Below are 48372 nucleotides of genomic sequence, written 5' to 3' on the forward strand. Positions count from 1 at the left end.
GCGGCTGGCGGCCCGCATGGAGAACGACTGCTCGACGGCCTGGCGCGCCGTCATCGAGCACGCGGAGACGGCCGACGACCGCGCGTTCGGATCCACCGCCCTGACGCAGAGCACGGTCATGGCCGCCCGGTGGAACCGCGTGCTGGGCGCGTGGCCCATCACGACGAGCTTCCCGGGCGGCAACGACTAGTCTGCGCTACCGGTCGACGGCCGCCGCGATGTCGGCGGCCAGCGACGGGCCGACGGTCAGCTCTCGGGTCTGCCCGCCGAAGCGATCCCGCAGCTCGACCCTGCCGTCGGCCCAGCCCCGCCCCACCACGACGATCCGCGGCACGCCGAGCAGCTCGGCGTCCTTGAACTTGACCCCGGGCGACGCCTGGCGGTCGTCGAGCAGCACCTCGAGGCCCAGCAGATCCAGGTCGTCGGCCAGCGCGATCGCCCCGGCGCGGGCCTGGTCGTCCTTGTTGGCGATGACCAGGTGCACGTCGAACGGCGCGACGGCCGACGGCCAGCGCAGGCCGAGCTCGTCGTGGTGCTGCTCGGCGATCACGGCCACCATCCGCGACACGCCCAGGCCGTAGGAGCCCATGGTCAGGCGCACCGGCTTGCCGTCCTCGCCGAGCACGTCGACGGTGAAGGCGTCGGTGTATTTGCGGCCCAGCTGAAAGATGTGGCCGATCTCGATGCCGCGCGCGGACACCAGCGGGCCCGCACCGTCCGGGGACGGGTCGCCGTCGCGCACCTCGGCGGCCTCGATGGTGCCGTCGGCCGTGAAGTCCCGGCCCGCCACCAGACCGACGACGTGCCGGCCGGGCTCGTCGGCCCCGGTGATCCAGCTGGTGCCGTCCACCACCCGCGGGTCGACAAGGTAACGAACCCCGTTGTCGCGCAACGCTTTCGGCCCGATGTAGCCCTTCACCAGGAACGGGTACTTGGCGAAGTCGGCGTCGTCGAGCAACGCGTAGTCGGCCGGTTCCAGCGCCGCGCCCAGCCGCTTGTCGTCGACCTCCCGGTCGCCGGGCACCCCGATCGCCAGCAGCTCCCACTCCCCGCCGGGCTGGCGGACCTTGAGCAGCACGTTCTTCAACGTGTCGGCGGCGGTGATCTCGCGGCCCAGGTTGGCGCCGTTGGCCCACTGGACCAGGGTGGCGATGGTCGGGGTGTCTCCGGTGTCGTGGACCACCGCCTCGGGCAGCCCATCGATCGGGCGCGCCTCGGGGCGGGCGGTGACGACCGCCTCGACGTTGGCGGCGTACCCGGACTCCAGGCAGCGCACGAAGGTGTCCTCGCCGACTTCGCTCTCGGCCAGGAATTCCTCGGACGCGCTGCCGCCCATCGCGCCCGACACCGCCGACACGATGACGTAGCGCACCTGGAGCTTCTCGAAGATGCGCTGATATGCCTCCCGGTGCGCGTGGTAGGCGGCCTTGAGCCCGGCGTCGTCGATGTCGAACGAGTAGGAGTCCTTCATCACGAATTCCCGCACGCGCAGGATGCCGGCCCGCGGCCGCGCCTCGTCGCGGTACTTGTTCTGGATCTGGAACAGCAGCAACGGAAAGTCCTTGTAGGAGCTGTATTCGCCCTTGACGGTCAGCGCGAAGAGCTCCTCGTGGGTGGGGCCCAGCAGGTAGTCGTTGCCGCGGCGGTCCTGCAGGCGGAAAACGCCGTCGCCGTATTCGGTCCACCGGTTCGTCGTCTCGTACGGCGCGCGCGGCAGCAGGGCCGGGAACAGGATCTCCTGGCCGCCGATCGCGTTCATCTCGTCGCGGACGATCCGCTCGATCTTGCGCAGCACCCGCAGCCCGAGGGGCAGCCAGCTGTACAACCCGGGCGCGACGGGCCGCACGTAGCCGGCCCGAATGAGCAGCTTGTGGCTGGGCACTTCGGCGTCGGCCGGGTCGTCGCGCAGGGTGCGTAAGAACAGCTCGGACATCCGGGTGATCACAGCGGGCCAGCCTAACTAGTGGCGTGGGCCTGCCGAAAATCAGTTACGCCGGGCTAGAGCTCGCCGGCGTCGAGCGCGTCCTTGACCTCTTGCGCGTGGGCGACCTGCTCGGGGGTGTAGCCGATGAGCAGCGCCGCACCGCCGACGATGACGGCCACGCCGGCCACCCACAGCAGCCCGTAGGTGTAGCCGTGGTCGAGGGCCTGCAATTGCGTGGCGTTCATGAACTTCACCGGGCCGTTGGTGCCGCCCAGGTACAGCGTGCGCGAGGTGATCACGGCCTGGATGACGGCCAGCACCAGCGGCCCGCCCAGGCTCTGCAGCATCAGCGCGATCGCCGACACCGGGCCGATCTGGTCGAAACCGACACCGGCGATCGCCGACAGGGTCAGCGGGACGACGCAAATGCCGATCCCGATCCCGCCGACGATGATGGGCAGCACCAGGTTCGGGAAGTAGGGCACGCCCCGGTGCATGAAGAACGAGCCGTAGATCATCGCCCAGAAGAGCAGCAGCCCGCCGCCGATGGTCAGCACCCGCGGCGAGAACCGCGACACCAGCTGCGACGACAGACCGAGGCCGATGCCCATCGCGATGACGAACGGGATGAAGCCGACGCCGGCCCGCAGCGCGCTGTAGCCGAGGATGTCCTGCACGTACAGGCCGATGCACACCGTCAGGCTGAACATCAGCCCACCGGCCAGGAAGATCGCGGCGAACGTGACCAGCCGGTTGCGGTCGCGGAACAGCTCGAACGGGACGACGGGGTTCTCGGCGCTGCGCTCGACGACGATGAAGGCGAGGGCCGCCGCCAGCGCCACCGCGGCCGAGCCGATGGTGGTGAGCGAGACCCAGCCCTTCTCCGGCCCCATCGAGAAGGCGTAGACGGCGGCGGTGCAGGCCAGCGTGGCCAGCATGGCGCCGGTCGCGTCGAGCTTCATCCGCTCCCGGTTGGTTTCGCGCAGCGCGGTGCGGGCCAGGTAGATCATCACCAGCCCGATCGGCACGTTGACCAGGAAGGCCAGCCGCCAGGACACCTCGGTCAGCGCGCCGCCGACGACCAGCCCCATCACGGAACCGATCGCGGTCATCGCGGCGAACACGGCCGTCGCGGCGTTACGCGCCGGTCCCTTCGGGAAGGTGGTGGCCACCAGCGCCAGACCGGTCGGCGACGCGATGGCCGAGCCGATGCCCTGCAGCAGCCGGGCGATGACCATGGTCGCCTCGTCCCAGGCGACCGCGCACAGCACCGAGGAGATGGTGAACAGCGCGACGCCGACGATGAACGTGCGCTTGCGCCCGATGGTGTCGCCGAGGCGACCCCCCAGCAGCATCAGCCCGCCGAACGTCAGCACGTATGCGGTGATCACCCAGCTGCGGCCGGCGTCGGAGAGGCTCAGCTCGTTCTGGATCCGGGGCAGCGCCACGATGGCGACGGTGCTGTCCATCGTCGCCAGCAGCTGCATCCCACCGATGGCGATCACGGCCGCGATGAACCGCCACGAAGGCAGCCACGCCGGCGAATACCTGCCGATACGTGAGGAGGCGGTCTCCGCCGGCGGCGTAGCGCGCACCGGGGCCGGACGATCGGGGCGTGCGGACGTCCAATTTTGGGCCGCGCGCTCTGCGTCGTTGAGAGCCGTCATAATGGGTTACCTTACAGTAATCTTAAGAATCTTTTAAACGCCGAATGCGGCTACGGCCCCGATCACGATGATCGCGGGAGGTCGGATCCCCTCGGCGCGGATCTTTTCCGGCGTGTCGGCCAGGGTGGCCCGCAACGTGTGCTGAGCTGCGGTTGTCCCGTGCTGGACCACCAGTACCGGCGTCTCCGCAGGTCGGCCCCCCTTCAGCAGCGCATCGACGAACAGCTCGATGCGTTCGACGGCCATCAGCAAAACGATCGTGCCCCGCATCGCGGCCAATGCATCCCAATTCACTAACGATTCGGGGTGGCCCGGCGCGACGTGCCCGCTGACCACCACGAACTCGTGATTTATCGCCCGATGGGTGACCGGAACGCCCGCCAGCGCGGGCACTCCTATGGCACTTGTCACACCGGGCACCACGGTCACCGGAATCCCGGCCTCGGCGCATGCCAGCACCTCCTCGTAGCCGCGCGCGAAGACGAAGGGGTCCCCGCCCTTGAGGCGGACGACGAAGCTGCCGGACCGGGCCCGCTCGATCATGACCTGGTTGATCGCGTCCTGGGCCATGGCGCGCCCGTACGGGATCTTGGCCGCGTCGATCACCTCCACGTGCGGCGGCAGCTCCGCCAGCAGCTCCGGCGGCGCGAGCCGGTCGGCGACCACGACGTCGGCCTGGGCAAGCAACCGCCGCCCGCGCACGGTGATCAGTTCGGGGTCGCCGGGGCCGCCGCCGACCAGCGCCACCCCGCCGCGCACCACGTCGGCGCTCTCGGCCGTGATGACCCCCTGCTGCAGGGCCTCCCGGATGGCCGACCGGATGGCCGCGGACCGGCGGTGCTCGCCGCCGGCCAGCACCCCGACCGACAGGCCGGCGTAGCTGAAGGTCGCCGGGGTGACCGCGGTTCCCTCGACGGCGATGTCTGCGCGGACGCAGAAGATCTGGCTGCGTTCGGCCTCGGCGACGACGGCGGCGTTCACCCGAGCGTCGTCGGTGGCCGCGATCGCGTACCAGGCGCCGTCGAGGTCGCCGTCGCGGTATTCGCGCACCGACAGGACGATTCCGGTCATCGCCTCAACGGCCGGGGTGGCGGTGCGCGTGATGACGTGCACGTCGGCGCCGCTGGCGATGAGCAGGGGCAACCGGCGCTGGGCGACGGTCCCGCCGCCGACCACGACGACCTTCTTGCCGGCCAGCCGCAGACCGGCCAGGTAGGCGTTCTCGGTCACGCGGCAAGCCTAAGGGTTGGTCGCCGGCCGGCCGGCGTGCGCGACGAAGCGCGCCACGGCGCGCGGCGCGGCGGCCGGGTGGGTGTGCAGGTACGACGCGTGCACGCCGGCGTGCACCGCGCCATCGGAGACGGCCTGCACCTGCTCACCCCGGTATACCCACGCCGGCTGGTAGCTTTGGGCGAAAGTGACTGTGGTGCGGTGGAATTCGTGGCCGACCACCCGCTCGCCGGCGGTATACAGCGGCGAATCCGCCACCGCGACGGCCTCGCGGTAGGCCAGCGTGAGGTGCGGCGTGAAGCGCGCCGAGCCGGCCAGCACCCCACACATCGGGTGCCCGTCGAGGTCGGAGGCCAGGTAGATCAGCCCGGCGCATTCGGCGTGCACGGGCCCGCCGGCGGCGGCCAGCTCGTTGATCTGGCGGCGGACGACGTCGTTGGCGGACAGCTCCGCGGTGAACTGTTCGGGAAAGCCGCCGGGCAACAGGACCGCGTCGGTGCCGTCGGGCAGGGCGTCGACGAGTGGGTCGAACTCGGCGACCTCGGCGCCGGCGGCGCGCAGCAGCTCCGCGTGCTCGGCGTAGCCGAAGCTGAACGCCTTTCCGGCCGCCACGGCGACGGTCGCGCGCGCGGGCGGCGGCGCCCCCACCGCCGCGGCGGGGTCCCACGGCCGGTCCGCGGAGCCGCAGCGGCCGGCCGCCACCACGGCGGCCAGATCGACGTGGCGGGCGACCAGGTCGGTCATCGCCGCCACCGCGTCGTGCGCGCGGCGCCCGTACTCCACGGCGGTGACGAGCCCCAAGTACCTTGTGGGCAGCTCCAATTCGGCGGCGCGCGGGATGGCTCCCAACACCGGCACGCCGGCCTGCTCGCAGGCTGCTCGCAGCACCTGCTCGTGCCGGGCCGACCCGACCCGGTTGAGGATCACCCCACAGATGCGGGTGGCGGCGTCGAAGGTCGAAAACCCGTGCAGCAGCGCGGCGATGCTCTGACTCTGGCCCCGCGCGTCGACCACCAGGATCACCGGGGCGCCCAGCAGGCCGGCGACGTGGGCGGTGGAGCCCGCCGCGGGAGCCGCCGTCCCGATGCGGCCGTCGAAGAGACCCATCACCCCCTCGACGACGGCGATGTCCGCGCCGGCGGCGCCGTGCGCATACAGCGGGCCGATCAGCCGCTCCCCCACCAACACCGGATCGAGGTTGCGGCCGGGGCGCCCGGCGGCCAGGCCGTGGTAGCCGGGGTCGATGAAGTCGGGGCCGACTTTGAACGGCGCGACGGCATGGCCCGCCTTGCGCAGGGCGCCGATCAAACCCGTTGCGACGGTGGTCTTTCCGCTGCCCGACGCGGGCGCGGCGATGACCACCGCGGGGACCGGCGTCATCGCCCCTCCCGGTGCCGCGAGCGTGCGCACAATGACAGCCCGCACGGCGTGTCGGCGTACAGACACGCACGCTCGCGGGGCAAAGGCGGGGCGCTCACCACTCGATGCCCTTCTGCCCCTTGCGGCCCACATCCATCGGGTGCTTGACCTTGGTCATCTCGGTGACCAGGTCGGCGGCGGCGACCAGCCGCTGCGGCGCATCGCGCCCGGTGATCACCACGTGCTGGTGGCCGGGCCTGGCCAGCAGCGCGTCGACGACGTCGTCGACGTCGACCCAGCCCCACTTGAGTGGATAGGTGAATTCGTCGAGCACGTAGAAGTCGTGGCGCTGCGCGGCCAGCCGGCGCGCGATCTCGGCCCAACCGTCGGCCGCGGCCGCCGCGTGGTCGATTTCGCTGCCGGCCTTGCGCGTCCAGGACCAGCCGGCCCCCATCTTGTGCCATTCGACTGCGCCGCCGGCGCCATCGCGGTCGTGCAGCTCGCCAAGCCGGGCGAACGCCGCCTCCTCACCGACCTTCCACTTCGCGCTCTTGACGAATTGGAACACGGCCACCCGCAGGCCGGCGTTCCACGCCCGCAACGCCATTCCGAATGCCGCCGTCGACTTTCCCTTGCCCGCGCCGGTGTGCACCGCCAGCACGGGCGTGTTGCGCCGGGCCCGGGTGGTCAGGCCGTCGTCGGGCACTTCGAGGGGTTTTCCTTGCGGCATGGCGACCTATTCTCGCTCAGGCCGCGCCGCGCACGGCGCGCGTCAGATTCTCGGCGCGCAGCTGCTCCAGCCGCACCATCGGCGCGCCGAGCTGATCGGCGAGTTGGCGGGCCAGCCCCAGCCGCACGTACGACGTCTCGCAGTCCACCACCACCGCGGCGGCGCCCTCGGCCAGCAGCCGGGCCGCCGCGATTCGGCTGCGCCCCAACGGGTCCGGCCCGGCGGTGGCCCGGCCGTCGGTGAGCACGACCACCAGCGGGCGGCGCGCCCGGTCGCGCGCCCTTTCCCGGACGATCAGCTCTCGCGCGGCGAGCAGGCCCTCGGCGAGCGGGGTCTTGCCGCCGGTGTCGAAGCGGGCGAGTCGCCGCCCGGCGATGTGCGCCGACGAGGTCGGCGGCAGCAACAGCCGGGCTTCGGTTTGGCGGAAGGTGATCACCGCGACCTTGTCGCGGCGCTGGTAGGCGTCGCGCAGCAGTGACAGGGTGGCTCCGCTCACGGCGGCCATGCGATCGCGGGCGGCCATCGACCCCGACGCGTCGACGACGAAGATCACCAGGTTGCCCTCGCGCCCTTCGCGGATGGCGCGGCGCACGTCCTCCGGGTCCGGCCGCAGCGGCCCCGTTCCGGCGCGCTCGGCGGCCGCCAGCAGGGTGGCGAACAGGTGCAGTCCGTGCGCGCCTGCGTCGCTTCCGTCGCTGGCCGCCACCACCATGCCGGAGGCGTTGCGCGCCCGCGACCGCCGTCCCGGCGCGCCCTCGCCGACGCCAGGGACGGTCAACGCCCGGGCGCGAAACGTCGCGGACGGCGGCGCGCTCGGTTTCGTTGACGACCGCGGCTTCGAATTTGCCTGCGGTTCAGGGGCATCGGCGGCCTGGCCGCCCCCGGGCTGGTCGGGATCGGGCTCGGGGTCTTCGGAGCCGGCTTGCGCCAGGGCATCGTCCAGCTGGTCGCGGTCGATGCCGGGCTCGTCGAACGGGTCGCGGCGGCGCCGGTGCGGCAACGCCAGCTCGGCCGCCACCCGGATGTCCTGCTCCTCGACGATCGCGGCACCGCGCCACGCGGCGTGCGCGACGGCGGTGCGGGCCACCACCAGGTCCGCCCGCATGCCATCGACGTCGAACGCCGCGCACAGGGCGGCGATGCGCCGTAACTCGTTGTCCGGCAACGTCACCTGGTCGACGAGGGCCCGGGCAGCGGCGATCCCGCGGGCCAGTTCCGCGTCGGCGTCGGCGTAGCGCGCCGCGAACGCGTCCGGGTCCGCCTCGTAGGCCATGCGCTGCCGGACCACCTGCATCCGCACGTCGACGTCGCGGGATGCGTGCACATCGACGGTGAGCCCGAACCGGTCCAGCAGCTGCGGACGCAGCTCGCCCTCTTCCGGGTTCATGGTGCCGATCAACACGAACCGCGACTCGTGCGAGTGGGAGATGCCGTCGCGCTCGATGTGCACCCGTCCCATCGCCGCGGCGTCGAGCAATACGTCGACGAGGTGGTCGTGCAGCAGGTTGACCTCGTCGACGTAGAGCACGCCGCCGTGGGCGCGCGCCAGCAGGCCCGGGGAGAACGCGTGCTCGCCGTCGCGCAGCACCCGCTGCAGGTCCAGCGATCCGATCACGCGGTCTTCGGTTGCGCCGAGCGGCATTTCGACCAGGCCCCCGCCCAGCAGCGCCGCCAGCCCGCGCACGGCCGTCGATTTGGCGGTGCCCTTCTCGCCGCGGATGAGGGCGCCGCCGATCTCCGGGCGAACGGCGCACAGCAGCAGGGCGAGCCGCAGTTGGTCGTGCCCGACGATCGCGCTGAATGGATACGGCTTCACGGCGCCTCCGCCAGCCCGGAGCCCGGACGCACCATCGGAACGTGCGGGATGCCGTCGTCGACGAAATCGTCGCCGGCACGGACGAATCCGTGCTGGGCGTACATGTCGGCCAGGTATGCCTGGGCGTCGATCCGGCACGGGTAGTCGCCGACCTCGGCGAGCGCGGCGCGCAGCAGCCGGGTGGTGTGGCCCTGGCCGCGGGCGCTGCGTTTGGTGCACAGCCGCCCGATCCGGAACGCCTTCTCGCCCCCGGCGTGCTCCTCCATCAACCGCAGCGTGCAGATCACCTCGCCGTCGGGTGTTTCCAGCCAGAAGTGCCGGGTTTCGGCGAGCAGGTCGCGCCCGTCGAGTTCCGGATACGGGCAGGCCTGCTCGACGACGAACACCTCCACCCGCAGCTTGAGCAGCTCGTAAAGGGTCGCGGCGTCAAGGTCTTTGGACCAGGAGCGGCGCAGTGTTTCCGTCACGAGTGCACGCCCAATCCTAATGCCTTTGTGCCCCATGACCAGACGTCCTCGAACAGGGCGGGCTCGCGGGACAGCTCGGTCCCCAGCGACGGCACCATCTCCTTGAGCGTGGGCAGCCAGGAGGCGTACCGGCCGGCGAAGCAACGCTGCAAGACGTCGAGCATGGCCGGCACCGCGGTCGACGCCCCCGGGGAGCCGCCCAGCAGCCCGGCGATGCTGCCGTCGGCGGCGCCGAGCACGGTGGTGTTGAAGTCGAGCGCCCCGCCGCGGCGCCGGTCGCGGCGGATGACCTGAACCCGCTGGCCGGCTACCGTGAGCTGCCAGTCGGAATCGGTTGCGCTGGGTGCGAATTCGCGCAGCGCTCGCACCCGGTCGGGCTCGGAGAGCCGCAGCTGGCGAATCAGGTAGTTGACCAGCGTCAGCTGGGTGGCCCCGACGCCGAGCATCGACACCAGGTTGTCGGGCTTGACCGAGCGGGGAAGGTCGGTGAAATGGCCGTGCTTCAAGAACTTCGGCGACCAGCCGGCGAACGGCCCGAACACCAGCCACGACTTGCCGTTGACGAACCGAAGGTCGAGATGCAGCGCGCCGAGCGGCGGCGCGCCCGGCGCGGGGGTGCCGTACACCTTGGCGCGGTGGGCGGCGGTGAGGGTCGGGTTATCGGCGCGCAGGAACCGGCCGCCGATCGGGAAGCCGGCGTAGCCCCTGACCTCCTTGATGCCCGACTTCTGCAACAACGGCAGCGCGTCGCCCCCGGCCCCCACGAACACGAATTTGGTGTTCAGCCGGTGCTTTTCGCCCGTGCGGCGGTTGCGCACCTGCAGCGTCCAGCTGCCGTCGGATTGGCGGGTCAGGTTGCGGACCTCGTGACCGAACAGGGCCGTCGCGCCGCCCCGCACGCAAAAACCGACGAGTTGCCGGGCCAGCGAACCGAAGTCGACGTCGGTGCCGTCGGCGGCCCAGTTGAGCGCGGTCGGCTCCGAGAAATCACGTTTGGCGGCCATGAACGGCAGCCGGCGGGCGAATTCGTCCGGGTCGTCGATCAATTCGGTGCGCGCGAACAGCGGGTTGCCGGCCAGGGCGCGCTGCCGCCGGCGCAGGTAGTCCACCCGCCGGGCCCCGCGCACGAAGCTGGCGTGCGGGACCGGGTTGAGGAAGCCGCGGTCAGTCAGGATCCCGTTCTCCACGGCGTAGGCCCAGAATTGGCGGGTCACCTGGAACTGCTCGTTGATGCGCACGGCTTTGCTGATGTCGATCGAGCCGTCGGGGTTCTCCGGCGTGTAGTTCAGCTCGCACAGCGCGGAGTGCCCGGTGCCCGCGTTGTTCCAGGGGCTGCTGCTCTCGGCGGCGACGGCGTCCAGGCGCTCGATGAGGGTGATCGACCAGTCCGGTTCCAGCCGACGGAGTAATGCGCCCAGCGTGGCGCTCATGATGCCCGCACCCACCAGCACGACGTCGGTGCGCGCGGTTCTGGCTGGGCCTGACACCGTCCCAGGTTATCCCGGCGCTATCGGGGCGTTGATGACGAGCGGCCACCCGTAACCAGCAAACCCTTTAAGCTGGCTTGGTGACTGGCGGGGCGACTGGCTGGGTGCCCGACGTGCTGCCCGGCTATTGGCAGCACACGATCCCGCTCGGGCTCGACCCCGCCGGCGAGGGCGAGATCGTGGCGACGCTGGTCCGCCGCGGCGAGCCCACGGACGCGCGGCACGCCGTGCTGGCCGTGCACGGCTACACCGACTACTTCTTCCACACGGAGTTGGCCGATCGATTCGCGGATCGCGGCTTCGCCTTTTACGCGCTGGACCTGCAGAAGTGCGGCCGGTCGCGCCGCGAGGGCCAGACCCCGCACTTCATCACCGACCTGGCGCACTACGACGCCGAACTCGGGCGGGCGCTGTCGGTGATCCGCGCGCCCGGCCCGTCCGGCCGGCGAGCCAAGGTGCTGGTTTACGGCCATTCCTCCGGCGGGCTCATCGTGCCGTTGTGGCTGGACCGGTTGCGCCGGCGCGATCCCGCCGCGCACGCCGGCGTCGGCGGCGTGGTGCTCAACAGCCCGTTCCTCGACCTGCACGGCCCCGCGGTGCTGCGCCACTCGGTGACCTCGGCGGTGATCGCCGGACTGTCCCGGGTGAAGTCCAAGGGCGTGGTCCGCGGATCCACCGAGGGCGGCTACGGCACCACCCTGCACCGCGACTACCACGGAGAGTTCGACTACAACCTGCAGTGGAAGCCGCTGGGCGGCTTCCCGATCACCCTTGGCTGGTTGCACGCCATCCGGCGCGGCCAGGCGCGGCTGCACCGCGGGCTCGACGTCGGTGTGCCCAACCTGCTCCTGCGGTCCGATCACACGGTGCGGGAAACCAACGACCCGGCGTCCATGCAATCGGGCGACGCGGTCCTCGACGTCACCCAGATCGCCAAGTGGGCCGGCTGCATCGGCAATCGCACCACCATCGTCCCGGTGCCCGACGCCAAACACGACGTGTTCCTGTCGCTGAACCAGCCGCGCCGCACCGCTTATCGCGAACTGGACCTCTGGCTGGACCACTACCTCAGCAACGAAAGCACCGACGCGTCGGCATCATCGGGGAAGGGGTGACGGCCCAAGCATGGAAACGTACGACATCGCGATCATCGGAACCGGTTCGGGCAACACCATTCTCGACGACCGCTACGCCGGAAAGCGGGCGGCCATCTGCGAGCAGGGCACCTTCGGCGGCACCTGCCTCAACGTCGGGTGCATCCCGACCAAGATGTTCGTCTACGCCGCCGAGGTCGCCGCCACCATCCGGGACGCGGGGCGCTACGGCATCGACGCCCGCATCGACCGGGTGCGCTGGGACGACATCGTCTCGCGCGTCTTCGGACGCATCGACCCGATCTCGCTGAGCGGCGAGGAATACCGGCGCTCGTTGCCCAATGTCGACCTCTACGAACGGCACACGCGGTTCGGGCCGGTGCAGCCGGACGGCCGCTACCTGTTGCGCACCGACGCCGGCGAGGAGTTCGCCGCCGATCAGGTGGTGATCGCGGCGGGCTCCCGCCCGGTGATCCCGTCGGCCATCCTCGCGTCCGACGTGCACTACCACACCAGCGACACGGTCATGCGCATCCCCGAGCTGCCCGAGCACATCGCGATCATCGGAAGCGGGTTTGTTGCAACGGAATTCGCGCACGTCTTCTCCGCGCTCGGTGCGCGAGTCACCCTGATCGTCCGGGGCGCCACCCTGCTGCGCTACTTCGACGACACCATCTGCAAACGGTTCACTCGGATCGCCTCGCGCAAATGGGAACTGCGCACCCACCGGATGGTCGCCCGCGCCGCCAACCGCGGCTCCGGCGTCGCCCTGGAGCTCGACGACGGGTCCACCCTGAACGCCGACCTGTTGCTGGTGGCCACCGGCCGGATGTCCAACGCCGACCTACTGGACGCCGAACAAGCCGGCATCGACATCCGGGACGGCCGGATCGCGGTCGACGAATACCAAAGGACCTCGGCGCGTGGCGTTTTCGCGCTCGGCGACGTCTCGTCGCCCCACCAGCTCAAGCACGTCGCCAACCACGAGGCCCGGGTCGTGCAGCACAACCTGCTGTGCGACTGGGACGACACCGAGTCCATGGCGGTGACCGACCACCGGTTCGTGCCGTCGGCGGTGTTCACTGCCCCGCAGCTGGCGACCGTCGGGCTGACCGAAAACCAGGCCATCGCGCGCGGATTCGACATCTCGGTCGCGGAGCAGGAGTACGCCGACGTCGCCTACGGCTGGGCCATGGAGGACACCACCGGGATGGTCAAACTCATCGCCGAGCGCAACAGCGGGTGCCTGCTGGGCGCGCACATCATGGGATACCAGGCGTCGTCGATCATCCAGCCGCTGGTCCAGGCGATGAGCTTCGGGCTGACCGCGACGGAGATGGCGCGTGGACAGTACTGGATACATCCGGCGCTGCCCGAGGTGGTCGAAAACGCCCTACTGGGCTTGGGCTAGTGGCGATCGCAAGCGCGGCGTAGCCGGGCGCCGCGGGTCGCCACCATCGGGTTAGTGGCGATCGCAAGCGCGGCGTAGCCGGGCGCCGCGGGTCGCCACCATCGGGCTAGTGGCGATCGCACGCGCGGCGTAGCCGGGCGCCGCGGGTCGCCACCATCGGGCTAGTGGCGATCGCGCTGGCACTGCGGGCACAGCCCGTGCAGCGTCAGGCCGGCCGCCTCCGACAGCGCGAACGAACTGCCCGCCATCGCGTGCTCGAGCGCCGAACTCAGTTGCCGTGCGGGTACCTCGATGATCGAGCCGCACCGCGTGCACACCGCGTGGTGGTGGGGGGCGGTGGCCAGGCCGTAGGTGGTCACGCCGCCCTCGAGGGTCAGGGCGTGCAGCACGCCCTGATCGACCAGGGTCGTCACGGTGCGATAGATCGTCGCCACGTCGGGCGGCGGGGTGCCGGGCGGCAGGGACGCGCGCATCCGCTGGTGGATCTCGGCCACCGGCAGGTGCCCGTTGACCGGCTCGAGCACCGCCAACACCTGGATCCGCGACGCCATCCGGCGCAGCCCGTGCGCCCGAAGCAGGCCACCGATGCGTTCGGTGACGGCCGGGTCCAGCGCGGTGGCCTGCTTGGAGGCCCTGGGCGACATCCTCTCAGTGTCGCGGCCGGCACCGGTGATTGCCAGTCTTCGCCCACCGCTCCTGCAATCCACTTGCACTTGGCTCGCGAGGCTCCCTAATGTCGTGAAGGTGGCCGGTAAGCTGCGAAGCGCCTTGGCGCCGGCGGAGTGGTGGCGGCTCGGATCGATGCTGGCGGTGATCGCCGCACTGCATGCGATCGGCTGGGGCACCCTGGTGCTGCTGGTGGATCCCGCTCGGATCAGCATGGGCGGCAAGGCTTTTGGCATCGGCGTCGGGTTGACGGCCTACACCCTGGGCATGCGGCACGCCTTCGATGCCGACCACATCGCCGCCATCGACAACACCACCCGCAAGCTGATGAGCGACGGGCAGCGGCCCCTGGCCGTCGGCTTCTTCTTCTCGCTGGGCCACTCCACGGTGGTCTTCGCGCTGGCACTGTTGCTTGCGGCCGGGGTCAAAGCGATCATCGGGCCGGTCGAGGACGACTCCTCGACGCTGCATCACTACACCGGCCTGATCGGCACCAGCGTCTCGGGCGTGTTCCTCTATCTGATCGCGATCCTCAACGTCGTCGTGCTGGTCGGCATCCTGCGTGTGTTCGCGCGCCTGCGCCGCGGTCATTACGACGAATCCGAGCTGGAACTGCAGCTGCAGAACCGCGGGCTGATCAACCGGTTCCTCGGCCGCCTCACTCGATCGATCACCAAGTCCTCGCACCTGTATCCGGTCGGGCTGTTGTTCGGGCTGGGTTTCGACACCGCCACCGAGGTCGGGCTGCTGGTGCTGGCCGGCACCAGCGCGGCGGCCGGGCTGCCGTGGTACGCCATCCTGTGCCTGCCGGTGCTGTTCGCCGCCGGCATGTGCCTGCTGGACACCATCGACGGCTCGTTCATGAACTTCGCCTACGGCTGGGCCTTCGCCAGCCCGCTGCGCAAGATCTACTACAACATCACCATCACCGGGCTGTCGGTGGCGATCGCGCTGCTGATCGGAACCGTCGAGCTGCTCGGCCTGTTCGCCGGCCAGCTGGGGTGGCGGGGCCCGTTCTGGCAATGGCTGGGCGGCCTCGACCTCAACGCCGTCGGCTTCGCCGTCGTCGGCGTCTTCGTCCTCACCTGGGCGGTCGCGCTGCTCGTCTGGCGCTACGGGCGCATCGAAGAAAAGTGGGCGTCCTCCTCGCCGGCGCCCGAGTCCGCGACTTAACCGGTGGTGGTCGATCCAGGCGCATTACTTGCAAACCCGCACCGGGACGCCAGGATGACATCATGCATCCCAGGTTGACCGCGCGGGTGGAACAACGTCGGTCGATCCCCGTCCTTGTCTGGCAATTCGCCGAGCCTCGACTGTGCATCTCGTCGGGCCCGCTCGGCGGCGGCATCGGCGCCCGCGACTGGGTGGTCAACGCAACGGTCCCCCTCGATTACGACCGGACCGACCCCGACCGCCACCTGACCGAGATCGGCACCGCCCTCAAGCTTTCCGGCGCCGGCTGCGGGCTGCTCACCGCGGTCGACGTGACCCGGCACCACCGCGCCGACGACGGCGGCGTGCATGCCGCCGCAACGGTTGGGCTCTCCAGCCCGGCCTGGGCGGCCGCGCCCGACCGGCACTTCCGCCGCCAGTCGCGGTCCGGCGTCCAAACGACCGACGGTGACGAGCACCGGGTGGGGACGATCAACATCGTGGTTGCGGTGCCGGTGCGGCTGTCTCATGCCGCCCTCGTCAACGCCGTAGCCACGGCAACGGAGGCGAAAGCGCAAGCGTTGTACGACACCGGGGTGCCGGCCACCGGAACCGCCTCGGACGCGGTTGTCGTGCACTGCCCGACGGACGGGACCCCGGAGACGTACGGCGGGCCGCGCTCGGCGTTCGGCGCGCGCATCGCGCGGGCGGTGCACGCGGCCGTGCTTGCCGGTGCCCGGTCCTGGATTTCGGGGTCCCCCGAGCGGTGTTAGACCCGCGGACGGTGTCGAACCGCCGCGTTTCACACGGTGCCCCCGTCGGATGTTTCCTGCTGCGTGGGTGAGGCGCCGCTCCACGTGCTCGGAATCATCGGCATCCGCGGGCTGCCGTCGAAGGCATCGTCGGCGAGCATGGCCAACCCCGCCGGTCCGGCGCCGGTTTTGGTGGCGATTCCGGCGAACCCCTGAGGCGCGCCGCCAGTTGCCGATGCCGTCGCCGCGCCAACCAGGTCTTCGCCCGCGGAGCTTCCGTCGTCCAAATCCATGTATTCGTAACCGCGCCCAAGCATCTGCGCCCTCGTGCGCCGGCGCCGCTGCGTTCTGTCCTTTTCTATGGGTGTCGCCGCGGTCACCGGCGCGGCGGCGCTGTCGGGTTGGGGCGCCTTCTTTCGCGCCTTGCCGGCCGCCGCCGCGCCGGCAACCGCGCTCAGGTCGCCCACCAGATAGGCGAACCCTTCCATGCCCACACCGGTACCCGCCCCGGTCACCGTCGGTGGGGTGGCCGACGGCGGGGGCGCCGCGGGCGTGGCGGCCGGCGCGGTGGCCTCCACGGGAGCCGGCGTCGGAGAGGACGCGGGGGTCGAGATGCCGGGAGACAGCGCGAGAACCGGCGGCATGATGGGCGGCCCGACGGGCGGTACCGGCGGCACGGCGGCCAGTCCCGCCAGGCCGGCGAGGCCGATCGGCGCCACCCCGCCGGCGGCCAACGCCACTATCGGAGCGGTTATCAGGGGCACGAAAACCGTCAGGACCACGGCAGTCTGCTCGAGCAGCGTCTTGAGCAACGCGATGGTGTCGGTGATGATCGTGCCGACGGCTTCGACGGTGGTGAACAGGATGGTGAAACCGATCGTCGCGGGATCCCCGCTCGCGAGCGCCGCCGTCAGATCCAGTCCGATAAAGAAGAACGTCTCCGACAGATACGCGACATACGAGCCGATATCCATCGGGTAGCCCAGGGCGAACGCGATGTTGGTCGGACTGAGGAAGATCAGCGGGTTACCCAGCAGCGGCAGGTAGGGGTCAAACCCGGAAAACATCGCCGCGAAGAAGGGATTGTTGTACAGCGCGTTGCTCAGCGGTTCTAAGACGTTGTTCCAGTAGTCGACGAAACCGATCTTCGTCAGCCAGGCCATGACCTCGTTCTCCGAGTCGGGAGGCAACGGGAAGGCCTGGTAGAACGCTTCCACCAGCGCATGAAAGTTCACGATCTTCGGCGCCGCCGGCACCTGCGGTGACGAGGCCACCGCGGCGGTCGCCACCACGTGGTAGATGCCCATCACGGTCGCGGCCTGTACCCACATCCGTGCATAGTCGGCTTCATTCAGTGCGATGGGAATGGTGTTGATGCCGAAGAAATTTGTCCCCAGCAACACCGCGTGGGTGGCGTGGTTGGCGGCCAGCTCGGCCAGGGTGGGCATCGCGGCAAGGGCGGTGGTGTAGGCGGTGGCCGCCGCTTGATGTCGGACGGCCGTCGCCGCGCTGTCGGCGGCGGCCAGCGTGAGCCAGGCAATGTGCGGGGCGTGGCCGGCTACATACGCCGCCGCGCTGGGGCCCTCCCATGCGCCGGCCTGCACCTCCACCATCAGCGCGGTCAGCTCCTCGGCCGTCTCGGTGTACGCGATGCTCAACGAGGTCCACGACTCTGCCGCGGCCAGTAGCGGACCGGGCCCCGGCCCGCTGCTCAGCAGTGCCGAATGGACCTCTGGCGGTGACGCCATCCAGATTGGGCCGGTCATCGGAGACGACCGAATTCGACAGTGATGGTTCGACAGTGCTGGTTCGACAAAGAGGTTTGCGGCGCCATGACAGGCCAGCTCTCTCGGGGTACTCCGCCCCGGGTAGCAGGACACGATGACGCGAGTCTCCTGGCTCTCGGATCGCTGCTCGCCTCGCCTTCCGACCGGTGGCCGTGGCTTCGTGAGGTTCGCTCCCCGATGACAGTGGCGGGACCGCGCCGGATTCGCACCGGCTTCCTGCGTCGTCATCGCCTTACGCGGAATATTGTCGCACCCCCGGCCCGAACTTGCCCGAATCGAGCAAACCCAGCTGATGCTGAGATCGAGTTGCGCTTGAGTTCAGGCCACCACCGTTTCGGGTGTAGAAAAGGGCCATGCACGAGCTGTCGCTCTGCGAGGCCATCGCCGACCTGGTGAAGACCCACGCCGGGGGCCGGCACGTCGACGTGGTGCGGGTGCGGATCGGGGCCCTTCGCCAGGTGGTGCCGGAATCGCTGTCGTTCTGCTGGACACTGGTCCGGGACTCCGAGGACATGCCGGACGCCGAGCTGGAACTCGAGTGCGTCGGCGCCGAGGTGCGCTGCCGTTCCTGCGGCCGCCAGTCCGAGATCACGTCGGCCTGGTCCATCTGGTGCCCGCAGTGCGACAGCCCCGACGTCGAGGTGCTGCGCGGCAACGAGTTCCTGGTTACATCCTTGGACGTATCGTGAAAGCCTCAGGCGCTCAGGGCAACTCCACGAATGTGCATTTCGCGACGCGACACGCCGCGGATACGTCGCGGGATGCACACTCGGCGCGGGAGTCCCCGTTGCGGTGCGCATTAGGATTCGGCCATGGGTAGGTTTCACCGGCACGACGACGGAACCGTGCACACCCACGATCACGACCATCCCGACCACGAGCACGGGGACCACAGTCACTACCAGACGGGCAAGCAGCGCATCGACGTGCTGGAGGCGATCTTCGCCGAGAACGACGTCCTCGCCGAGGCGAACCGCGCGGCGTTCGAGAGCCACGGGATCCGCACGCTGAACCTGATGAGCTCCCCGGGCTCGGGCAAGACGACCATCCTGCAGTCGACGCTGGACGAGCTCGCGGGCGAATTCGCGATCGGTGTCATCGAGGGCGACATCGCCACCGACCTGGACGCGGCCAAGCTCAGCGGCCGCGGCGCCCAGGTGTCACTGCTCAACACCAGCAACGGGTTTGGCGGGGAATGCCACCTCGACGCACCGATGGTGAATCGCGCCCTGCCCGGCCTCGACCTCCCCGGCCTGGACCTGGTGATCATCGAGAACGTCGGCAACCTGGTCTGCCCCGCGGAGTTCGACGTCGGCGAGCACGCCAAGGCCATGGTGTACTCCGTCACCGAGGGCGAGGACAAGCCGCTGAAGTACCCGGTGATGTTCCGATCGGTGGACGTGGTGCTGCTCAACAAGATTGACCTGGTGCCCTACCTGGATGTCGACGTCGACTCGTACATCTCGCACGTCCGCGAAGTCAACGCCGCGGCCGAGATCCTGCCGGTCAGCGCGCGCACCGGCGCCGGCATGGGCGCCTGGTTCGGGTGGCTGCGGCGGTTCGCGACCAACCCCGACGGCTGACCACGCCGTACTGCAATCCACTCGCATGACGGACTTGCAAATCGCTTGCAAGACAACGCAACTTTCCGGTCCTTCGTTAGGCATGCTCACGGGTTCGCCGCGCGCGCCGCGGATCGCCGAAATCCCCTGTCCGGCAACGCCATTGAGCGCAATCAGGGGCCAATAGCACAGCTGTCTATTTGCCGACCGTTGACAACCGACTGAGGCGGGAGTAGACCCAAAATCAGCGCTGCGCAAGTGGGCCGACGGTCGACTCCGGCAGCGCAAGGAGCGTCCAGCCCGAGCTCCGGAAAGCTGCAGCATGCCGACAGAAGCAGCAGTCAAAGCGGAAGAAACATTGATCCATGTTCTATGGATCAACGCGGGCCTCAGTTGCGACGGCGATTCGGTGGCGCTGACTGCCGCCACCCAGCCCAGCGTGGAGGAAATAGCCCTCGGTGCGCTTCCGGGCTTGCCCAAGGTTGCCGTGCACTGGCCCCTGATCGATTTCGAATGCGGCCCTAACGGCGGGGCCGACGACTTCCTCGAGTGGTTCTTCAGAGCCGATCGCGGCGAGCTCGAACCGTTCGTGCTCGTCGTCGAGGGATCCATCCCGAACGAGAAGATCAAGGACGAGGGGTACTGGTGCGGGTTCGGCAACGACCCGGCCACCGGCCAGCCCATGACCACCAGCGAGTGGCTCGACCGGCTGGCGCCCAAGGCCACCGCGATCGTCGCGGTCGGGACCTGCGCCACCTACGGGGGCATCCACGCGATGGCCGGCAACCCGACCGGGGCGATGGGCGTGCCCGACTACCTCGGCTGGGACTGGAAGAGCAAGGCCGGCATCCCGATCGTCTGCGTTCCGGGCTGCCCGATCCACCCGGACAACCTGTCCGAGACGCTCACCTACCTGCTCTACATGGCCACCGGTCAGGCGCCGATGATCCCGCTCGACGACGCGCTGCGCCCCACGTGGTTGTTCGGCAAAACCGTGCACGAAGGCTGTGACCGCGCCGGCTACTACGAGCAGGGCGATTTCGCCACCGAATACGGGTCACCGAAATGCATTGTGAAGCTTGGCTGTTGGGGCCCGGTCGTCAAATGCAACGTGCCCAAGCGCGGGTGGATCAACGGTGTCGGCGGCTGCCCCAACGTCGGCGGGATCTGCATCGGATGCACCATGCCCGGCTTCCCGGACAAGTTCATGCCGTTCATGGACGAGCCGCCGGGCGGCAAGCTATCCAGCACCGCGGTCGGCTTGTACGGCAGCGTGATCCGCAGCCTGCGCGGTGTCACGGGCCGCACCGTCGACAAAGAGCCGAAGTGGCGCCACAACGGCGACCAACTCACCACCGGGGCCCGCCGCACCTGGTAGGTCGCGGCACGCTTCGTTCTATTTCGCCTCACCCGGAGGGACTTCGATGACAACTATCGTCCCCGAGCCGACCACCGCCAAGCGGGAACCCGGCCAGCTCGTCGAGATGGCCTGGGATCCGATCACGCGGATCGTGGGCAGCCTCGGCATCTACACCAAGATCGATTTCGAGAACAAGGAAGTCGTCGAGTGCCACAGCACCTCGTCGATCTTCCGCGGCTACTCGATCTTCATGAAGGGCAAGGATCCTCGCGACGCCCACTTCATCACCAGCCGCATCTGCGGCATCTGCGGCGACAACCACTGCACGTGTTCGGTATACACCCAGAACATGGCGTACGGGGTCAAGCCGCCGCATCTCGGTGAGTGGCTGATCAACCTCGGCGAGGCCGCCGAGTACATGTTCGACCACAACATCTTCCAGGAGAACCTGGTCGGGGTGGACTTCTGCGAGAAGATGGTCTCCGAGACCAACCCGAGCGTGCTCTCGCTGGCGGAGAAGACCGAGGCGCCACACGCCGACGCACACGGGTACCGGACGATCGCCGACATCATGCGCTCGCTCAACCCGTTCACCGGGGAGTTCTATCGGGAGGCGCTTCAGGTCAGTCGCTGGACGCGAGAGATGTTCTGCCTCATGGAGGGTCGCCACGTGCACCCGTCGACGCTGTACCCCGGCGGCATCGGCACCGTCGCCACCGTTCAGCTGATGACGGACTACATGACGCGGCTGATGCGCTATGTCGAGTTCATGAAGAAGGTCGTGCCGATGCACGATGACCTGTTCGACTTCTTCTACGAAGCGCTGCCCGGTTACGACAAGGTCGGGCTGCGCCGCACGCTGCTCGGCTGCTGGGGCTCGTTCCAGGACCCCGAGGTCTGCAACTTCGCGTACAAGGACATGGAGCGTTGGGGCAACGCGATGTTCGTCACGCCGGGCGTGGTGGTCGACGGCAAGCTGGTCACCCACTCGCTGGTGGACATCAACCTCGGCATCCGGATCCTTTTGGGCAGTTCGTATTACGACGACTGGACCGACCAGGAGATGTTCGTCAAGACCGATCCGCTCGGCAACGCGGTGGACCGGCGCCACCCGTGGAACCAGCACACCAACCCGCATCCCCAGAAGCGGGACATGGAGGGCGGCAAGTACAGCTGGGTGATGTCCCCGCGCTGGTTCGACGGCACGGACCACCTGGCGCTGGACACCGGCGGCGGCCCGCTGGCCCGGTTGTGGGCGACGGCGCTCGCGGGCCTGGTCGACATCGGCTACGTCAAGGCGACGGGGAACAGCGTCAAGATCAACTTCCCCAAGACCGCCCTCAAGGGGCCGGTGGAGCTGGAGTGGAAGATCCCCACGTACGGCAGCAACACGATCGAACGTGACCGGGCCCGCACCTACTTCCAGGCCTACGCGGCCGCGTGCGCTTTGCACTTCGCCGAGAAGGCGTTGGAGGAGATCCGCGCAGGGCGCACCAAGACCTGGGAGCGCTTCGAGGTGCCCGACGAGGCCATCGGTTGCGGGTTCACCGAGGCGGTGCGCGGCGTGCTCAGCCACCACATGGTGATCCGGGACGGCAAGATCGCCAACTACCACCCGTACCCGCCCACCCCGTGGAACGCCAACCCGCGCGACAGCTACGGCACACCGGGACCGTACGAGGACGCCGTGCAGGGTCAGCCGATCTTCGAGGAGAACGGCCGGGACAACTTCAAGGGCATCGACGTCATGCGCACGGTGCGCAGCTTCGACCCGTGCCTGCCGTGCGGCGTGCACATGTACCTCGGGAAGGGCAAGACCCTGGAGAGACTGCACACGCCGACCCAGTCGCCTGTCGGGGCGTGACGATCGCAAGCGCGGCGAAGCCGGGCGAAGCGGGTCGTCACAAAATTGGAGGACGCATGGCTGATCGCCCGGAGACTCCCGAGAACGAAACGCAGTGGCGCGCAGCGGGCGATCGGATCCAGACGCTCCTGGATTCCTGCGCGGCGGGCGGCGCGGCCGCCCACGAGCGCGCGCAGCAGTTGGTCCGCGAGGTGGTCGGTCTCTACGGGGCCGCCCTGGAACGGATCGTGCGGGCCGGCGAGGCCGGTTTCGCCGAGCGGCTGGCCACCGACGACCTGGTGGCCAGCTTGCTGCTGGTCCACGGGCTGCACCCGCATGATGTGCACCGACGGGTGTCCGATGCGCTGGACCGGGTGCGGCCGTACCTCGGCTCGCACGGCGGGGACGTCGACCTGCTGGAGGTGGTCGGCGATGGCACCGTGCGGCTGGCATTCAAGGGCAGCTGCAAGAGTTGCCCGTCGTCGGCCGTGACGCTGGAGCTGGCCGTCGAGGACGCGGTCCGGGCGGCCGCGCCGGAGGTCACCTCGATCGAGGTGGTGACGGCGGAGCCGGCGAGCGACGAGTCCGTGATCCCGGCGGAATCGCTCATGGCACACCTCCGTTCGAACGGGGCCGGTACCTGGCATCCGCTTCCCGAATTGGCCGAGTTGGAGCCGGGCGACGTCGCGGGGTTCCGGGTCGCGGGCACCGCGCTGCTGGTGTGCAGGGTCGGCGACCTGCCGCTGGCCTACCGCGACCACTGCCCGGTCTGTGACGACTCGTTGGCGGGCGCACGACTGAACGAGACGCTGTTGGGTTGCCCGCGCTGCGGCACGCAGTTCGACATCGTGCACGCGGGCGCCGGCCCCGACGGAGCCCACCTCGAGCCGCTCCCCCTGCTGCCCCGCGACGGGGTGCCCTCGGTGGCGCTCGCCGAACCGATGGGGGCCGGCGCGTGACGACCCCGTACGACGTTTTGGCCCGCATCCGAAGCGACCGCGCGGCCCCCGAGCCGGCGGCCGAGCGCTGCGAAATGTGCTCCGAAATCATCGCCGACGAACACCAGCACGTCGTGAATGTCGGTGCCCGGCAGCTGATGTGCGTCTGCCGCGCCTGCTACCTGCTGTTCACCGATACCGGCGCCGACCTGCGCTACCGGGCGGTGCCGGACCGGTACCTGGCCTTCCCGAGCTTCGCGCTGGACCGCCGCGCGTGGGAGGCGCTGCAGATTCCCGTCGGCGTCGCCTTCTTCTTCACCAACTCCGCGCTCGGGCGCACCGTCGCCTTCTACCCCGGCCCGGCCGGGGCGACCGAATCCGAACTCGACCTTCAGGCCTGGAACGCGATCGGCGGCGCAGATCCGCGGGTGGGCCTGCTGACCGACGACGTCGAGGCGCTGCTGGTCCGCGTCCCGGATAACGAATCTGCCGATCCGCAAACCTATCTCGTCCCGATCGACGCCTGCTATGAGTTCGTCGGGCGCCTGCGCATGCTGTGGCGGGGGTTCGACGGCGGCCAGGAGGCCCGCGCGTTCATCGACGACTTCTTTGCCCGGATCGCCGCTCGCGCAGTGGAGACGCCGCCATGACAACAGAGCACGTGGACGTGAACTTCGCGGTCCTCGACGTGGCGCCCGAACCGTACTCGGTGAGCCCGGTGCTCACCGCGCGGGTCAGCGTCGCCGCCAGCAGTGACGACCCGGTCCACGCGATCGCCCTGCGCTGCCAGGTCCGGATCGAGCCGCTGCGGCGTTCCTACTCGGAGGCGGAGGCGGCCGGGCTGCTCGACTTGTTCGGCCCCCGCGAACGCTGGGCCACCACCCAACGCACTTTCCTCTGGCAACACGCGACCGCGATGGTGCCCGGCTTCGCCGGCAACACGACGGTCGCGCTCCCGCTGGATTGCACCTACGACTTCGAGGTCGCCGCCGCCAAGTACCTGCACGCGCTGCGCGACGGCGCGCTGCCCCTCCAATTCCTGTTCAGCGGAACCATTTTCGTCAAGTCCGAACGCGGCTTCTCGGTCCAGCAGGTGTCGTGGGACTGCGAGTATCGCTACGACATGCCGGTCGCGGTGTGGCGGGACCTGATCGCACAGCACTATCCCAACACCGGCTGGGTGCGGCTGAGCCACGAAACCATCGCGGCGCTGGCGGCCTACAAGTCGGCGCAGGGGCTGCTCGACCTCGACCACGCGGTCACCTCGCTGCTGGACACCGAACGGGAGGCGGCCACATGACCTCCGCTTGGGACCGGGCCCGCGCCGTCGCCGACGCGGTGTTGTACGAGGGTTACCTGCTCTACCCGTATCGCGGCACGTCGAGCAAGAACCAGTCACGCTGGCAATTCGGCGTTTTGGGCCCGCCCGGCGCCGCGGACGCCGGCCTCGGTGAGGACGACACCCTCGCGGCGGCGTTCCTGGTCGACGGGTCGGAGGCGCTGACGCTGGTGGTGCGATTCCTCCAGTTGCAGCATCGCCGGGCCGAGCGCGAATTCGCGCACGGCGCATTCGAACCGGTGGACGAGCTGAAGACCGCGGCCGGGTCGTGGCTGACCTGGGACGAGGCGGTCGAGTGCGAACTGTCCTTCGGACCCCTCCCCCTGGACGGTCGGCCGCGCACGCTGCCGGTGCTGGCGGAAGCCGCCACGGATGTCGAGCTGCTGGCCGGTGGACGGCTGGTCCGCGAACGGCGCGAGGTGCGCGGTGAGCTGACGGTCGCCAGCGAGCCGGACGGCGACCTGCGCCGGGTTACGGTGCGGGTAACCAACGTCGGCGAGGCCGCCGGCAGCAAAGCCGATTCGATCGCGCGGTCCATGATCGGCACCCACATCATCGCCGAAGTCGTTGGCGGGGAATTCGTTTCGCTGCTGGAGCCGCCGCCGGGCGTCGCCGCCGCGGCGTCGCGCTGTCGCCAGCACCGATGCTTCCCCGTGCTGGCGGGCCCCGCGGGCACCCGCGACATCCTGTTGATCTCGCCGATCATCCTCTACGACCACCCCGAGGTCGCCGAACAAAGCAGCGCGGCGCTGTATGACTGCACGGAGATCGACGAGATCCTCACGCTGCGCGTGATGACGATGACCGACGAGGAGAAGGCGCAGGCGCGGGCCACCGACCCGCGGGCCGCGCACATCATCGACCAGTGTGACGCCATGTCACCCGACGCGATGGCACGCCTGCACGGTGTGCTGCGCGACCCGCACGCGCTCTCGGGGCTGGTCCCCGAGATCCCCGACGGGGTCGACTGGTGGGATCCGCTGGCCGACAACGCCGTCCGCCCCGAGGTCGACGCGGTGCTGGTGAACGGCGTCCGGGTCGCGCGCGGCAGTCGGGTGCGGTTGCGGCCGATGCGCAACGCCGACGCGCAGGACATCTTCGTCGCCGGCAAGACCGCCCGCGTGACGTCGGTGCACGAAGACGTGGAGGGCGACAAGCACGTCGCGGTCGTCGTCGACGACGACCTGGCCGCCGAGCTGCACCACTGGTACGGCCGCTACCTGTACTTCTCGCCCGACGAAGTGGAACCGCTCGAAGCCGGACAACCGGCAAAGCCCTGAAAGGAGATCGAAATGGAAGTCTTGGGCTGGATATTCCTCGCCATCATCGCGGTGGTGGCCGCGATCGCAGTCATGCTCGGGCTGATATCGCTGCCCGACGCCCGCCGCTACCTGAAGCTGAGGCGGATGTAGCCAACCGGGGGAACCGATGACAACACGCATCCTGGTGGCCGGGATCGGCAATATCTTCCTGGGGGACGACGGATTCGGCTCGGAAGTTGTCCGCAACGCCGAGATCCCGGGGGACGCCGCCGGCGTCCGGGTCATCGACTACGGCATCCGCGGCATGCACCTGGCCTACGACCTGCTCGAGGAGTGGGATTCGTTGGTCCTCGTCGACGCCGTGCCCAGCCGCGGCAGCCCCGGCACGTTGCACGTGTTCCAGGCCGACTGCGAAGAGACCTCGGACGCAACGGGTTTGGACGCGCACAGCATGGATCCGGCCGCGGTGTTCGCCAGCCTGCGCGCCCTGGGGGGCAGCCCGCCCTACACGGTGGTCGTGGGGTGCGAGGCGGGCAGCGTCGAGGAAGGCATCGGGCTCACCGAGCCCGTGGCCAAGGCCGTACCCCGCGCGGCGCGGGCCGTCGAGGAAATCGTCGCGGCGCTGCAGACGTCCACCGTAGGAAAGGGCCGCTGAGCCATGTGCCTGGGGATTCCCGGTCAAGTGATCCGGATGTTGGACGGATACGAGGGGCAGCTCGCGCTCGTCGACGTCACCGGCGAGGAGCGCCGGGTCAACGTCGGCATGCTGCCGGAGGAGACGTTCGCGCCCGGCGACTGGATAATCATCCACATGGGCTTCGCCGTGGAGAAGACGGACCGCGCCGGCGCGGAGGAAGCGATGGCCGGCCTCGAGCTGATGGGCCGGGGCCGCGCCGATCCGACGGCCAGCCCGGGGGGCGGCTGAGATGACCGAAGCCCCCCTGATGCTGCGGAACGACGACATTCGGCAGCACTTCACCGTGACCGGTGTCGTTCAGGGGGTCGGCTTTCGCCCATTCGTCCATCGCATCGCCAGCGAGCTCGGCCTGGCCGGGTTCGTCGGCAACGATTCCGGCGCGGTGTTCCTGGAGGTGCAGGGGGATCGCGCACGCCTGGCTGAATTCGCCCGTCGGCTGCGCGCCGAGGCCCCGCCGCTGGCGCGCATCGGCAGCGTGACCGTCGCCGAGCTGCCGGCCGACCGCCTCGATGGACGCGAGTTCCGGATCGTCGAGAGCCGGGCCGTCGCCGGTGCGGCCACACCGATTCCGCCCGACATCGCGGTGTGCGACGACTGCGTGCGCGAGCTGTTCGACCCGCGCGACCGCCGTTACCGCCACCCCTTCGTGACCTGCACCAACTGCGGGCCGCGGTTCACCATCATCCGGGAGTTGCCGTACGACCGCCCGGCCACGACCATGTCGGCGTTCGCGATGTGCGGACGGTGCGCCGCCGAATACCAGGATCCGGCGGACCGCCGGTTCCACGCGCAGCCGATCGCCTGCCCCGATTGCGGGCCTTCGCTGCGGTTTTCGTCGCGAGCCGGTGAGGTGGCCGGGTCGGACGCCGCGCTGGCGGCCGCCCAGCGCGCGCTGGCGACCGGTGCCGTCGTCGCGGTCAAGGGGATCGGCGGCTACCACCTGGCCTGCGCGGTCGACGACGACGCGGCCGTCGGCGCCCTCCGGTCCCGAAAGGCGCGGGGCGCCAAGCCATTCGCCATGCTCGTCCGCGATCTCGAGGTCGCGCGGCGCTACGCGTGCGTCGACGCCGACGAGGCCGCGGTGCTGTCGAGCGCCGCCCGCCCGATCGTGCTGCTGCGCCGCCGCGCGGCTGCGCCGGTCGCCGACGCGGTCGCGCCGGGCAGCCCGCTGCTCGGGCTGATGCTGCCCTACTCCCCCATCCATCACCTGCTGCTGGCGCCCGTGCCCGGCACGGTCGAACGGGTGCCCGACGCGCTGGTGCTGACCAGCGCCAACCGCTCCGACGAGCCCATCTGCTTCACCGATGACGATGCCGCCGAACGACTTCCGGCGCTGTGCGACGCGGTCCTCGACCACGACCGGCCGATCCACGTGCCGTGCGACGACTCCGTGGTGCGAGTGATCGACGGTCGGGAGCTGCCGATCCGCCGGTCCCGCGGCTACGCGCCGCTGCCGGTCGACCTCGGGCGCACGGGGCCGGCCGTGCTCGCCGTCGGCGGGGAGCTGAAGAACACCTTCTGCCTCACCGACGGCTCGCGGGCGTACCTGTCCGGTCACATCGGAGACATGGCCACCTGGGAGACACTGCGGTCGTTCGAGCGCGCGGTCGGCCAGCTCTCCGGGCTGCGCGGCGAGCCGGCACGAATGGCCGCGGACCTGCACCCGGGGTATCACACCCGGAGCTGGGCGGAGCGCCATGCCGGCGAGCGGCCGCTGGATCTCGTCCAGCACCACCACGCGCACGTCGTCTCGCTGCTGGCCGAGCACGGCCGCATCGGGGAGCCCGTCATCGGGGTGTCGTTCGACGGGACCGGCTACGGCTGCGACCAAACCATTTGGGGCGGTGAGGTTCTTGCCCTCGGCACCGACAGCCATCGGTTCGTTCGGGCCGGCCACCTGCTGCCGGTGCCGCTGCCGGGCGGTGACGCCGCGGTGCGCAACCCGTGGCGGATGGCGCTGTCGCAGTTATGGATGGCCGGCATCGACTGGACCCCCGACCTCGCGCCGGTCGCCGCCGCGACCGAGGACGAATTACGGCTCACCCGCTCGCAATTGGAGAGCGGAGCCGGATGCGTGCCGTGTTCGAGCGTCGGCCGGCTGTTCGACGCCGTCGCGTCGCTGCTCGGGGTGCGGCACCGGATCGACTACGAGGGTCAGGCCGCCATCGAGCTCGAGGCGCTCGCGGAGACCGCCTCGGACGATCAGGGGCCGTCGCTGCCGCTGAGCGTGCGGGCCGATGGGGTGATCGATCCGACGACCATGGTGCAAACGATGGTGGCGGCCCTCTACGCCGGCACCCGGCCCGCGCTGCTGGCCGCCGCCTTCCACGAGGCGCTCGCGGACGCCGTCGCCAAGGTGGTCGGTCGCGTGGCGGGCGATGTCCGTCTGGTGGGGCTCACCGGCGGGGTCTTCCAGAACGTGCTGCTGCTGCGCGCTTGCCGTGCGCGCCTGCGGCACAACGGATTCGAGGTGCTGACCCACCACACCGTCCCGCCTAATGACGGCGGGCTGGCGCTGGGCCAGGCCGCGGTCGCGATGCTGACGGGTTTAGCAGAGGATGCGCGATGACTACCACCACCGCGATCGACCGCGGGCTGGGCGCCGAGTTGGCCGAAGACCTCGCCGCCACCGCGTTCACGCTGGCCAAGCGTTTCGCCGCGGGCGCGACCATGTGGTCCATCGCGCCGTCGTGGGAACCACACGCGCTGCACATCGCCGTCGAGTTCGTGCATCCGGTGATCGTCGGCAAGCGGGCGCTGCCGGCCGTCGCGCTGACCGGACCCGACCTGGTGGACCTGGTCCGGGTGTCGGTTCGGCCCGGGGACATCGTGGTCGCGGTGTCCGGGGCCGACGACCCGCAGGTGCGCTCGGTGATGCGGCGCAGTCCGGCATGGGGCGCGACGACGATCTGGATCGGCAGCGGCGAGCGCCCCCCGGCAGGGATGGCCGATCACGTGCTGTGGCTCGACGATCCGGATCCGCGGGTGCCGGCGACGGGCGGCTTCGTGCTCTTCTATCACCTGCTGTGGGAGCTGACGCACGTGTGTTTCGAGCACCCGGGGTTACTGAAAGACGAGTGTTCGGAAGCACTTTGCGTGACGTGCAGCGACGAGGGGCGGCTGGGCGAAGTCATCGGCCCATCGGAAAGCGGCCAGGCGTCGGTGCGCACCGCGCGCGGCATCGAGGACGTGATCACCACGCTCGTCGACCCGGTGGCCGCCGGCGAGTTGGTGCTGGTGCACGCCGGCACCGCGATCAGCCGGCTGGAGGATTCGTGATGAGCACCGACGAACCCACCAACTTCCTGTATCCGTTCATCGACGCGCAGGAGGAGGACGCGAACTCGCTGCTGGCCGACCTGGCGGCCTCGGCGCAGGCGAAAGCGGCCGAGAGCCTGGCGCTGCGCCGCTCCACGTGCGAGGCCAACGCCGACCTGGTGGAGGCGGCCGCCACCGAGATGGCGCGCCGGTTCGCGGCGGGCGGGCGGCTGTTCACCTTCGGAAACGGGGGCAGCTGCACCGATTCCACGACGTTGGCGCGGCTGTTCGCCCGGCCACCCATCGGCAGGCCGCTGCCCGCGTGGCCGTTGACCGCCGATCAGGCCGTCCTGACCGCGTTGGGCAACGACGTCGGGTTCGAGCTGGTGTTCGCCCGCCAGTTGATCGCCCGCGCGAAGGACGGTGACATCGCGATCGCCATGTCGACCAGCGGCGGTTCGCCCAACCTGCTCGCCGCGCTCGCCGAGGCGCGCCGCCGCGGCCTGTACACCATCGGCTTCGCCGGCTATGACGGCGGCGCCTTCGCCCACGACCCGAACGTGGACGCCTGCTTCGTCGTTCGGTCGCAAAGCGTGCACCGGATACAGGAGTCGCAGGCGCTGCTGGGCTACCAGCTGTGGCTGAGCGTGCACGAACGGTTGGGCGACGAGGGGCTGGGGGCCGCATGAGCAAAGCTGGCGAATACCTTTCGTCGGGCCCGCGGTTCGGCGAGGGCGAGGTGATCGAGCGGATCGAGTCGTTCCGTAGGCGCCGCCCCCGGCTGCTCGACGACCACGTGACGCTGGCCCACGGGGCGGGCGGCAAGGCCTCGGCCGCGCTGGTGGATGCGGTGTTCCTCGAGGCCTTCCGCAACCCGCTGCTGGAGTCCCTCGGCGACGGTGCCGTCCTTGCGCTGCCCGGCGGCGAGCGCCTGGCGATGTCGACGGACTCGTTCGTGGTGCAGCCCAGGCGTTTTCCCGGCGGGTCGATCGGCGAACTCGCCGTCCACGGCACCTGCAACGACCTCGCGATGGCCGGCGCCGTGCCGTCCTGGATCTCGGCGGCTTTCGTGATCGAAGAAGGCTTGCCGATCGCGGAGTTGAAGGAGATCGTCGCCGACATGGCCGCGGCGGCCGCGGCCGCGGGTGTGCAGATCGTCACCGGGGACACCAAGGTGGTGCCCAAGGGCGCGGCCGACGGGCTGTTCATCACCACCACCGGGGCGGGCGTCATCCCCAACGGGCGGGCGCTGTCGGCGCAGTCGGTGCGCACCGGCGACAAGGTGCTGCTGTCGGGGCCGATGGGCGATCACGGCATGGCCGTCATGCTCGCCCGCGGCGACCTGGCGATCGAGGCCGACATCGCCTCCGACACCGCGTCGGTCAGCCCGCTGGTGGAGCTGCTCTTGGCGGCCGCCCCGTCCACCCGGTGGATGCGCGACGCGACCCGCGGCGGGGTCGGCACCGTGTGCAACGAGCTCGCCCAGGCCTGCGGTCTCGGGGTGCTGCTCGAAGAGGAGCGACTTCCGGTGCGGCCCATGGTCAACGGGGCCTGCGAGTTGCTCGGCATCGATCCTTTGTACGTCGCGAACGAGGGCAAGTTCGTCGCCGTCGTCGCCGCGGAGGAGGCCGACGCCGCGCTGGCCGCGCTGCGGTCCCATCCCCTGGGCGCCGACGCGGCCGAGGTGGGGGAGATCGTCGCCGAACCCGCCGAAACCGTGGTGCTGCGCACCGGGTTCGGCGGGACGCGGATCGTCGACATGCTCGTCGGGGACCCGCTGCCGAGGATTTGTTAAAGGAGATGGGCTGACATGTGCCTTGGGATTCCGGGCCGGATCGTCGAAATCACCGATCCCGCAAACTATCTGGCGAAAGTAGACGTCAGCGGCGTGCAGCGCACCATCAGCGTGCGCCTGCTGGAGGACGACATGCCCCAGCCCGACGACTGGGTCCTGGTCCACGTCGGGTTCGCCATGGCCAAGATCGACGAGAGCGAGGCGTTGCTCACCCTGGCCGCCATCCAAAAACTCGGCGACGCCTATGCCACCGAGATGGAAGCCTTCGACTCGTCGGCCATCACTTAGACCGACGACGATGCGGGCCGCTAGCGGCCCGAGGAGGAGTCGGGCGATCAGACCAAGAGGGGAAGCGCGATGAAATTCGTTGACGAGTTTCGTGATCCGGCCGCGGCGCGCAAGCTGCTGGGCGCCATCGAGCACTTGGCCGATGGCGGTGAGCAGTTCAAGTTCATGGAGGTGTGCGGCGGGCACACGCACACCATCTACCGCCACGGCATCGAACACCTGCTGCCCGACAACGTGGAGCTGGTGCACGGGCCGGGCTGCCCGGTCTGCGTGATCCCGATGGGCCGCATCGACGACGCGATGTGGCTGGCCGGCCAACCCGACGTGATCTTCACCTGCTTCGGCGACATGATGCGGGTGCCGGGTTCGGCCGGCAGCCTGCTGGACGCCAAGGCGCGAGGCGCCGACGTCCGGTTCGTCTACTCCCCACTGGACGCGCTGAAGATCGCCGTCGACAACCCCGACAAGCAGGTCGTGTTCTTCGCCATCGGCTTCGAGACCACCGCGCCCTCGACCGCCGTGACGCTGGTGCGCGCCCGCGAGCTGGGCCTGCCCAATTTCAGCGTCTTCTGCAACCACGTCACCATCGTCCCGCCGATCAAGGCCATCCTGGAATCGCCCGATTTGCGGCTGTCGGGGTTCATCGGACCCGGGCACGTGTCGACGGTGGTAGGCAACCGGCCCTACCGGTTCGTGCCCGAGGTATACCGAAAGCCGTTGGTGGTGGCCGGATTCGAGCCGCTGGACATCCTGGCGGCGGTCGCGATGCTGCTGACCCAGATCCGCGAGGGCCGCTGCGAGGTGGAAAACCAGTACAAGCGCGTGGTGCCCGAGCGCGGCAACCCCGCCGCGCTGGCGCTGATGGGCAAGGTGTTCGCGCTGCGCCCGCACTTCGAGTGGCGCGGGCTGGGCTTCATCTCGCAGAGCGCGCTGCGGCTGCACGACGACTTCGCGGAATTCGACGCCGAGCTGCGCTTCGCCATGCCCGGCGTGCGCGTCGCCGACCCCAAGGCCTGCCAGTGCGGCGAGGTGCTCAAGGGCGTGCTCAAGCCCTGGGAGTGCAAGGTCTTCGGCACCGCGTGCACCCCCGAGACGCCGATCGGCACGTGCATGGTGTCGCCCGAGGGGGCGTGCGCGGCCTACTACAACTTCGGCCGCATGCATCGCGACGCGGCCAAGCTGGTGGGGCGCACTTGACGTCCGGCTCGCAAAAGGGCGCAGCGATGTTCGCCCGCTACGCGTACGCCCCCAACGCCCTGGGCTACTGCGGGCCGCCGCTCGGGGCGACCCTGCGCGACGGATCCGTCGACGAGGTGCGCCGCGCGGCGACGGGGTTTTCCGGGGCCTGGCCCTACCTGCAGGTGCTGTCCCGGCTGACCGGCATCGCCGACCCGCTGGATTACCGGCTGGTCGAATCCTATTGGCTTGGCGGCGGTCTCGGCGCCGGCCTGGACCCGCAGGCTTTCTTCGACGCGCTGCTGGCGATCATCGGTCCGCAGGCGGGCCGGTACTGGTCGCATCTCACCCCCGAGCTGGCCCACGAGGCCGCCGCCAACCACTGCTTCCATGTGTTCGGGGTGTATCCGTGGACCCGGTTCTTGGGCTTAAAAGGTGGAAGCATGGACGAGCACCCGCTGAGCGTCCTCGACAACTGCCGGATCACCTGGGGCACAGTCGTTTCCCGCGACGACGACGACGTCGCAGTGTCGTGCCGGAAGCTGCTCTGGGACGGCCGGGCCCTGACTCTGTCCGAGCCCGCGGTCCGCCAGCTCGACGTCTGGGCCGACGGGTACAGCGCCGTGCCCGACGTCGCCGTCGGCGACGAGGTCGCGGTGCACTGGGGCCGGCTGTGCGGCCGGCTGACACCGGAGCAGGTTGGCGCGCTTGCCGACAGCACCGATCGTCAGCTGCGGGTGACCAGTCGGCGGCTGGCGCACGTTTAGGCAAGAATCGCGCAAGGATTAGGCAAGGCTCCCCCCGGACGCTTTGCTCATGAGTACGAACTCCCCCCGTCAGCGGGTCCTCACCAAGCTCGCGCTAATCGCCGCGGCGACCGTTCTGGCAGCGTGCACGCACACAACAGCGCCCGCAACGGTGATGCCCAAGACCAGTCCGGCGACCACGTCGCCCGTGCCCGGCAAGGGCGCGGTTATCTTCGAATACTTGCAGCGCGCGCCCGTGCCGGCGCTGTGCGAGCATGATCCGGGCCAACTGAGAGGCGGTCAATTGCCGCCACAAGGGGGGCATCCCGGAGACGTCGGGATCTCGTTGAACTACACCACCGGCGCGTACAAGGTCGCGTTCGGTGACCTCACCGGGGGCGGAGGCGACGCCGCCATGGTCATCCACTGCAATGCCGGTGGGGTCGGGTGGCCGGAGACCGTGCAGCTCTATACCGCGGGCCCGCAGCTCTCAAAAACCGGGCCCAGGCGGCTGGGTGGAATCGACCTCGGCGACCTCACCCACGGCGGCAGGGAAGCCGTGACCGATCTGTCCATCTCCGACCGTGTCGTGCATGTGACGTGGATGACCACCGGTCCGAATGAGGCAATGTGTTGCGGGACCGTGATGATGAAGGCCGACCTGCGTTGGGATGGTTCCACGGTAGTCGCCGAGAACGTGCGCCGGGCCAACTGAGGACGTCTGGCTCGTGCCAGACTGACCCGATGCCCGGTTCGATCTGCGACGTGCTGCCGGGAGCGGCCGCCCTGCTCGGCGCCCCCGACGGGGCCGACCGCTTGGGCCTCGCGGAATCCGTCGGCGACGTCGACCGCGTCGCGGTCGTGCTGGTCGACGGGATGGGCTGGCACCTGCTACCGAAACTGAGCACCGACGCGCCGCTGCTGGCCGCCGTGTTGGCCGGCGGCATCGCACGACTGACCGAACTCAGCTGCACGTTTCCCTCGACGACGCCGAGCAGCCTGGTGTCCCTGGGCACCGGCGCGCGGCCCGGCGAGCACGGCATCCTCGGCTTCACGCTCAACGTGCCCGGGACCGAGCGCGTGATCACCCACATCGTGTGGCACGACGACCCGCCCCCCGCCGAATGGCAACCGCTGCCGAGTTGGTTCGGCCGGCTCGAGCAAGCCGGCATCGCCGCGCGCGCGGTGCTGCCCGCGCCGTTCATCGGCAGCGGCCTGACCGACGCGGCGTATCGCGGCGCGCGCTTCCGCCCGACAAAGCCGACCGATGACTACGCCCAGGTGCTGGCCGGCGAGGTGCGGGCGGGGCCCGGCCTGATCTTCGGCTACATCGCCGACCTGGACACCGCGGCCCACCTGTCCGGCATCGGCTCCGATCAGTGGCACGAGGCGGCGGTGCGCGTCGACGCGCTGCTGACCCGGCTGGTCGACACCCTGCCGCCGAACACGGCGCTGCTGGTGACCGCCGACCACGGCGGCCTCAACGTCCCCCCGGACGCCCGCGTCGACCTCGACACCGATTCGCGGCTGGGCGACGGGGTCCGCGTGGTCGCCGGCGAGCCGCGCGTGCGCTACCTGCACACCGAGCCGGGCGCCGCCCCCGACGTGCGGGCGGCCTGGGCCGAGACGCTCGACGGCCGGGCGGACGTCTACGACCGCGAGCAGGCGGTGGCCACCGGCATGTTCGGGCCGGTCGATCCGGCGCACCTGGCGCGGATCGGCGACGTCGTCGTCGTTTGCACCGGGAACGCCGCGGTGCTGGCGACCGCCCACGAACCCCCGGAAATCGCCCGCCTCATCGGCTTTCACGGCGCGGCCACCCCCGCCGAAATGGCGATCCCGCTGATCGTTTTCGACAGCCGCTGATCACCACCAGGCCATGTGAAACTGCGTAAGGCTCCTCAGCCGAAGGAGGGCGCACCGCAGACCCGTCCGGACCATCTCACGCAGGCGCGGCGCGCGGCTACGCCGGCGGGCGGAGTCGCTGTCCGCACCCGCGGTGGCGCGCGCTCGGGAAGTATCCGGGGACAGCCACCGGGGCGCCCCCGCCAATTCGGAGGGCATGGGTTCGTGCAACATCCGGGGGCGGCGCAAGCCGGATGACGCCAGGCAATAGACGCCTTTGGGATCGCTTTTCAGGGAGCCATCCCGGGGGATCCACACCCCCGAGGGGTGCTGGACAATTTCCCTGCCGCAGTGGCGGCAGGTGGCCGCGTACAACTTCCGTCCCCCGTGATATGTGCCAACAGGTCAGCGCCGCCCCCGACTGCACCGCTGGTTATGTCAACCTTACGTTGCAACCCCCCCTAAATGAAAGCGCCCGTTTTCAAAGCCGGCGCCCAGCGTTTCCACAGCTCACTCACCGTTGTGAGGCCGAACCGCCTGTAACCCCCGCACGTATCTCAAGGAAGATTCCATGCTTTTGGGTGGGTGCAGAGGTGGTAATGGATTTCGCGACGCTTCCGCCGGAGATCAACTCCGGGCTGATGCATTCCGGCCCCGGCGCGGGATCGATGGCGGTGGCCGCCACGGCCTGGGACCGACTCGCCGCGGGGCTGTACGCGGCGGCGGCGCAGATACCGATGATGGAAGGCGCGGCGCCTTACACGAAGTGGCTCAACGAGGCCGCGACGCGCGCCGAGCAGGCTGGCGCCCACGCCGCCGCGGCGGCGAGCGCCCACCACTCGGCGCTGGCGGCGACGGTCCCCCCGTCGGCGATCACCGCCAACCGCGCGCAGCTGCGGACGCTGGCCCGCCGGAACTGCCTGGCGCAAAGCGGCCCGGCCATCGCGGATGTCGACGCCGAGTACGAGCGCATGTGGGCCGGCGACGCCTACGCCATGAACGCCTACGCCGTCGCCGCGGCCGACGCGGCGACGCTCGCCCCGTTCGCCCCGCCGCCGGGATATCCGGGCACGACGGCGGGTCCCTGGGCACTGCGCTCGGCGCCGGACGTCGTTTCCGCCGGCGGCCGGGTGATGTCCACCATTCCCGAAGCGCTGCGGGCCTATTCGGTATCGCCGCTGACGCCCCTCGAGGCGTCGCTGTCGCCGGTGACCCCGGCGCTGTCGCGGCTTAGCTCCCTGTGCGCACCGTCGGGCGCCGCGATCAGGCACCTGAACGCCCTCAACAAGGGGGCCGCGCTGCTCTCGCTCTTCAAGAAGCCGGGCCGCGCCCGCGCGGCCGCCAGTTTTGGAAGCGGGGCATCGATCGGAACGCTGTCGGTGCCACGCGCCTGGACCGCCGCGCGCGCGGTCGGCATCCCCGGGTTGCCCGGGAGTTCAACCGGACGAACCAAACGCATAGCGAATGCAAATCTTGTCGCGCCGAAACTCGTGAGATCGATTCGCACGCACGACATTCCGGACCGTAGGTAAGTCCATACCGAGCGGGTCCTGCCGCGCCGCACGACTTCATTGTGCGCCGACACATCGCGTGATCGGCAGCCAGATATGGATTTTGCATGTGTGTCGTGAGTTCACTTGATTCACCAGTGGCCACTACATACTGTCGGGCCTAGCTTCCGGTTCGACAGGGCTCGCGCCGCGTGGATCCGAGCACGGAAACCACGAATTCTGTAGGAGGGGACGTAATGTCGATTGCGAACCGCCGAGTCATCACTAAAGCACTCGTCAGCGCCGCCATCGTCGTCGGCTCCTGTGTTGTTGGTGCAGCACCGGCGGGCGCCGAGCCGGATGCGGTTGGCGCCGAGCCGGACACGTACAGCGGCTTCAGGTGCAGTTGCCCACAGGCAGCTCCGCCCGGGAGCCCAGCTGCGAGCGAAGGGATAAGCCGGGGACTTCGGGAGGGTCACTCGGCCTGGCTGCCGGGATTACCTGCACCAACCCAGTCGAGGTAAACGAAACCTGATGTGCGCCGGGCGAAATCGCCTTCCCGGCACCTAGAGCGGGGTGACGTAGGCGGAGCTGATGCCGCCGTCGACCAGGAACGTCGACGCGGTGATGAACGACGCGTCGTCGCTGGCCAAAAACGCTACCGCGGCGGCGATTTCGTCCGGCTCGGCGAATCGGCCCAGCGGCACGTGCACCAGCCGGCGCGCCGCCCGCTCGGGGTCCTTGGCGAAAAGCTCTTGCAGCAGCGGGGTGTTGACCGGCCCGGGGCACAGCGCGTTGACGCGGATGCCCTGCCGCGCGTACTGCACGCCCAACTCCCGGGACATGGCCAGCACCCCGCCCTTGGACGCGGTGTAGGAGATCTGCGACGTGGCCGACCCCAGCACCGCGACGAACGACGCCGTGTTGATGATCGACCCCTTGCCCGCGGGCACCATGTGCCGCAGCGCGGCCCGGCAGCACAGGTACACCGATTTGAGGTTGACGTCCTGGACCCGTTGCCACGCCGGGAGTTCGGTGTTCTCGATCAGGTCGTCGTCGGGTGGTGAGATGCCGGCGTTGTTGAACGCGATGTCGACCCAGCCGTAGGCCTCGGCCGCGGCGTCGAACAGCGCGTTGACCGCGCCCTCGTCCGAAACATCCGTCGGCACAAACAAACCCGACAGCTCCTCGGCGGCCGCCGCGCCGGCGTCGCGGTCGACGTCACCCACCGCGATGCTCGCGCCTTCCGCGTGCATCCGGCGCGCCGCGGCCAACCCGATGCCGCCGGCACCCCCGGTGATCACGGCCACCCGGCCCGCCAGCCGCTGCGACAGGTCCATTACGAGCCCTCCTTGACGGCGATGAACACGTTCTTGGTCTCGGTGAAATGCAGTGGCGCGTCGGGGCCCAGCTCGCGGCCCAGCCCGGACTGCTTGAACCCGCCGAACGGCGTGTTGTAGCGGACCGAGGAGTGCGAGTTCACCGACAGGTTGCCGGACTCGACCGCCCGCGACACCCGCAGGGCGCGGGACAGGTCGTCGGTCCAGATGGATCCCGACAGCCCGTAGGCGGTGTCGTTGGCGAGCGCGACCGCGTCGTGCTCGTCGTCGAAGGCCAACACGGTGACGACGGGGCCGAAGATCTCCTCGGTGACGGCGCGGTCGGTGCGCTGCGGGGTGAGAACCGTTGGCGGAAACCAGAATCCGCGACCGGAAGGCGCGGTGCCGCGGAACGCGACGGGCGCGTCGTCGGGCACGTAGGAGGCGACCTTGTCGCGGTGCGCGCCCGACACCAGCGGACCCATCTGGGTGTCGCGCGAGGCGGGATCCCCGACGGCGACGGCCTTCACCGCGGGCTCGAGCAACTCCATGAACCGGTCATAGACGCTGCGCTGCACCAGGATCCGGCTGCGGGCGCAGCAGTCCTGCCCGGCGTTGTCGAACACGCCGGCGGGCGCGGTCGCCGCCGCGCGCTCCAGGTCGCAGTCGGCGAAGACGATGTTGGCGCTCTTGCCGCCGAGTTCCAGCGTCACCCGCTTGACCTGCGCCGCCGCGCCGGCCATGACGCGCTTGCCCACCTCGGTGGAGCCGGTGAACACCACCTTGCGCACTCCCGCGTGGGTGACGAACCGCTCCCCCACCACGGTGCCCTTGCCGGGCAGCACCTGCAGCAGGTCCGGGTCGAGGCCGGCCTGCACCGCCAGCTCGCCCAGCCGCATCGTGGTCAGCGGCGTCCACTCGGCGGGCTTGACCAACACGGCGTTGCCGGCGGCCAGCGCGGGGGCGATGCTCCACGACGCGATCGGCATCGGAAAGTTCCACGGCGTGATCACACCGACGACGCCCAGCGGTTCGTTGAAGGTGAGGTCGAGCCCGTCGGCGACGGGAATCTGCTTGCCGGACAGGCGTTCCGGGCTGCCCGAGTAGAAGGTCAGCACGTCGCGGACGTGGCCGGCCTCCCATTCGGCCGACGCGATCGGGTGTCCCGAGTTGGCCATCTCGAGGGCGGCCAGCTCGTCGACGTGGGCGTCGACGACGGCCGCGAACGCGCGCAGGGCCGCCGCGCGATCCGCCGGCGCCAACCGCGCCCAGCGCCGCTGGGCAGCCCGGGCGCGCTGCACGGCGTCGTCGACCGCGGGGGCGTCGAACAGCTCGACCGAGCGCAGCGCTTCCTCGGTGGCGGGGTTGACGAGTTGGGTTTGGGTCATCGGGTGACCCGCGCGGCTTCCACCACCGCCTTGAACAGCCGCAGGTCGTCGAGCGACTTCTCCGGATGCCATTGCACCGCAAGCGCGAAGGCCTCGCCCGGCACCTCGACGGCCTCGACCACGCCGTCGGCGTCCGTCGCGGCGACCACCAGCCCGTCGCCGACCTTGTCGATGGCCTGATGGTGGTAGCAGGGCGCGTCGGCGCACTCGCCGATCAACGCGGACAGGCGCGTGCCCGCGACGGTGCGGACCGGCAACCGGTTGAACACCCCGTTGCCGGCGCGGTGGCCGTTGTGGCCGAGGACGTCGGGCAGGTGCTGGTGCAGGGTGCCGCCGAACGCGACGTTGAGCAGCTGCGCGCCGCGGCAGATGCCCAGCACCGGCATCCCGCGGTCCAGCGCGCCGCGCAGCAGCGCGAACTCCCAGGCGTCGCGGTCGGTGCGGGGCGAGTCGGTGGCCGGATGCGGGTCCTGGCCGTAGCCCGCCGGGTCGAGGTCGTAGCCGCCGGTGATCACCAGCGCGTCCAGGCTGTCCAGCAGGCGGCCGACGGCCTCGGGGTCCGCCGGCTGCGGCGGCAGCAGCACGGCGTTGCCGCCGGCCATGACGACGCCCTCGAAGTAGTCGGCGGGCAGGTACCCGGCTGGAATGTCCCAGATCCCGGTGCGCACCTGCTCCAGATAAGCCGTGAGGCCTACTACCGGCCTAGAGGCGTTCAAACCCTCGCATCCTCTCCCAGTCGGTGACCGCCGCGTTGAACGCCGCCAGCTCCACGCGGGCGTTTTTCAGGTAGTGCGCGACGACGTCGTCGCCGAAGGCCTCCCGCGCGAGCGCCGAGCCTTCGAACAGCGCCGCCGCCTCGGCGAGCGTGGCGGGGAGTCGCTGCACGTCGGCTGCCTCGTAGGCGTTCCCGGTGTAGGGCGCGGGCGGCTCGAGGCCCCGTTCGATACCGTACAGCCCCCCGGCGATCAGCGCCGCCGCAGCGAGGTAGGGGTTGACGTCGCCGCCGGGAACCCGGCATTCGACCCGCAGGTTGCGCCCGTGGCCGACCACCCGCAGCGCGCAGGTGCGGTTGTCCAGGCCCCACGCGATCGCGGTGGGCGCAAAGCTGCCGTCGGCGAATCGCTTGTAGGAGTTGATGTTTGGCGCGTACAAAAGCGTCAGTTCGCGCAGGGTGGCCAACAGTCCCGCGAGGAAACCGCAAAACGTCGCCGACATGCCGTGCGGGCGGGCGCCGTCGTGGAACACGGAGCTTTTCTCGGCGCCGCCCACCCTGCGCAGCGACAGGTGGATGTGGCAGCTGTTGCCTTCCCGCTCATCGTATTTCGCCATGAACGTCAGGCTCTTGCCGTGCTGGTCGGCGATCTCCTTGGCGCCGTTCTTGTAGATGGTGTGGTTGTCGCAGGTGACCATCGCCTCGTCGTACCGGAACCCGATTTCCTGCTGGCCCCGGTTGCATTCGCCCTTGACGGCCTCGAACCGCAGGCCCGCGCCCTCCATGCCCAGCCGGATGTCGCGCAGCAGCGGCTCCATCCGCGTCGACGCCAGCATCGCGTAGTCGATGTTGTAGTCGCTGGCCGGCGTCAGCCCGCGGTAGCCGCTCGCCCAGGCCTGGCGGTACGGCTCGTCGAACACGATGAACTCCAGCTCGGTGGCGATGTCGGCGGCCAGCCCGCGCTCACCCAGCCGGGCGAGCTGGCGGCGCAGGACCGCCCGCGGCGCGACGGCGACCTCGCCGCCGTCGGCCCAGCCGAGGTCGGCGATCACCAGCGCTGTGGCGGGCAGCCACGGAACGAGCCGTAGGGTGGCCAGATCCGGCGTCATCACCATGTCGCCGTAGCCGGTTTCCCAGCTCGACATCGCGTAGCCGGACACGGTGTTCATGTCGACGTCGACGGCGAGCAGGTAGCTGCAACACTCGGCGCCGTGCGCAGCGATTTCCTCGACGAAGAGCCGGGCCGACACGCGTTTGCCGACCAGCCTGCCCTGCATGTCGGCGAACGCCACGATGACGGTGTCCACCGCACCGCTGCCCACCAGCTCTTCCAGCGCGGCCAACGTGAGCACGGCAGAGGGCGCTACCACGTGCTGGTGCGCAGGACGATCTCGGCGGCCAGCTGGGCCGTCGACTCCTGCACACTGCGCCGGCCCAGGTCGACCACGCGGTATTCGGCGTAGACGTACCGCTGGCTCGCGTCCGCCACGGCCTTGGCGGCCGGGGAGCTGACCAACACGGTGGTGCCGATTTCCACCGGCGGGCAGTGCTCGTCGAGCACCACGCCCTTGGGGTCGGCCACCCGCGGATGACCGCGGTCGATCACGACCAGGCCCACGAACCGGCCCAGCCGGGTGGCCGCCAGCTCCCAGGCGAGCTCAGCGCCGGCGCGGTCGCCGAAGACCACGGCCCAGCGGATGCCGAGCGAGTCGAGGATGCCGACCACCGATTTCGCGGTCAGGCGCGGATCGAGGCCGATGACGACCGTGCGGAGCGAGGCGGTATGCAGCCGCTCGCACACCGCGTCGTAGGCGACCGGCGAACGCTGCTGGTCTCCGAGGATGACGACGACGACGCCCTTCTCCGGCCCGGCTACGGACACCGGAACGGGAAATCCGTCGAGCGTGGTCATCATCGAGTGCACTCACGCACGTTACCTGTCAAAGGCCAGCGTGCGCGAGGTTTCCTCCTCACCTACTGGTGTAACGCACTGGCAATGAAGGGTCGCGGCGGCGGCCCGTCGAGCAGCCCGAGGACCGCGTCGACGTCGAGATGGGCGGCCAGCAGGTCCGCGATCGCGTCGAGTTGGGCGTCGCGGCGCGCGGCGACGTCGGTGTCGGCGACGACGAAACCGTCGCGGCCAGCCGCCTCGGCGACCCTTGTGAGCCAACGCCGGCGGAAGTCATCGTTGTCGAGCAGGCCGTGCCAGTGGGTGCCGAAGACGGCGCCGCGGACCACGCCCTGCGGCTCGGCGTCCTGCGCGAACCAGGCCTGCTCGGCGCAGCGGGACAGCCGCCCGTGATGGATCTCGTATCCGGACAGCGGCCGCTGCCAGCGCCGCAGCACCTTGGCCTGGCCGAAGGCGATGTCGGCGTCCAGCAGGCCAAGCCCGGCGACCTCCCCCGCGCCCGATTCGACCGTGTCCTCGATCCGCCGGCACACCATCTGGAACCCGCCGCAGATGCCCAGCACCGGCTTGCCGGCCCGGGCGTGGTCGACGATCGCGCCGGCCAGGCCGCGCTCGCGCAACCACGCCAGGTCGGCGACGGTCGCCTTGCTGCCCGGAATCACGATCAGGTCGGTGTCGGCCAGGTCGGCGGGGTCGGTGATCCAGCGGACCAGCACGCCGGGCTCGCAGGCCAGGGCCTCGACGTCGGTCGAGTTGGAGATCCGGGGCAGCCGGATCGCGGCAACCCGCAGCCACTGATCGCCGCGCGGCGGCGCGGGCGTGCCGACGACGCGGCGCGCGACCACCGACAGCGAGTCCTCGGCGTCCAGCCAAAGCTCCTCGGCGTAGGGCAGCACCCCGTAAGTCGGGCGGCCGGTGAGGGTGTGCAGCTGGCACAGCCCGGGTTCCAGCAGCGCGGGGTCGCCGCGGAACTTGTTGACGACGAACCCGGCGATCAGCGCCTGGTCCTCGGGCTCGAGCACCGCGACCGTCCCGAACAGGTGCGCCAACAGGCCGCCGCGATCGATGTCGCCGACCAGGATCACCGGCAGGTTCGCGGCCCGTGCCAGTCCCATGTTGGCCAAGTCCGTGGCCCGCAGGTTGATCTCGGCCGGCGAGCCGGCGCCTTCGCAGATCACCGCGTCGAATTCGTCTCGCAGGCAAGATAATTCGTCCGCAACGATGCCAGCCAGCCGGTCGCGATGCTCGAAATAGCCGGCCGCGCTGACCGATTCGGCGACCTGGCCCCGGATCACCAGCTGCGAGGTGCGGTCACCGCCCGGCTTGAGCAGGATCGGGTTGAACCGCACGCTGGGCTCCAGCCCCGCCGCGCGCGCCTGGATCGCCTGGGCGCGGCCGATCTCGCCGCCTTCGGCGGTGACCACCGAGTTGTTGGACATGTTCTGCGCCTTGAACGGCGCCACCCGGATCCCCTTGCGCGCCAACAACCGGCACAGGCCCGCCACCACCACCGACTTGCCGGCGTCGGAGCTGGTACCCGCGACCAGCAGAGCCCCGCTCACCTTTCCCTGCCGACCAGACGCAGAATCGCACTTTCCGCGCGGAAACGGTGCGATTCTGTGTCTGCTCGCGCTAGAGACAAGTGAGGATCTCGGCGCCGGTGTCGGTGACCAGCAGCGTGTGCTCGAACTGGGCGGTCCACTTGCGGTCCTTGGTGACCACCGTCCAGCCGTCGTCCCAGATCTCGTAGTCCAGCGCGCCGAGGTTGATCATCGGTTCGATGGTGAACGTCATTCCCGGCTGGATGACCGTCGCGACGGAGGGCTGGTCGTAATGCAGCACCACCAGCCCGTTGTGGAAGGTGGTGCCGATGCCGTGGCCGGTGAAGTCACGAACGACGTTGTAGCCGAACCGGTTTGCGTACGACTCGATGACGCGGCCGACCACCGAGAGCGCGCGGCCCGGTTTGACGGCGTTGATCGCGCGCATCGTGGCCTCGTGCGTGCGCTCCACCAGCAGCCGGTGCTCCTCCGAGACGTCGCCGGCCAGAAACGTCGCGTTGGTGTCGCCGTGCACGCCGTCGATGTAGGCGGTGACGTCGATGTTGACGATGTCGCCGTCCTCGATCACGGTCGAGTCGGGGATTCCGTGGCAGATCACCTCGTTGAGCGACGTGCAGCAAGACTTCGGGAAGCCCTTGTAGCCCAGCGTCGAGGGGTAGGCGCCGTTGTCGATCATGTACTCGTGGGCGATCCGGTCGAGTTCGTCGGTCGTCACCCCGGGCGCGACCGCCTTTCCCGCCTCGGCCAGGGCGCCCGCCGCGATCCGGCCGGCGACGCGCATCTTCTCGATCACCTCGGGCGTCTGCACCCAGGGTTCGCTGCCCTCCCGGGCGGTCGGCTTGCCGACATACTCGGGGCGGGGGATGCGCGCGGGCACCGGCAGAGTCGGCGATATCACCCCGGGGGAAAGCGCGGTGCGAGCTGGCATGCAGGCCAGCTTAGCGAGGCTCACGTCGCGGCGCCTTCAACGAGACTGGCCGAGCCTGCAATTTTGCAGGCCGCTACTCGCACTTCTCCTGCAGATTTACAGGCTCAGCGAATCAGGATCCCGAGCGGCGGCGCAGCAGCGAGCGCCGCGGCCCGCGGATGATCAGCGACCCGCACACCACCCGGCCCGTCAGCACGACGTGCGGCGTCCCCTCGCCGGGCGCCCCCTTGCGGCGGTCGCTGGCGCTGCCGACGTAGACCTCGACGTCGTCGATCGACGCGCTGGCGCCGTCGGGCAACCGGACCTCCACCGAGCCGAACCGCATGTCGAGCTCGATGATCACCACCGGCCCCGCGAATCGGGCCCTGGTGAGGTCGAGGTGCACCGAGCCGAGCCGGCGCACCAGCGCCAGCCGGGTCGGCACGGTCCACTCGCCGTGGCGCTTCAGCGAGCCGGCCCAGCCGCGCAGCTCCACCCGGTCGGCCGCCGACGAGACGAACGCGCCGGGCCCGGGCAGGTCGCCGACCAGGCCGTCCAGCTCGCTTCGGGTGCGCGCGTAGGACACCTGGGTCGAGCGCTGTTCGAACTCGTCGATGTCGATCAGGCCGAGCGCGACGGCGTTGTGCAGCCGCCGCATGGTGCCGTTCCGGTCGGCGTCGGAGACCCGTAACGCCAGCATGTCCCCGCCGGTATCGGTCATGTCCGCAAATTTACCGCTGTTGGAGCCCCGCGGGACGGGGGCAGTTCAGGCCAGGTAGCCCGGCGGCATGGCCTCGAACATGAATTTCGTCATCCGCACCGCCCACTCCGAGCTGCCACCCCCGACGATCAGCGCGGCGAACGCCAGGTCGCCGCGGTACCCGGCGAACCAGGAGTGCGATCCGCCGGGGAACTCGGCCTCACCGGTCTTCCCGTAGATCTCGCCAAGGCCGTTGATCTCCTTGGCGGTCCCGTTGGTCACCACCAGCCGCATCATCGGCCGCAGCGCCTCGACCATCTTCGGGCTGATCGGGGTGTCGTCACCCTCGACCGTCGTCGGGCGGCCGGCGATCAATTGCGGCACCGGGGTCTTGCCGGCCGCGACCGTGGCCGCCACCAGGGCCATGCCGAACGGGCTCGCCAGCACCTTGCCCTGGCCGAAGCCGTCCTCGGTGCGCTCGGCCAGGTCCACCGTCGGGGGCACAGACCCGGTCACGGTGGTGATGCCGTCGACGGTGTAGTCGAGCCCGATGCCGTAGCGGGTGGCGGTTTGGGTCAGGCCGCGGGGCGGCATCCGGCTGCTCAGCTCGGCGAAAGTGGTGTTGCACGAGCTGGCGAACGCGCGTGACATCGACACCACGCCCAGGTCGAAGCCGCCGTAGTTGGGGATGGTGCGGTGCCCGATGTCGATGTGGCCGGGGCAGCCCAGCATCGAGTTGGGGGTGGCCATGTCGCGGTCGATGGCGGCGCCCGCCGTGATCATCTTGAAGGTCGACCCGGGCGGGAACAGGCCGTTGGTGGCGGGCAGGCCGTCGGCGTCGGCGCCCTTGTTCTGCGCGATCGCGAGGATCTCCCCCGTCGACGGCTTGATCACCACGATCATCGCCTTGCCGCCCTTGTTGTCCACGGCGCGCTGGGCGGCGTTCTGCACGACCCGGTCCAGCGTGATCGACACCGACGGCGCCGGCGACCCCTCGACCTCGTGCAGCACGGCGACGTCGACGTTGTTCTGATTGACGCTGACTACCCGCCAGCCCGCCTGGCCGTCCAGCTGGTCCTGCACGGCCTTCTTCACCGCGCCGACGACGGCCGGCGCGAAATGCGGGTCGGTGGGCAGCATTTCGGGCTGAGGCGTCACCACGATGCCGGGCAGCCTGCCGATCACGGGAAATACCTTGTCGTTGTCGTCGGGAAGCAGCGTGACGCCCAGGTCCAACTGGTTGGGTGTCGAGCTGGCGCGCTCGGCGAGCAGCTGCGGGTCGATCAGCGTGTCATTGAACGGCCGCAGCACGTCGACGATCGTGTGGGTGGTGAAGCTCAGCGACTGCGGCGGCCCGGCCTGGCTGGCGTCCAGCGTGTAGTGGTAGCGGTAGCCCGGCGCCAGCACGTCGCTGCCCCCGAGTTCGTTCACCGAAGCCCGCCGCGGCTGATCGGCCCGCAACGCGAACGTCTGGTGCTCCCCCAGCTTGGGATGCAGGTCGGTGGTGGCCCACCGAACTTCCCAGCGCCCCTCGTCGCGGGCCATCTTCAGCTGGCCGTCATAGCTCCAGGTCCGGTTCTTGGGCAGGTGCCAGGTGAAGCGGTAGTCGACCGTGCCGGTGTCCTCGGCGTACTTGGCGCTGAGGACCTGCGCGTCCAGGTGGGTGGCCTGCAGGCCGGCCCAGGCGGCGTTGAGCGCTTCGCGGGCCTCGTTGGGGTTGTCGCTGAGCTGTGCGGCGGTCGCGGTGTCCCCGATCGCCAAGGCGCCGAAGAACTTCTCGGCGGCCGGGCCGGGGCCGTCGGGCCGCGGCGTGCAGCCGGACAGGCTTATCGCCGCGACGAGCAGCACGCTCGCGCCGGCCGAGGCTGCTGTTGCTTTTGTGACCATCGGTGCAAATGTTATGAACTGCTGCGCCCACACCAGCGCCGACACACCGAGACCCGACTGTTATGCACGTATTAAGGCCGGCCGCTCCCGTGCCGACTGTGCGGCAGGCCGCACGTTCGGTGCCGAGTGTGCGGCTGGCCGCACGCTCGCCAAGCAGCAACCTCAGTCCAGCAGGACCGTCGCGAAGTTGCCGACCTCGGCGAAGCCCACCCGGGCGTACGCGGCGCGGGCCACGGTGTTGAAGCTGTTCACATACAGGCTGGCGATCCGGCCGGTGGCCACGATCACGGCGGCCACCGTCGCGGTGCCCGCGGTGCCCAGCCCGAGGCCGCGCCACTCCGGGTGCACCCAAACCCCTTGGATCTGACCGACGCCCGGCGACTGCGACCCGACCTCGGCCTTGAAGATCACCTGGCCATGCTCGAAGCGGGCCCAGGCCCGGCCCGCCGCGATCAGGCTGGCCACCCGCCGGCGGTAGCCGCGACCGCCGTCACCGAGCCGCGGGTCGACGCCCACTTCGCCGATGAACATGTCGACCGCGGCGACCAGGTAGGCGTCCAGCTCGTCGGGCCGCACCTGGCGCACGCCGGGGTCGATGTCGCAGTTCGGGTGGCTGTTCAGCGCCATCAGCGGCTGGTGGTCGCGCACGTCGCGCGCGGGACCCCAGGCCGGCTCGAGGCGCTCCCACATCGGCATCACCAGGTCGGCCCGGCCGACCAGCGAGGAACAGCGTCGCGTCGCGCTCATCGCCTCGTCGGCGAAGGCGTTCAGGTCGGCCGGTCCGCCGCGCAGCGGGATGAGGTTGGCGCCGGCGAAGCACAGCGACTCGTCGGGGCCGCGGCGCGTC

General features: G+C 70.0%; 45 protein-coding genes and 1 riboswitch. Of the genes, 25 read left to right on the forward strand and 20 right to left on the reverse strand.

Annotation, left to right across the window (positions count from 1 at the left end; genetic code table 11):
* A partial coding sequence (locus A9X00_RS00005) for a DUF4439 domain-containing protein (RefSeq protein WP_156771854.1) occupies positions 1 to 190 on the forward strand: 190 nt, incomplete at its 5' end.
* A 6-nt stretch (positions 191 to 196) separates the two neighbouring features.
* Here A9X00_RS00005 and A9X00_RS00010 read toward each other — a convergent pair.
* From A9X00_RS00010 to mqo, 8 genes are all read right to left on the reverse strand, one after another.
* Positions 197 to 1945 (reverse strand): proline--tRNA ligase, encoded by a 1749-nt coding sequence (locus A9X00_RS00010; protein WP_067147359.1) that lies wholly within the window; start codon positions 1943 to 1945, stop codon positions 197 to 199.
* Between the two features lie 53 nt (positions 1946 to 1998).
* Entirely contained in the window at positions 1999 to 3591 is a 1593-nt protein-coding gene (locus tag A9X00_RS00015; protein ID WP_067147362.1) for an MFS transporter, read from the reverse strand.
* A 33-nt stretch (positions 3592 to 3624) separates the two neighbouring features.
* Positions 3625 to 4821: a uroporphyrinogen-III C-methyltransferase gene (cobA, locus tag A9X00_RS00020; RefSeq protein ID WP_067147366.1), complete on the reverse strand. Its 1197-nt coding sequence runs from the start codon at positions 4819 to 4821 to the stop codon at positions 3625 to 3627.
* Positions 4822 to 4830: 9 nt separating this feature from the next.
* A complete protein-coding gene (locus A9X00_RS00025) occupies positions 4831 to 6201 on the reverse strand; it encodes a cobyrinate a,c-diamide synthase (RefSeq protein ID WP_067147370.1) in 1371 nt (456 codons plus the stop codon).
* Positions 6202 to 6295: 94 nt separating this feature from the next.
* Positions 6296 to 6910: a cob(I)yrinic acid a,c-diamide adenosyltransferase gene (gene cobO / locus A9X00_RS00030; RefSeq protein ID WP_067147373.1), complete on the reverse strand. Its 615-nt coding sequence runs from the start codon at positions 6908 to 6910 to the stop codon at positions 6296 to 6298.
* 16 nt (positions 6911 to 6926) lie between these two features.
* Complete coding sequence (locus tag A9X00_RS00035; RefSeq protein WP_067147376.1) at positions 6927 to 8726, reverse strand: magnesium chelatase subunit D family protein; 1800 nt, start codon at positions 8724 to 8726, stop codon at positions 6927 to 6929.
* A complete protein-coding gene (locus A9X00_RS00040; protein ID WP_067147379.1) occupies positions 8723 to 9193 on the reverse strand; it encodes a GNAT family N-acetyltransferase in 471 nt (156 codons plus the stop codon). Before A9X00_RS00040 ends, A9X00_RS00035 begins: the two co-directional genes overlap by 4 nt.
* Positions 9190 to 10680, reverse strand: a complete 1491-nt coding sequence (gene mqo, locus A9X00_RS00045) for a malate dehydrogenase (quinone) (RefSeq protein WP_082974588.1) — start codon at positions 10678 to 10680, stop codon at positions 9190 to 9192. Before mqo ends, A9X00_RS00040 begins: the two co-directional genes overlap by 4 nt.
* A 104-nt stretch (positions 10681 to 10784) precedes the next feature.
* Between mqo and A9X00_RS00050 the strand changes: the two genes are divergently transcribed.
* Positions 10785 to 11795, forward strand: coding sequence for an alpha/beta hydrolase (locus A9X00_RS00050; RefSeq protein WP_067147382.1), 1011 nt, complete (start codon positions 10785 to 10787; stop codon positions 11793 to 11795).
* A gap of 10 nt (positions 11796 to 11805) precedes the next feature.
* Positions 11806 to 13185, forward strand: coding sequence for a mycothione reductase (mtr, locus tag A9X00_RS00055; RefSeq protein ID WP_067147385.1), 1380 nt, complete (start codon positions 11806 to 11808; stop codon positions 13183 to 13185).
* Positions 13186 to 13346: 161 nt separating this feature from the next.
* Here mtr and A9X00_RS00060 read toward each other — a convergent pair whose 3' ends face one another.
* Entirely contained in the window at positions 13347 to 13829 is a 483-nt protein-coding gene (locus tag A9X00_RS00060) for a Fur family transcriptional regulator (RefSeq protein WP_067147388.1), read from the reverse strand.
* 100 nt (positions 13830 to 13929) lie between these two features.
* Between A9X00_RS00060 and A9X00_RS00065 the strand changes: the two genes are divergently transcribed.
* Positions 13930 to 15024, forward strand: a complete 1095-nt coding sequence (locus tag A9X00_RS00065) for a HoxN/HupN/NixA family nickel/cobalt transporter (RefSeq protein ID WP_369830696.1) — start codon at positions 13930 to 13932, stop codon at positions 15022 to 15024.
* Between the two features lie 62 nt (positions 15025 to 15086).
* Positions 15087 to 15776, forward strand: coding sequence for an adenosylcobinamide amidohydrolase (locus tag A9X00_RS00070; protein ID WP_197515001.1), 690 nt, complete (start codon positions 15087 to 15089; stop codon positions 15774 to 15776).
* A 29-nt stretch (positions 15777 to 15805) separates the two neighbouring features.
* Here A9X00_RS00070 and A9X00_RS00075 read toward each other — a convergent pair whose 3' ends face one another.
* Complete coding sequence (locus A9X00_RS00075) at positions 15806 to 17521, reverse strand: PPE family protein (protein ID WP_067147398.1); 1716 nt, start codon at positions 17519 to 17521, stop codon at positions 15806 to 15808.
* A gap of 101 nt (positions 17522 to 17622) precedes the next feature.
* Positions 17623 to 17812, reverse strand: a riboswitch (cobalamin riboswitch).
* An 83-nt stretch (positions 17813 to 17895) separates the two neighbouring features.
* On the opposite strand from A9X00_RS00075, the gene A9X00_RS00080 reads away from it, so the two are divergent.
* The 20 genes from A9X00_RS00080 to A9X00_RS00180 all read left to right on the forward strand — a co-directional run bounded on the left by A9X00_RS00080 (position 17896) and on the right by A9X00_RS00180 (position 37183).
* Positions 17896 to 18231, forward strand: a complete 336-nt coding sequence (locus tag A9X00_RS00080) for a hydrogenase maturation nickel metallochaperone HypA (protein WP_067147401.1) — start codon at positions 17896 to 17898, stop codon at positions 18229 to 18231.
* 123 nt (positions 18232 to 18354) lie between these two features.
* Positions 18355 to 19125 (forward strand): hydrogenase nickel incorporation protein HypB, encoded by a 771-nt coding sequence (hypB, locus tag A9X00_RS00085; protein WP_067147404.1) that lies wholly within the window; start codon positions 18355 to 18357, stop codon positions 19123 to 19125.
* A gap of 301 nt (positions 19126 to 19426) precedes the next feature.
* Positions 19427 to 20482 (forward strand): hydrogenase expression protein HypE, encoded by a 1056-nt coding sequence (locus tag A9X00_RS00090; protein ID WP_067147407.1) that lies wholly within the window; start codon positions 19427 to 19429, stop codon positions 20480 to 20482.
* Positions 20483 to 20528: 46 nt separating this feature from the next.
* Positions 20529 to 22328 (forward strand): nickel-dependent hydrogenase large subunit, encoded by a 1800-nt coding sequence (locus tag A9X00_RS00095; RefSeq protein ID WP_067147410.1) that lies wholly within the window; start codon positions 20529 to 20531, stop codon positions 22326 to 22328.
* A 56-nt stretch (positions 22329 to 22384) separates the two neighbouring features.
* Positions 22385 to 23266 carry a NifU family protein gene (locus tag A9X00_RS00100; RefSeq protein ID WP_067147413.1) on the forward strand — a complete coding sequence of 294 codons (882 nt, stop codon included), beginning with the start codon at positions 22385 to 22387 and terminating at the stop codon, positions 23264 to 23266.
* Complete coding sequence (locus A9X00_RS00105) at positions 23263 to 23895, forward strand: DUF5947 family protein (RefSeq protein ID WP_067147416.1); 633 nt, start codon at positions 23263 to 23265, stop codon at positions 23893 to 23895. The genes A9X00_RS00100 and A9X00_RS00105 overlap by 4 nt, the downstream gene beginning before the upstream one ends.
* On the forward strand, positions 23892 to 24545 hold the full coding sequence (locus A9X00_RS00110; protein WP_067147419.1) for a DUF6084 family protein: 654 nt from the start codon (positions 23892 to 23894) through the stop codon (positions 24543 to 24545). The genes A9X00_RS00105 and A9X00_RS00110 overlap by 4 nt, the downstream gene beginning before the upstream one ends.
* On the forward strand, positions 24542 to 25864 hold the full coding sequence (locus tag A9X00_RS00115) for a hypothetical protein (protein ID WP_067147423.1): 1323 nt from the start codon (positions 24542 to 24544) through the stop codon (positions 25862 to 25864). Before A9X00_RS00110 ends, A9X00_RS00115 begins: the two co-directional genes overlap by 4 nt.
* Before the next feature lie 148 nt (positions 25865 to 26012).
* Positions 26013 to 26501 carry a hydrogenase maturation protease gene (locus tag A9X00_RS00120; protein ID WP_067147426.1) on the forward strand — a complete coding sequence of 163 codons (489 nt, stop codon included), beginning with the start codon at positions 26013 to 26015 and terminating at the stop codon, positions 26499 to 26501.
* 3 nt (positions 26502 to 26504) lie between these two features.
* Positions 26505 to 26771 carry a HypC/HybG/HupF family hydrogenase formation chaperone gene (locus A9X00_RS00125; RefSeq protein ID WP_067147429.1) on the forward strand — a complete coding sequence of 89 codons (267 nt, stop codon included), beginning with the start codon at positions 26505 to 26507 and terminating at the stop codon, positions 26769 to 26771.
* A 1-nt stretch (position 26772) separates the two neighbouring features.
* The gene (gene hypF / locus A9X00_RS00130) at positions 26773 to 29112 is read left to right on the forward strand and encodes a carbamoyltransferase HypF (protein WP_067147432.1); all 2340 of its coding nucleotides are present in this window, start codon (positions 26773 to 26775) and stop codon (positions 29110 to 29112) included.
* A complete protein-coding gene (locus A9X00_RS00135) occupies positions 29109 to 29822 on the forward strand; it encodes a hydrogenase assembly protein HupF (protein WP_067147435.1) in 714 nt (237 codons plus the stop codon). The genes hypF and A9X00_RS00135 overlap by 4 nt, the downstream gene beginning before the upstream one ends.
* The gene (locus A9X00_RS00140; protein WP_067147438.1) at positions 29822 to 30490 is read left to right on the forward strand and encodes an SIS domain-containing protein; all 669 of its coding nucleotides are present in this window, start codon (positions 29822 to 29824) and stop codon (positions 30488 to 30490) included. The genes A9X00_RS00135 and A9X00_RS00140 overlap by 1 nt, the downstream gene beginning before the upstream one ends.
* The gene (gene hypE, locus A9X00_RS00145) at positions 30487 to 31596 is read left to right on the forward strand and encodes a hydrogenase expression/formation protein HypE (protein WP_067147441.1); all 1110 of its coding nucleotides are present in this window, start codon (positions 30487 to 30489) and stop codon (positions 31594 to 31596) included. The genes A9X00_RS00140 and hypE overlap by 4 nt, the downstream gene beginning before the upstream one ends.
* Positions 31597 to 31611: 15 nt before the next feature.
* Positions 31612 to 31884, forward strand: a complete 273-nt coding sequence (locus tag A9X00_RS00150; protein WP_067147445.1) for a HypC/HybG/HupF family hydrogenase formation chaperone — start codon at positions 31612 to 31614, stop codon at positions 31882 to 31884.
* A 69-nt stretch (positions 31885 to 31953) separates the two neighbouring features.
* Positions 31954 to 33081 carry a hydrogenase formation protein HypD gene (gene hypD, locus A9X00_RS00155; RefSeq protein WP_067147448.1) on the forward strand — a complete coding sequence of 376 codons (1128 nt, stop codon included), beginning with the start codon at positions 31954 to 31956 and terminating at the stop codon, positions 33079 to 33081.
* On the forward strand, positions 33078 to 33827 hold the full coding sequence (locus A9X00_RS00160; protein WP_255363045.1) for a DUF6390 family protein: 750 nt from the start codon (positions 33078 to 33080) through the stop codon (positions 33825 to 33827). The genes hypD and A9X00_RS00160 overlap by 4 nt, the downstream gene beginning before the upstream one ends.
* 49 nt (positions 33828 to 33876) lie before the next feature.
* Positions 33877 to 34521, forward strand: a complete 645-nt coding sequence (locus A9X00_RS00165; protein WP_067147454.1) for a hypothetical protein — start codon at positions 33877 to 33879, stop codon at positions 34519 to 34521.
* Between the two features lie 29 nt (positions 34522 to 34550).
* Positions 34551 to 35672: an alkaline phosphatase family protein gene (locus tag A9X00_RS00170; protein WP_067147458.1), complete on the forward strand. Its 1122-nt coding sequence runs from the start codon at positions 34551 to 34553 to the stop codon at positions 35670 to 35672.
* A 578-nt stretch (positions 35673 to 36250) separates the two neighbouring features.
* Entirely contained in the window at positions 36251 to 37183 is a 933-nt protein-coding gene (locus A9X00_RS00180) for a PPE family protein (protein WP_067147463.1), read from the forward strand.
* 524 nt (positions 37184 to 37707) lie between these two features.
* Here A9X00_RS00180 and A9X00_RS00185 read toward each other — a convergent pair.
* From A9X00_RS00185 to A9X00_RS00230, 10 genes are all read right to left on the reverse strand, one after another.
* Positions 37708 to 38481 carry a 3-oxoacyl-ACP reductase gene (locus A9X00_RS00185; RefSeq protein ID WP_067147466.1) on the reverse strand — a complete coding sequence of 258 codons (774 nt, stop codon included), beginning with the start codon at positions 38479 to 38481 and terminating at the stop codon, positions 37708 to 37710.
* A complete protein-coding gene (locus tag A9X00_RS00190; protein ID WP_067147469.1) occupies positions 38481 to 39848 on the reverse strand; it encodes an aldehyde dehydrogenase in 1368 nt (455 codons plus the stop codon). Before A9X00_RS00190 ends, A9X00_RS00185 begins: the two co-directional genes overlap by 1 nt.
* Positions 39845 to 40564 (reverse strand): gamma-glutamyl-gamma-aminobutyrate hydrolase family protein, encoded by a 720-nt coding sequence (locus tag A9X00_RS00195; protein WP_067147472.1) that lies wholly within the window; start codon positions 40562 to 40564, stop codon positions 39845 to 39847. Before A9X00_RS00195 ends, A9X00_RS00190 begins: the two co-directional genes overlap by 4 nt.
* Positions 40551 to 41930, reverse strand: coding sequence for a glutamine synthetase family protein (locus A9X00_RS00200; protein ID WP_067147475.1), 1380 nt, complete (start codon positions 41928 to 41930; stop codon positions 40551 to 40553). Before A9X00_RS00200 ends, A9X00_RS00195 begins: the two co-directional genes overlap by 14 nt.
* On the reverse strand, positions 41924 to 42475 hold the full coding sequence (locus tag A9X00_RS00205; RefSeq protein ID WP_067147478.1) for an alpha/beta hydrolase: 552 nt from the start codon (positions 42473 to 42475) through the stop codon (positions 41924 to 41926). The genes A9X00_RS00200 and A9X00_RS00205 overlap by 7 nt, the downstream gene beginning before the upstream one ends.
* A 59-nt stretch (positions 42476 to 42534) precedes the next feature.
* Positions 42535 to 44031 (reverse strand): cobyric acid synthase, encoded by a 1497-nt coding sequence (locus tag A9X00_RS00210; protein WP_067147481.1) that lies wholly within the window; start codon positions 44029 to 44031, stop codon positions 42535 to 42537.
* A 70-nt stretch (positions 44032 to 44101) separates the two neighbouring features.
* On the reverse strand, positions 44102 to 44959 hold the full coding sequence (gene map, locus A9X00_RS00215; RefSeq protein ID WP_067147491.1) for a type I methionyl aminopeptidase: 858 nt from the start codon (positions 44957 to 44959) through the stop codon (positions 44102 to 44104).
* A gap of 112 nt (positions 44960 to 45071) precedes the next feature.
* Positions 45072 to 45659 (reverse strand): DUF1707 domain-containing protein, encoded by a 588-nt coding sequence (locus A9X00_RS00220; protein WP_067147482.1) that lies wholly within the window; start codon positions 45657 to 45659, stop codon positions 45072 to 45074.
* Between the two features lie 45 nt (positions 45660 to 45704).
* Positions 45705 to 47525 (reverse strand): penicillin-binding transpeptidase domain-containing protein, encoded by a 1821-nt coding sequence (locus tag A9X00_RS00225; protein ID WP_067147494.1) that lies wholly within the window; start codon positions 47523 to 47525, stop codon positions 45705 to 45707.
* A 162-nt stretch (positions 47526 to 47687) separates the two neighbouring features.
* On the reverse strand, positions 47688 to 48372 hold a 685-nt coding region (locus tag A9X00_RS00230), incomplete at its 5' end, for a GNAT family N-acetyltransferase (protein ID WP_067147485.1).

Source organism: Mycobacterium sp. 1245805.9 (genome assembly GCF_001672915.1).
Lineage (GTDB): Bacteria > Actinomycetota > Actinomycetes > Mycobacteriales > Mycobacteriaceae > Mycobacterium.

What these genes read in the sequence shown, in the direction of transcription:
- A9X00_RS00015 (WP_067147362.1), bottom strand. Translation starts at nt 3,591, where the DNA reads ATGACGGCTCTCAACGACGCAGAGCGCGCGGCCCAAAATTGGACGTCC.
- A9X00_RS00025 (WP_067147370.1), bottom strand. Translation starts at nt 6,201, where the DNA reads ATGACGCCGGTCCCCGCGGTGGTCATCGCCGCGCCCGCGTCGGGCAGC.
- cobO (WP_067147373.1), bottom strand. Translation starts at nt 6,910, where the DNA reads ATGCCGCAAGGAAAACCCCTCGAAGTGCCCGACGACGGCCTGACCACC.
- mtr (WP_067147385.1), top strand. Translation starts at nt 11,806, where the DNA reads ATGGAAACGTACGACATCGCGATCATCGGAACCGGTTCGGGCAACACC.
- A9X00_RS00060 (WP_067147388.1), bottom strand. Translation starts at nt 13,829, where the DNA reads ATGTCGCCCAGGGCCTCCAAGCAGGCCACCGCGCTGGACCCGGCCGTC.
- A9X00_RS00070 (WP_197515001.1), top strand. Translation starts at nt 15,087, where the DNA reads ATGCATCCCAGGTTGACCGCGCGGGTGGAACAACGTCGGTCGATCCCC.
- A9X00_RS00075 (WP_067147398.1), bottom strand. Translation starts at nt 17,521, where the DNA reads ATGACCGGCCCAATCTGGATGGCGTCACCGCCAGAGGTCCATTCGGCA.
- A9X00_RS00080 (WP_067147401.1), top strand. Translation starts at nt 17,896, where the DNA reads ATGCACGAGCTGTCGCTCTGCGAGGCCATCGCCGACCTGGTGAAGACC.
- hypB (WP_067147404.1), top strand. Translation starts at nt 18,355, where the DNA reads ATGGGTAGGTTTCACCGGCACGACGACGGAACCGTGCACACCCACGAT.
- A9X00_RS00090 (WP_067147407.1), top strand. Translation starts at nt 19,427, where the DNA reads ATGCCGACAGAAGCAGCAGTCAAAGCGGAAGAAACATTGATCCATGTT.
- A9X00_RS00095 (WP_067147410.1), top strand. Translation starts at nt 20,529, where the DNA reads ATGACAACTATCGTCCCCGAGCCGACCACCGCCAAGCGGGAACCCGGC.
- A9X00_RS00100 (WP_067147413.1), top strand. Translation starts at nt 22,385, where the DNA reads ATGGCTGATCGCCCGGAGACTCCCGAGAACGAAACGCAGTGGCGCGCA.
- A9X00_RS00110 (WP_067147419.1), top strand. Translation starts at nt 23,892, where the DNA reads ATGACAACAGAGCACGTGGACGTGAACTTCGCGGTCCTCGACGTGGCG.
- A9X00_RS00115 (WP_067147423.1), top strand. Translation starts at nt 24,542, where the DNA reads ATGACCTCCGCTTGGGACCGGGCCCGCGCCGTCGCCGACGCGGTGTTG.
- A9X00_RS00120 (WP_067147426.1), top strand. Translation starts at nt 26,013, where the DNA reads ATGACAACACGCATCCTGGTGGCCGGGATCGGCAATATCTTCCTGGGG.
- A9X00_RS00125 (WP_067147429.1), top strand. Translation starts at nt 26,505, where the DNA reads ATGTGCCTGGGGATTCCCGGTCAAGTGATCCGGATGTTGGACGGATAC.
- hypF (WP_067147432.1), top strand. Translation starts at nt 26,773, where the DNA reads ATGACCGAAGCCCCCCTGATGCTGCGGAACGACGACATTCGGCAGCAC.
- A9X00_RS00135 (WP_067147435.1), top strand. Translation starts at nt 29,109, where the DNA reads ATGACTACCACCACCGCGATCGACCGCGGGCTGGGCGCCGAGTTGGCC.
- A9X00_RS00140 (WP_067147438.1), top strand. Translation starts at nt 29,822, where the DNA reads ATGAGCACCGACGAACCCACCAACTTCCTGTATCCGTTCATCGACGCG.
- hypE (WP_067147441.1), top strand. Translation starts at nt 30,487, where the DNA reads ATGAGCAAAGCTGGCGAATACCTTTCGTCGGGCCCGCGGTTCGGCGAG.
- A9X00_RS00150 (WP_067147445.1), top strand. Translation starts at nt 31,612, where the DNA reads ATGTGCCTTGGGATTCCGGGCCGGATCGTCGAAATCACCGATCCCGCA.
- hypD (WP_067147448.1), top strand. Translation starts at nt 31,954, where the DNA reads ATGAAATTCGTTGACGAGTTTCGTGATCCGGCCGCGGCGCGCAAGCTG.
- A9X00_RS00165 (WP_067147454.1), top strand. Translation starts at nt 33,877, where the DNA reads ATGAGTACGAACTCCCCCCGTCAGCGGGTCCTCACCAAGCTCGCGCTA.
- A9X00_RS00170 (WP_067147458.1), top strand. Translation starts at nt 34,551, where the DNA reads ATGCCCGGTTCGATCTGCGACGTGCTGCCGGGAGCGGCCGCCCTGCTC.
- A9X00_RS00180 (WP_067147463.1), top strand. Translation starts at nt 36,251, where the DNA reads ATGGATTTCGCGACGCTTCCGCCGGAGATCAACTCCGGGCTGATGCAT.
- A9X00_RS00185 (WP_067147466.1), bottom strand. Translation starts at nt 38,481, where the DNA reads ATGGACCTGTCGCAGCGGCTGGCGGGCCGGGTGGCCGTGATCACCGGG.
- A9X00_RS00190 (WP_067147469.1), bottom strand. Translation starts at nt 39,848, where the DNA reads ATGACCCAAACCCAACTCGTCAACCCCGCCACCGAGGAAGCGCTGCGC.
- A9X00_RS00205 (WP_067147478.1), bottom strand. Translation starts at nt 42,475, where the DNA reads ATGATGACCACGCTCGACGGATTTCCCGTTCCGGTGTCCGTAGCCGGG.
- map (WP_067147491.1), bottom strand. Translation starts at nt 44,959, where the DNA reads ATGCCAGCTCGCACCGCGCTTTCCCCCGGGGTGATATCGCCGACTCTG.
- A9X00_RS00220 (WP_067147482.1), bottom strand. Translation starts at nt 45,659, where the DNA reads ATGACCGATACCGGCGGGGACATGCTGGCGTTACGGGTCTCCGACGCC.
- A9X00_RS00225 (WP_067147494.1), bottom strand. Translation starts at nt 47,525, where the DNA reads ATGGTCACAAAAGCAACAGCAGCCTCGGCCGGCGCGAGCGTGCTGCTC.